General features: G+C 46.2%; 56 protein-coding genes (2 of these 56 running past the window's edge). 9 read left to right on the top strand and 47 right to left on the bottom strand.

Annotated features, from left to right (window positions below):
- The 9 genes from thrS to J7E26_RS09175 all read right to left on the bottom strand — a co-directional run.
- Nucleotides 1–247: the 5' end (the start) of a threonine--tRNA ligase gene (thrS, locus tag J7E26_RS09215; RefSeq protein WP_214804034.1), read on the bottom strand. The gene continues 1,685 nt to the left of window position 1, outside the view; only the first 247 of its 1,932 coding nucleotides appear in the window; it begins with the start codon at nt 245–247; its stop codon lies off the left edge, out of view.
- A 408-nt stretch (nt 248–655) separates the two neighbouring features.
- Nucleotides 656–1,486 (bottom strand): putative sporulation protein YtxC, encoded by an 831-nt coding sequence (ytxC, locus tag J7E26_RS09210; protein ID WP_214813273.1) that lies wholly within the window; start codon nt 1,484–1,486, stop codon nt 656–658.
- A 65-nt stretch (nt 1,487–1,551) separates the two neighbouring features.
- Nucleotides 1,552–2,193 carry a TVP38/TMEM64 family protein gene (locus J7E26_RS09205; protein WP_214813270.1) on the bottom strand — a complete coding sequence of 214 codons (642 nt, stop codon included), beginning with the start codon at nt 2,191–2,193 and terminating at the stop codon, nt 1,552–1,554.
- A gap of 33 nt (nt 2,194–2,226) precedes the next feature.
- Nucleotides 2,227–3,162 (bottom strand): primosomal protein DnaI, encoded by a 936-nt coding sequence (gene dnaI, locus J7E26_RS09200; RefSeq protein WP_214813268.1) that lies wholly within the window; start codon nt 3,160–3,162, stop codon nt 2,227–2,229.
- A gap of 24 nt (nt 3,163–3,186) precedes the next feature.
- Complete coding sequence (dnaB, locus tag J7E26_RS09195) at nt 3,187–4,599, bottom strand: replicative helicase loading/DNA remodeling protein DnaB (protein ID WP_214804030.1); 1,413 nt, start codon at nt 4,597–4,599, stop codon at nt 3,187–3,189.
- A gap of 111 nt (nt 4,600–4,710) precedes the next feature.
- The gene (gene nrdR / locus J7E26_RS09190; RefSeq protein WP_214813266.1) at nt 4,711–5,169 is read right to left on the bottom strand and encodes a transcriptional regulator NrdR; all 459 of its coding nucleotides are present in this window, start codon (nt 5,167–5,169) and stop codon (nt 4,711–4,713) included.
- Nucleotides 5,170–5,416: 247 nt separating this feature from the next.
- Nucleotides 5,417–5,797, bottom strand: coding sequence for an adenosylmethionine decarboxylase (gene speD / locus J7E26_RS09185; protein WP_214813317.1), 381 nt, complete (start codon nt 5,795–5,797; stop codon nt 5,417–5,419).
- A 238-nt stretch (nt 5,798–6,035) separates the two neighbouring features.
- Nucleotides 6,036–7,058, bottom strand: coding sequence for a glyceraldehyde-3-phosphate dehydrogenase (locus J7E26_RS09180; RefSeq protein WP_214804028.1), 1,023 nt, complete (start codon nt 7,056–7,058; stop codon nt 6,036–6,038).
- Nucleotides 7,059–7,266: 208 nt separating this feature from the next.
- Nucleotides 7,267–7,653 (bottom strand): winged helix-turn-helix transcriptional regulator, encoded by a 387-nt coding sequence (locus J7E26_RS09175; protein WP_214804027.1) that lies wholly within the window; start codon nt 7,651–7,653, stop codon nt 7,267–7,269.
- A 184-nt stretch (nt 7,654–7,837) separates the two neighbouring features.
- Between J7E26_RS09175 and J7E26_RS09170 the strand changes: the two genes are divergently transcribed.
- Together J7E26_RS09170 and J7E26_RS09165 are read left to right on the top strand one after the other, a co-directional pair.
- On the top strand, nt 7,838–9,037 hold the full coding sequence (locus J7E26_RS09170) for an MFS transporter (protein WP_214804026.1): 1,200 nt from the start codon (nt 7,838–7,840) through the stop codon (nt 9,035–9,037).
- 55 nt (nt 9,038–9,092) lie between these two features.
- Complete coding sequence (locus tag J7E26_RS09165) at nt 9,093–9,935, top strand: aldo/keto reductase (RefSeq protein ID WP_214813264.1); 843 nt, start codon at nt 9,093–9,095, stop codon at nt 9,933–9,935.
- A gap of 39 nt (nt 9,936–9,974) precedes the next feature.
- Here J7E26_RS09165 and coaE read toward each other — a convergent pair whose 3' ends face one another.
- The 10 genes from coaE to J7E26_RS09115 all read right to left on the bottom strand — a co-directional run bounded on the left by coaE (nt 9,975) and on the right by J7E26_RS09115 (nt 22,094).
- Nucleotides 9,975–10,568, bottom strand: a complete 594-nt coding sequence (gene coaE / locus J7E26_RS09160; RefSeq protein ID WP_214813261.1) for a dephospho-CoA kinase — start codon at nt 10,566–10,568, stop codon at nt 9,975–9,977.
- Between the two features lie 16 nt (nt 10,569–10,584).
- Complete coding sequence (ytaF, locus tag J7E26_RS09155) at nt 10,585–11,217, bottom strand: sporulation membrane protein YtaF (protein ID WP_214804024.1); 633 nt, start codon at nt 11,215–11,217, stop codon at nt 10,585–10,587.
- A gap of 135 nt (nt 11,218–11,352) precedes the next feature.
- The gene (gene mutM, locus J7E26_RS09150; RefSeq protein WP_214804023.1) at nt 11,353–12,183 is read right to left on the bottom strand and encodes a DNA-formamidopyrimidine glycosylase; all 831 of its coding nucleotides are present in this window, start codon (nt 12,181–12,183) and stop codon (nt 11,353–11,355) included.
- Nucleotides 12,184–12,207: 24 nt separating this feature from the next.
- Nucleotides 12,208–14,850: a DNA polymerase I gene (polA, locus tag J7E26_RS09145; RefSeq protein WP_214804022.1), complete on the bottom strand. Its 2,643-nt coding sequence runs from the start codon at nt 14,848–14,850 to the stop codon at nt 12,208–12,210.
- A gap of 243 nt (nt 14,851–15,093) precedes the next feature.
- On the bottom strand, nt 15,094–16,833 hold the full coding sequence (gene pnpS, locus J7E26_RS09140; RefSeq protein WP_214804021.1) for a two-component system histidine kinase PnpS: 1,740 nt from the start codon (nt 16,831–16,833) through the stop codon (nt 15,094–15,096).
- Nucleotides 16,826–17,545, bottom strand: coding sequence for a response regulator transcription factor (locus J7E26_RS09135; RefSeq protein ID WP_214804020.1), 720 nt, complete (start codon nt 17,543–17,545; stop codon nt 16,826–16,828). The genes pnpS and J7E26_RS09135 overlap by 8 nt, the downstream gene beginning before the upstream one ends.
- Before the next feature lie 216 nt (nt 17,546–17,761).
- Complete coding sequence (gene mdh / locus J7E26_RS09130; RefSeq protein WP_214804019.1) at nt 17,762–18,700, bottom strand: malate dehydrogenase; 939 nt, start codon at nt 18,698–18,700, stop codon at nt 17,762–17,764.
- A 45-nt stretch (nt 18,701–18,745) separates the two neighbouring features.
- Nucleotides 18,746–20,017 (bottom strand): NADP-dependent isocitrate dehydrogenase, encoded by a 1,272-nt coding sequence (gene icd, locus J7E26_RS09125; RefSeq protein WP_061523075.1) that lies wholly within the window; start codon nt 20,015–20,017, stop codon nt 18,746–18,748.
- A 160-nt stretch (nt 20,018–20,177) separates the two neighbouring features.
- A complete protein-coding gene (citZ, locus tag J7E26_RS09120; protein ID WP_214804018.1) occupies nt 20,178–21,296 on the bottom strand; it encodes a citrate synthase in 1,119 nt (372 codons plus the stop codon).
- A gap of 333 nt (nt 21,297–21,629) precedes the next feature.
- Nucleotides 21,630–22,094 (bottom strand): DUF441 domain-containing protein, encoded by a 465-nt coding sequence (locus J7E26_RS09115; protein ID WP_061523077.1) that lies wholly within the window; start codon nt 22,092–22,094, stop codon nt 21,630–21,632.
- Nucleotides 22,095–22,191: 97 nt separating this feature from the next.
- Between J7E26_RS09115 and ytvI the strand changes: the two genes are divergently transcribed.
- A complete protein-coding gene (gene ytvI, locus J7E26_RS09110; protein ID WP_214804017.1) occupies nt 22,192–23,307 on the top strand; it encodes a sporulation integral membrane protein YtvI in 1,116 nt (371 codons plus the stop codon).
- A gap of 30 nt (nt 23,308–23,337) precedes the next feature.
- Here the strand turns inward: ytvI and J7E26_RS09105 are convergent, their stop codons facing one another.
- The 7 genes from J7E26_RS09105 to dnaE all read right to left on the bottom strand — a co-directional run bounded on the left by J7E26_RS09105 (nt 23,338) and on the right by dnaE (nt 33,643).
- A complete protein-coding gene (locus tag J7E26_RS09105) occupies nt 23,338–23,721 on the bottom strand; it encodes an FxsA family protein (protein ID WP_214804016.1) in 384 nt (127 codons plus the stop codon).
- Between the two features lie 108 nt (nt 23,722–23,829).
- On the bottom strand, nt 23,830–25,587 hold the full coding sequence (gene pyk, locus J7E26_RS09100; protein WP_214804015.1) for a pyruvate kinase: 1,758 nt from the start codon (nt 25,585–25,587) through the stop codon (nt 23,830–23,832).
- A gap of 38 nt (nt 25,588–25,625) precedes the next feature.
- A complete protein-coding gene (gene pfkA / locus J7E26_RS09095; RefSeq protein WP_214804014.1) occupies nt 25,626–26,585 on the bottom strand; it encodes a 6-phosphofructokinase in 960 nt (319 codons plus the stop codon).
- A gap of 181 nt (nt 26,586–26,766) precedes the next feature.
- Nucleotides 26,767–27,744: an acetyl-CoA carboxylase carboxyl transferase subunit alpha gene (gene accA, locus J7E26_RS09090; protein WP_214804013.1), complete on the bottom strand. Its 978-nt coding sequence runs from the start codon at nt 27,742–27,744 to the stop codon at nt 26,767–26,769.
- On the bottom strand, nt 27,729–28,601 hold the full coding sequence (gene accD / locus J7E26_RS09085) for an acetyl-CoA carboxylase, carboxyltransferase subunit beta (RefSeq protein WP_214804012.1): 873 nt from the start codon (nt 28,599–28,601) through the stop codon (nt 27,729–27,731). The genes accA and accD overlap by 16 nt, the downstream gene beginning before the upstream one ends.
- A gap of 328 nt (nt 28,602–28,929) precedes the next feature.
- Entirely contained in the window at nt 28,930–30,162 is a 1,233-nt protein-coding gene (gene ystJ / locus J7E26_RS09080) for an NADP-dependent malic enzyme (RefSeq protein WP_214804011.1), read from the bottom strand.
- Nucleotides 30,163–30,304: 142 nt separating this feature from the next.
- On the bottom strand, nt 30,305–33,643 hold the full coding sequence (dnaE, locus tag J7E26_RS09075) for a DNA polymerase III subunit alpha (protein ID WP_214804010.1): 3,339 nt from the start codon (nt 33,641–33,643) through the stop codon (nt 30,305–30,307).
- Between the two features lie 145 nt (nt 33,644–33,788).
- Here dnaE and ytrH point away from each other — a divergent pair, with 145 nt between their 5' ends.
- The 3 genes from ytrH to J7E26_RS09060 all read left to right on the top strand — a co-directional run bounded on the left by ytrH (nt 33,789) and on the right by J7E26_RS09060 (nt 34,927).
- Nucleotides 33,789–34,130: a sporulation membrane protein YtrH gene (gene ytrH, locus J7E26_RS09070; protein WP_214804009.1), complete on the top strand. Its 342-nt coding sequence runs from the start codon at nt 33,789–33,791 to the stop codon at nt 34,128–34,130.
- Nucleotides 34,127–34,630, top strand: a complete 504-nt coding sequence (gene ytrI, locus J7E26_RS09065) for a sporulation membrane protein YtrI (RefSeq protein ID WP_214804008.1) — start codon at nt 34,127–34,129, stop codon at nt 34,628–34,630. The genes ytrH and ytrI overlap by 4 nt, the downstream gene beginning before the upstream one ends.
- 105 nt (nt 34,631–34,735) lie before the next feature.
- Nucleotides 34,736–34,927: a YtzJ family protein gene (locus J7E26_RS09060; RefSeq protein WP_214804007.1), complete on the top strand. Its 192-nt coding sequence runs from the start codon at nt 34,736–34,738 to the stop codon at nt 34,925–34,927.
- 17 nt (nt 34,928–34,944) lie between these two features.
- Here the strand turns inward: J7E26_RS09060 and J7E26_RS09055 are convergent, their stop codons facing one another.
- Nucleotides 34,945–35,886 carry a DHH family phosphoesterase gene (locus J7E26_RS09055; RefSeq protein WP_214804006.1) on the bottom strand — a complete coding sequence of 314 codons (942 nt, stop codon included), beginning with the start codon at nt 35,884–35,886 and terminating at the stop codon, nt 34,945–34,947.
- Nucleotides 35,887–36,004: 118 nt separating this feature from the next.
- Between J7E26_RS09055 and J7E26_RS09050 the strand changes: the two genes are divergently transcribed.
- Nucleotides 36,005–36,307 carry a YtpI family protein gene (locus J7E26_RS09050; RefSeq protein ID WP_214804005.1) on the top strand — a complete coding sequence of 101 codons (303 nt, stop codon included), beginning with the start codon at nt 36,005–36,007 and terminating at the stop codon, nt 36,305–36,307.
- Between the two features lie 28 nt (nt 36,308–36,335).
- On the opposite strand, the gene J7E26_RS09045 is transcribed toward J7E26_RS09050, so the two are convergent.
- From J7E26_RS09045 to sppA, 14 genes are all read right to left on the bottom strand, one after another.
- A complete protein-coding gene (locus tag J7E26_RS09045; RefSeq protein WP_214804004.1) occupies nt 36,336–37,655 on the bottom strand; it encodes a CBS domain-containing protein in 1,320 nt (439 codons plus the stop codon).
- Nucleotides 37,656–37,801: 146 nt separating this feature from the next.
- Nucleotides 37,802–38,488, bottom strand: a complete 687-nt coding sequence (locus J7E26_RS09040; RefSeq protein ID WP_214804003.1) for a metal-dependent hydrolase — start codon at nt 38,486–38,488, stop codon at nt 37,802–37,804.
- 63 nt (nt 38,489–38,551) lie between these two features.
- The gene (locus tag J7E26_RS09035; RefSeq protein WP_214804002.1) at nt 38,552–39,319 is read right to left on the bottom strand and encodes an SDR family oxidoreductase; all 768 of its coding nucleotides are present in this window, start codon (nt 39,317–39,319) and stop codon (nt 38,552–38,554) included.
- Between the two features lie 131 nt (nt 39,320–39,450).
- A complete protein-coding gene (locus J7E26_RS18465) occupies nt 39,451–39,582 on the bottom strand; it encodes a hypothetical protein (protein WP_262417694.1) in 132 nt (43 codons plus the stop codon).
- 73 nt (nt 39,583–39,655) lie between these two features.
- Nucleotides 39,656–41,032 (bottom strand): argininosuccinate lyase, encoded by a 1,377-nt coding sequence (argH, locus tag J7E26_RS09030; RefSeq protein ID WP_214804001.1) that lies wholly within the window; start codon nt 41,030–41,032, stop codon nt 39,656–39,658.
- Nucleotides 41,029–42,240, bottom strand: coding sequence for an argininosuccinate synthase (locus tag J7E26_RS09025; protein WP_214804000.1), 1,212 nt, complete (start codon nt 42,238–42,240; stop codon nt 41,029–41,031). The genes argH and J7E26_RS09025 overlap by 4 nt, the downstream gene beginning before the upstream one ends.
- Before the next feature lie 151 nt (nt 42,241–42,391).
- On the bottom strand, nt 42,392–42,904 hold the full coding sequence (locus tag J7E26_RS09020) for a MogA/MoaB family molybdenum cofactor biosynthesis protein (RefSeq protein WP_214803999.1): 513 nt from the start codon (nt 42,902–42,904) through the stop codon (nt 42,392–42,394).
- A gap of 99 nt (nt 42,905–43,003) precedes the next feature.
- Nucleotides 43,004–44,191 carry an acetate kinase gene (locus tag J7E26_RS09015; RefSeq protein ID WP_214803998.1) on the bottom strand — a complete coding sequence of 396 codons (1,188 nt, stop codon included), beginning with the start codon at nt 44,189–44,191 and terminating at the stop codon, nt 43,004–43,006.
- 310 nt (nt 44,192–44,501) lie between these two features.
- Nucleotides 44,502–45,488 carry a class I SAM-dependent methyltransferase gene (locus J7E26_RS09010; RefSeq protein WP_214803997.1) on the bottom strand — a complete coding sequence of 329 codons (987 nt, stop codon included), beginning with the start codon at nt 45,486–45,488 and terminating at the stop codon, nt 44,502–44,504.
- Nucleotides 45,489–45,550: 62 nt separating this feature from the next.
- Complete coding sequence (tpx, locus tag J7E26_RS09005; protein WP_214803996.1) at nt 45,551–46,054, bottom strand: thiol peroxidase; 504 nt, start codon at nt 46,052–46,054, stop codon at nt 45,551–45,553.
- Nucleotides 46,055–46,168: 114 nt separating this feature from the next.
- A complete protein-coding gene (ytfJ, locus tag J7E26_RS09000) occupies nt 46,169–46,609 on the bottom strand; it encodes a GerW family sporulation protein (RefSeq protein WP_214803995.1) in 441 nt (146 codons plus the stop codon).
- 12 nt (nt 46,610–46,621) lie between these two features.
- Nucleotides 46,622–47,308 carry a DUF2953 domain-containing protein gene (locus tag J7E26_RS08995; protein WP_214803994.1) on the bottom strand — a complete coding sequence of 229 codons (687 nt, stop codon included), beginning with the start codon at nt 47,306–47,308 and terminating at the stop codon, nt 46,622–46,624.
- 78 nt (nt 47,309–47,386) lie between these two features.
- A complete protein-coding gene (locus J7E26_RS08990) occupies nt 47,387–47,878 on the bottom strand; it encodes an RDD family protein (RefSeq protein WP_214803993.1) in 492 nt (163 codons plus the stop codon).
- A gap of 13 nt (nt 47,879–47,891) precedes the next feature.
- A complete protein-coding gene (gene sppA, locus J7E26_RS08985) occupies nt 47,892–48,899 on the bottom strand; it encodes a signal peptide peptidase SppA (RefSeq protein WP_214803992.1) in 1,008 nt (335 codons plus the stop codon).
- 181 nt (nt 48,900–49,080) lie between these two features.
- On the opposite strand from sppA, the gene J7E26_RS08980 reads away from it, so the two are divergent.
- Nucleotides 49,081–49,884, top strand: coding sequence for an NAD kinase (locus J7E26_RS08980; protein ID WP_214803991.1), 804 nt, complete (start codon nt 49,081–49,083; stop codon nt 49,882–49,884).
- Between the two features lie 21 nt (nt 49,885–49,905).
- Here J7E26_RS08980 and J7E26_RS08975 read toward each other — a convergent pair whose 3' ends face one another.
- The 5 genes from J7E26_RS08975 to J7E26_RS08955 form a co-directional block, all read right to left on the bottom strand.
- Nucleotides 49,906–51,501 (bottom strand): amidohydrolase, encoded by a 1,596-nt coding sequence (locus J7E26_RS08975; protein ID WP_214803990.1) that lies wholly within the window; start codon nt 51,499–51,501, stop codon nt 49,906–49,908.
- 21 nt (nt 51,502–51,522) lie between these two features.
- Complete coding sequence (gene mbcS / locus J7E26_RS08970; RefSeq protein ID WP_214803989.1) at nt 51,523–53,109, bottom strand: acyl-CoA synthetase MbcS; 1,587 nt, start codon at nt 53,107–53,109, stop codon at nt 51,523–51,525.
- A 148-nt stretch (nt 53,110–53,257) separates the two neighbouring features.
- On the bottom strand, nt 53,258–53,473 hold the full coding sequence (locus tag J7E26_RS08965) for an alpha/beta-type small acid-soluble spore protein (RefSeq protein ID WP_214803988.1): 216 nt from the start codon (nt 53,471–53,473) through the stop codon (nt 53,258–53,260).
- An 81-nt stretch (nt 53,474–53,554) separates the two neighbouring features.
- Nucleotides 53,555–54,760, bottom strand: coding sequence for a tRNA uracil 4-sulfurtransferase ThiI (gene thiI / locus J7E26_RS08960; RefSeq protein WP_214803987.1), 1,206 nt, complete (start codon nt 54,758–54,760; stop codon nt 53,555–53,557).
- A gap of 3 nt (nt 54,761–54,763) precedes the next feature.
- Complete coding sequence (locus J7E26_RS08955; protein WP_214803986.1) at nt 54,764–55,909, bottom strand: cysteine desulfurase family protein; 1,146 nt, start codon at nt 55,907–55,909, stop codon at nt 54,764–54,766.
- 192 nt (nt 55,910–56,101) lie between these two features.
- On the opposite strand from J7E26_RS08955, the gene brnQ reads away from it, so the two are divergent.
- Nucleotides 56,102–57,442 (top strand): branched-chain amino acid transport system II carrier protein, encoded by a 1,341-nt coding sequence (gene brnQ, locus J7E26_RS08950; protein ID WP_214803985.1) that lies wholly within the window; start codon nt 56,102–56,104, stop codon nt 57,440–57,442.
- Nucleotides 57,443–57,553: 111 nt separating this feature from the next.
- Here the strand turns inward: brnQ and ezrA are convergent, their stop codons facing one another.
- A protein-coding gene (ezrA, locus tag J7E26_RS08945) for a septation ring formation regulator EzrA (protein ID WP_214803984.1) crosses the window boundary here: on the bottom strand, nt 57,554–57,671 show its end. It continues 1,574 nt past the right edge of the window; 118 of the gene's 1,692 nt are visible here — the last part of the coding sequence; its start codon lies beyond the right edge, outside the window; its stop codon occupies nt 57,554–57,556.

The following is a 57,671-nucleotide window of genomic DNA, read 5'->3' as shown; positions in this document are numbered from 1 at the left end:
CCAATAAGTGAGCCGTGCTGTGGCGCATGATGCTCAAGCCTTCTTCTGTACCTTCTGTAATAATTTCTACGGCACCGTCCTCATTGATCGGCGTTCTCAAATCAATTTCTTGTCCGTTCAGTTTACCGGCTAAAGACTTTTTCTTTAATCCCGGACTGATGGATGCCGCGATATCTTCTGTTGTCGTTCCTTTCGGAAACTCCTTTACCGCTCCGTCCGGAAATGTGATGTTGATCATATCTGACATCTTCGTCACTCCTTTTTTATGCATATCAAAAACCCCGCCCCCTATGAAAGGGACGAGGTTGAATAAACGGAATCGTGGTTCCACCCTTTTTTCCGCGAGGCCGTCGTTCCGGCACTTGCGGCTCTAAACTCTGTAACGGGAGTTCCCGTCAGCTATTACTGGCGCTTTAGTCCGGCGTTCACAGCTGAAGTTCAAAGGCGGTAAAGTCAATGATCCATAGCTGGAAAGCTTTCAGCCTGGGCTTTCCTCTCTTTTCAAGCCGGTATCAATGCTTCATGTCCTTATCAATACGTGTAGCAATCATTAATCTGATATGTATTATAAAATGTCCTGCAGAAAAATGCAACTCGGTTTCTGTTTATTTTCGCACAGACAGTCCTGCCTTTTTTTGCAAGGCCGTCCGTGCGGCTACCCTTCCATCTTCTCTTTCGCAAACTCGTCCAGCGGAAAAAGGCGGACACGTTCCTGAAAAACGTTTTGGATTGTTCTTGCCATGATGTGCTCCGGCCGGTCCGTATAGAGCTCTACCGTTTCCGGCGCAATGGAAATCAGCGGCGCAAGCAGATGGGAATCTATATACATCGGATGCTCCCGCACAAACCGTCTGTCTATGTATTTTTTTTGTTCCCGTTCTGAAACAAAGCGCATTTCCCAAAGCGTAAATGATCGGTCATGAACGATATGGACTTTTTTCATCCGCGGCGGATTTGACGTAACGTAATCTCTCAATGATTGAATAAAATTTTGGTACTCCTGCTCCATCTGGTATTCATCTATCGCAGCCTCCGCGTATTCCCTGAGCCGTTCATAGTACGCGCCGAGCCGAAACGTCTGAAACGAACGCACGGAAAAAACGCCGCTTTCCAAAGAAATCGTTTGAAGCGCTTCTAAAATAAACTGCTTGCGCGGCAGCTTTTTCGGCTCAAACGGATGATCATCAAGATCGCCCTCCATAATGCTGTGTGCAAGCTGAAGGATTTGCTGCTGTTCATCTTGATCCGTGAAGCAGTAGTTTCCTTCAATTAGTGAAAGCATATGCTCGTCTTCTTTACATTCCAAAAAAAACCTGACCAGGATCGGCTCAATAAAGCGCTGAACGGAATAAGTCGGTTCAGCCCTTTCAATTCCGACTTTTTTTATGCCTTCACGGACAATAAAATGTCTCCGGTCGTCCGATTGCTGAATGAGATGTAAAAAAGCGGCGGTATCGTGGTCATCTTCAAAGGTCACTTCAAGCATATTTGTCCCCCCTTACGGCATCTGTTACAAGTATATGGGGGATGCTTTTAAAATAGACGTAAAGGTTAGCTTTGACCGCCGAACAAATGGCGCACCTTCTTTTTAAAGATAATCGGAAGGGATAAAAAAACGATGTACAGGCAGATCACGCTGAACACTGTGAGCGCATTTCCAGACATAAAGCTCGCGCCGAGCACGTTCAGAACAATCGTCCCCGGAATGATGCCCGCCGCGGTCGCCAAAAAGTACGTCATCGGCCTGACCCGGGAAAGGCCTGCGGCGTAGCTGATCACATCGAAATTAATCGGTAAGATGCGGAGGATGAAAATGTAAAAAAAGCCGTTGTTTTTCATCTGCTTTTGAATGGTTTCCATTTTTCCGTGGCGGCTCTCTTGCTTAAACGAAAACATGCCCGCCGCTAAAAAAGACACAGCGGCAGCCCCCATTGAGCCTGCCAGCGTATACATCGAGCCAAAAAGCGGGCCGAACGCCAACCCTCCGGCTATTGAAACAACTGAAACAGGAAACAGCACAAAAGGCCTGACAACAGAAATCCCGATAAAAACAAGCGGCGCAAAGACACCGAACGATAACACCCAGAGCCGGATGTCCTTAGGCGACAAATTCAGGTATTTACGGTTTGCCCAAAACAAAAGTCCCGCTCCCGCTGCAATCGCAGCCCATGTGACAGCCTTTTTATTCCTCATTCCTTCAAATCCTTCCCCTTGTCGCGCCAGCCCCTATGATTGGCGGCGGTTTTCTCCGTCCAGGCGGATCGGCGAAGCCAAATATAAAATCCGCTCCATCAGTCTTGCCGCCTTTACTTCTTCCTTTTCCCCCCGCTGCGAATACGTAAAATGATGCTTTAATTCGTCAGGTGAAAAATTGGACGAGAAGAACGTAGGCAGCTGCTGGCTCATTCGGTGCTGAAGCACGGTGCCGATGACTTCGTCTCTGACCCAGCTTGTCATTGATTCCGCTCCGATATCATCAAGCATAAGAACCGGCGTTGTTTTCACCATATTCAGTTTCTCTTCCAATGACTTGTCTTGGAGCGAGTTTTTCAGCTCCCTGACAAACTCGGGCACATACACGATCATAGACGAATAATCTTTCTCCGCCAGTTCATTGGCGATGGCGGCTAAAATAAACGTTTTTCCGATTCCGAATTTCCCGTACAGGTAAAGCGCCTTGCCTTTGCCCGTTTCATTATAGCTCTTCAGAAAATCCGTTACATGCTGGAACATGCTGAGTCTGCTAGGATCGTTAATGTCAATTTGCTGGAAGGTGGCGCCGAGCAGATCCTTCTGAATATACATGCTCTTCATGAGTGACTGCTGTTTTTTCTGCCGGTCGAGCTTTCTCTTTTCCGGACATTCATAATATTCGATATCAATAGAACGCCCGTTTATGACGAGCTTTGGATGATAGCCATCCAGCAGGTTGTTCGTTTGGTTGTCTTCCGAGCAAAAGGCGCATTGCTTGCTTTGCTGAACGAATTCATACAGTTTGTTTAAGCTTCTTTCAATCATGCTTTGGTCGATAACGTCTTGCTGCTCCTTCAAAAAAGCTTGGACGTCTTTGTCAGCCATAACGTGCTGCTGCATTCGTTCCAGGCGTTTTTGGAAGTCAGGCCTCTTTGTGACCCCTTCAAGGGAACGGCTGATCGGTTCCATTCATCATCACCCCGCTTCTCTGTCTTAATAGGCAGAGTATTTTTTCAGTTTTTTCATTTCTTCCATCATCTTTTTCTTTTGCTCTTCGAGATCCTCTGCGGAAAGAAGCGGCTTATCCGCTTTCTTTCCGGCCTCTTCTTCTTTCAGCCAATCAGGGCGTTTTTCTTCCCGGACGGTTTTTTTGTTTTGCGCCGTCCGGTTTGTCTTGCCTTCAGCCCAGTCGAGATATTGCCTATGCTCTTCAATGGCGAGCTTCATCGCTTCTCTGACGGTTTTTACCTTTTTTCTGGCCCAGTGGGAAGCGATTTTTTGTATATAGTTTTTGGACAGTTTCATATCCGTCTTAAGCATTACATAATAAATCAGCACATTGGTGACGCCCGGTTCAAGCTTCTGCTCAAACATAATATCGGCTATGATTTTAAGATCGGCTTTAGAGGGCTCGGTGCCGTCGGCAATGTCTTGCAAAAGCTTTCTCGGCGAGATGGTCTCAAGCTGCGCAATAAGCTTGGCATCCAATGAGTCCCCGCTATCCTTTTCGCCGTTTTCCCTCAGGCTGACAGGCTGCGTTTTATCAATTAAGTCCGGAAGCTGTCCGTTCCGTTCTATTTGGTACCAGTCGCTTGCCGCTCTTCTTAGCGCTTCAACCGTAATGGCGTCTTGCTCATTAATTGCGGTCATGGCGACATGCTGCATAGAGATAGGATCAATTCCATATAAATACGACAGCTTTTTAATGCATTCCCGTACATCTTGTGTGATCGCTTTACGCGGTATCATCGTTTCTGACAGTCCCGCCAAAAACAGCTCAAAGTCAAAGACTTCCTCCGTCACCGTATAAGAGGGCGCTTGTCCGACAGACGCCAACTCAGAGCCCTCGGCCAATTCCATCGTTTCCTCCATATCCGGTGTAAGTTTCCATTCACTCGGCTGAAAAGATTCAAAGGTATGATTAAACGGACGTGTAATCTCCTTTGCGTCACTGCTGACAGACGGATGTGTGTAAAATTGTCTCAGCTGCTGGTATTTCGTTTTACCGACTCTATTATAAAGAAAGACATTCAGCATGCCGTCTTCAAAAAATTCATTCGGCCTGAGCGGCGGCAGAAGCTCATAGATAAACTTCCGCTCCTCTTGTTCGGATTCCCGGATATACACTTTTAATAAACCGATTCCTTCAAGCTTCCCCTGTTCATGGTGAATCTTTTTTAAATTCGACTGCGTCATTCCCATCAGCTGCCTGTGTGTGGATTCTGTGCCCCACAGGCGGTTTTGCTCAAGCTCTCCCCATAATGTCATATAAAGAGAGAATGCAAAAGAACCGATCAGCGGCTGATACAGCTGTGTCAAAATTTGTCTGTCAATATCCTGAAGAAGCGAACGGCTTTTAACCGTATAAGGGTCTACAGGCAATACGTCTTTCCAATAGTCAGCCATGATTCTCAAACCTTCCGATATGTTTCTACTCTCATTTTACACCGTTTCTCTTATCTATCACAAATGCCAATTTTGCTCATGAGAAAAGAGCCAGAAAATTCTCTTAGCTCTTTAGCGTTCTTTCTTTATTAAATCTTTCAGTTCGTCGATAAACACGTTTATGTCTTTAAACTGGCGGTAAACCGATGCGAAACGGACATATGCCACCTCGTCAATCTCCGCCAGACGGTCCATCACCATTTCTCCGACGAACTCGCTTTTGACTTCGGCTATGCCTTGATTTCTTAATTCTTTTTCAATGTCAAAGCACATATCTTCAAGTGTTTTCAAAGGAACGGGCCTTTTTTCACAAGCTTTGAATAACCCGCGGAGCATTTTTTCACGGCTGAATTCTTCCCGCACGCCTTCTTTTTTGACGACGACAAGCGGCATCTCTTCGACCTTCTCAAATGTGGTGAAGCGATAATGGCAGGCTTCGCATTCCCGCCTTCTGCGGATAGATTTCCCTTCGTCCGCAGGCCGTGAATCAAGTACGCGGGAACCGTTATGCTGGCATGAAGGACATTTCAAATAGATCAGCTCCCATCTGTTTCGTTGCTGTAATGCGGTTCGCAAGCTTCCGGTAAATGCCCGCCAACGTTTCTAGGATGAGCCTAATGTGTTGGGAGAGCCGATAGACCGGCCTTATCTCTTTCTATTTTACAAAAAAAATGCATAAAGAAAAAGTGATGCTGTTTTTTACATTAGAAAAGGAGCATCAGCCTCAAAGCGCGTTACGGCTTTTTTAGCTTAGCTCCCTTGTTTTTGCGTTTTGAAATTACAGTACTTTCGCTTGTGCCTGTTTAATCTGCACAGGCCCCATTCCTCTCGGTATTTCAATGTTTTCTCTTGTATCAGCATGTAATGCCTCCGCAATGTAGTCAGCAGCGACATTAGGATCTAAGTCTCCACAAGTATAAACATCAACGCTTGCATAACCGTGTTCAGGAAAACTGTGAATCGTTAAATGTGACTCAGAAATAATAACGACTCCGCTTACGCCTTGCGGTGCGAACTTGTGAAATGCAACCTCGCGCACTTCAGCTCCTGATTTCAGAGCAGCATTTACAAACGTTTTTTCAATAAAATCCATGTCATTCAGCTTATCAAAATCGCATCCCCACAGCTCGGAGATGACGTGACGCCCCATTGTTTCCATAATCATGGACCCCCCTTAACAAGAATTAAAAAGTGAATTTCCGAGAACTGACCCGGCTATTTACCACGGGGGAAAGTTAGTCCGGAGAGGTCCTAACCCTTTAAGTAATTCCGAAGCAGTCACGAGCAAGAAGTTCACGAAAGATAGTATACTGTGTTTAAGTTTATTTTGCAAGGTGCGTTTTTTTGCAAATATGCCGTTAAGGGTTTTTTTCTAACAAATGTCCATGACCTTTATTTTACACAGCGGACGGATGTTTCATTCGTACGGCGACATGCCTGATGAGATCAACGACCCGGCAGGAGTATCCCCACTCATTATCATACCAGGCGAGAACCTTTACTTTTCGGTCTTCCATCACCATTGTTGTCAGCCCGTCAATAATGGCTGAATGGGAATTTGTATTGTAGTCCGAAGAAACGAGAGGCTCATCAGAATAATCGAGAATGCCGTACATTGATGTTTTTGCCGCTCTTTGAAAAGCGTCATTTACCTGTTCTGCCGTCACATCGGTTTTCAGATCGCAGACAAGATCAACTAATGACACATTAGGAACCGGAACACGCAAAGCAAGACCGTGAAGCTTCCCCTTCAAATGAGGCAGCACAAGCGACAGCGCTTTGGCAGCGCCGGTTGATGTCGGAATGATGGACTCTCCGCAAGCTCTCGCACGCCGCAGGTCTTTATGCGGATTGTCGATATTTTTTTGGTCATTCGTATACGCATGCACAGTCGTCATCAGACCGCTTTCAATCCCGAATTCATGATCAAGCACTTTGACCACTGGAGCGAGGCAGTTTGTTGTACAGGAAGCATTTGAAATGATCACATGTTCCTCAGGATTAAATTGCTCTTCATTGACCCCCATTACAATGGTAACGTCTTCATTTTTACCCGGCGCTGTTAAAATGACCTTTTTTGCGCCTGCTTCAATGTGGCTCATCGCTTTTTCTTTTGAGTTAAATTTCCCTGTCGCTTCTACGACGATGTCAATCGCATATTCTTTCCACGGGAGCTCTCTCGGATCTCTTTGATTAAACAGCATGATTTTGTGCCCGTTGACAATGAGGCTGTCTTCCGCTGCTTCAACATCTTGATCGTATCGTCCGTGAATTGTGTCATACTTTATTAAATGAGCAAGCGTTTCCGGGGGATAGCTTGCATTAATGGCTGCTATTTGTATTTGATCATCTTCCATTGCTTTTCTGAACACCATTCTTCCGATTCTTCCAAACCCGTTGATTGCTACTTTTACCTTCATGCTCAGGTCACCCCTCTTTAATATGTCACTCTAATTTTACTTTTATTTATATATAGTATAACACATTAAAAGAAATCCGCCAGTACAACTTAATAAAAATCCACCCTTATACCGATCAATATGTTGTTCAATCGGTTTTTTTGCATATAAAATGGTATTTCTTCGATAAAAAAAGCAGGATCAGCGTCTTATGCTGCCTGCTTTTTTCTTATATTTGCCCCGGTTCCTTGAATTTTTCATTTAAAATGCTGTCTTGCAAGACTGCGGACGGTTCGCCGTATCGTTTGGCAATATGCATCGCGCCCCAGTCGCAAAGCGCATTTAAAATGCCTTCCAGGCTCCAGCCGTATTCGCTCAGCTCATACTCCACTTTAGGGGGCACCTGATTATATACAATACGGTTGATGACGCCGTCTGCTTCCAATTCGCGCAATTGCTGCGTCAGCATTTTTTGGGTGATATCGGGCATAAGCCGTTTCAGTTCACTCGTCCGTTTTTTGCCGTGGGTAAGGTGGCAGAGAATCACACATTTCCATTTCCCGCCGATCACTTCAAGCGTCGCCTCAACGGATATATTGTATTTTTTCTTCAGCATCAGCTTTTCCTCCTCATTTGCAGGAACTAAAAAGTGCCTATAGCACTTAAAAGTACGTTCTTTTCATTCACTGCACTATCGATCATAATGACATTTGCCGGCCGAAAAGGATTGTACTCTTATACTTATATCGTTTCCCCGGCAGGATTTCAATCATACACCATCGTCTAAAGGAGGAAAATACATGTCTTCTCACCATAAAAGCCATTTGCCCGCGCTGCTGGCTTTGGCGGTAAGCGCATTTGCCATCGGCACGACTGAATTTATCAGCGTCGGGCTGCTGCCGCTTATTTCTCACGATTTGCACATTCCTGTAACAACTGCAGGGCTGACCGTTTCAATGTATGCGCTCGGCGTTACATTCGGGGCGCCTGTTTTGACTTCTCTCACATCCGGCATGTCGCGGAAAACGCTGCTGCTCTGGGTGATGTTTATTTTTATCGCCGGCAATTCTCTGGCAGCCGGGGCTTCTTCGATCGGCGTTTTATTAGCGGCGCGCGTCATTTCGGCATTCTCCCATGGGATTTTTATGTCTATCGGCTCAACGATCGCTGCGGATATCGTGCCGGAACATAAGAGAGCAAGCGCCATCTCCATTATGTTTACAGGGCTTACCGTGGCTACGGTCACAGGCGTTCCGTTCGGCACATACCTCGGCCAGCAATTTGGCTGGAGAACTGCTTTTGCCGTCATTATCGCGGTCGGCGTTATCGCCTTTATCACAAATGCTTTGCTCGTTCCGTCACATTTACGCAAAGGAACTAAAACTGCGTTCAGCGAACAGGTGAAGCTCGTCACGAACAGCCGATTACTGCTTTTATTTATCATTACAGCATTAGGTTACGGCGGAACATTTGTCGTATTTACTTATTTATCTCCGCTGCTTCAGGAAGTAACGGGTTTTCAGAAAGAAACCGTCGCGGCCATTTTGCTTATTTACGGAATCGCGATTGCGATCGGAAACATGATCGGCGGCAGATTGTCCAATCGAAATCCGCTGAAAGCATTGTTTTACATGTTTATCATTCAAGCGGCCGTTCTACTCGCCTTAACATTTACAGCGCCTTTTAAGACAGCAGGGCTTATCACCATTATTTTTATGGGTCTCTTAGCGTTTATGAATGTGCCGGGTCTTCAAGTGTATGTTGTTATGCTGAGTGAACGGTTTGCGCCAAGCGCCGTTGATACAGCGTCCGCGTTAAATATTGCCGCGTTTAATGCGGGGATTGCGATCGGGTCCTTTGTCGGCGGCGTGATCACAGACTCAATCGGACTCATCCACACCGCATGGATCGGAGCGCTGATGGTGTTCGGGGCGGTTATACTGACCGGATGGAGCCGTCTGCTGGAGAAACAGGACAGAAGCATTCCTGAAGGGAGGTGATTTTTTCACGCAGCTTTTTTGATTTCACATCACATACAATAGGAGGAATATATAAATGACAACACATTTACAAGCAGCAGCAACATTGCATAACGGAACAAAAATGCCGTGGTTCGGCCTCGGAGTCTTTCAAGTAGAGGAAGGTGCGGAACTCGTCAATGCGGTTAAAACCGCACTCGTGCACGGCTACCGCAGCGTCGATACTGCGGCCATTTACGGAAATGAAGAAGGTGTCGGCGAAGGCCTCCGCCAAGGGCTGAAAGAAGCAGGTTTGAAACGTGAAGATGTCTTCGTCACATCAAAGGTGTGGAATGCCGATTTAGGATACGAAGAAACATTAAAGGCCTTTGACACAAGTTTAGAAAAGCTCGGCTTAGACTATTTAGATTTATATTTAATTCATTGGCCTGTAGAAGGGAAGTACATTGATGCGTGGAGAGCGCTTGAAACCCTTTATCAAGAAGGCCGTGTCAAAGCGATCGGCGTCAGCAATTTCCACATTCACCATCTTGAAGAACTCATGAAGCATGCGGAAATCAAACCGATGGTCAACCAAGTGGAGTTCCACCCGCGTTTGACGCAGAAAGACCTTCACGCCTTCTGCTCTGAACAGGGCATTCAGCTTGAAGCGTGGTCACCGTTAATGCAGGGCCGATTACTTGAAGATCCGGTTTTGCAGGACATCTCTCAATCTTATGGCAAATCAACAGCACAAATCATTTTGCGCTGGGATTTACAAAATAGTGTGATCACGATCCCGAAATCAACAAAAAAACACCGTATTCAAGAAAACGCAGATATCTTTGATTTCGAACTGTCAGTTGAAGATATGAAACGGATTAATGAGCTTAATGAAAATATGCGCGTCGGCCCGGACCCTGACAATTTCGATTTTTAAACGGCAAAACCACCGTTCGGTTTCTCGAACGGTGGTTTTTTATGACAAGCTTTTGAGAATATCATCAAGCTGCTGTTTCGTTTTCTCCACGCTGCCGCTATTATCAATCACGTTGTCTGCCCTTTTCGTTTTATCCACTAAAGGCATTTGCGACGTAATCCGGCTCAGCGCCTCTTCTTCTGTAAGGGAGTTTCGCTCCATCAGCCGTTTGAGCTGCGTCTCTGCCGTTACGGTGACGACAATCACTTTGTCGACAAGATATTCAAGCTTGCTTTCATACAAAAGCGGAATGTCTAAAACGACAAACGATTCATGACGAGAAACGGCCTCATCCCGCTGTTTCATCATTTCCGCGCGCACAGCCGGATGGACGATCTTATTCAGCGCCAGCCGCTTCTGTTCGTCCGTAAAAACGATAGAACCGAGCTTTCTTCTGTCAAGCTCGCCATTTTCCAGCAGAATATCTTCTCCGAATGCGTCAATGATCTGCCCGTAAGCCGGCATCCCTTTTTCAACCGCTTGTTTTGCGATAATATCCGCATCTATCACTGTAATTCCTCTCTCGATCAGCATGCGTGCAACCGTGCTTTTACCGCTTGCAATGCCTCCCGTTAAACCGATGACTAAGCTCAAAAAGGCCCACTCCTCTTTACAATTTCCAAATCCCGATTAAAATCAGCAGGATTCCCGGCAAAAATGACATTTTGGCAATCCAATTCCATTTCGCCAGCAAATGCCCGGCGTTAATACCGAATGAGACAAACAGCGAGCTCATCACACCAACCGTCACGCTCATCATAATCGGAGAAAAGCCCAGTATGGCGGCGCCCATCCCGGCGCCAAATGCGTCAATTGACAAGGCGAAGCCAAGCAAAAGCGCCTCGATGCCGTTAATAGTCCCGGATCGATCAATATCGGCGCTGGTCGGCTTTCTCAAAATATGAATAACGATCCCGAGCGATTTCACTTCTAAATTAAGTAACGTTTTTTCATGCAGTAAGTAATCCGGTTCTTTGTCCGGTTTGAAAAACTGATAGATGACCCATGCCCCGATTCCGACTAAAATCAGCCCGCCCAGCTTCTCTGTGACGGATACGGGAAAAATCTTTGTCAGGAAATGCCCGATCAGCATTGATACAAACATCACAGAGGCCGAGCAGCATGCGATGACGGCAATCGCTTTGAACGGGATTTTCATTTTTCTCAATCCATACGTAAATCCAACTGAAAAACTGTCCAAGCTGACAGCAAAAGCCAGCAGCAGCAAAGAAACAATCTGCATATCCGGTTCTCCCTTTCTGTTGGTGGGCAATTGTGACAAATGCCTATTGGGTGAGTCACATTATATATATGGAGAAAGGAGGGCAACTGTGTTATAAAAAAGTCATTTCAGCTGCCGCTTGAACAGATTTTCAGTTTAAGATTTTTTTTGGCACCGGGCGCAGAAATGCGTGCCCCTTCCGCCGACGACGATTTTAGAAATCATCGTGCCGCACGTTTTGCACGGCTCATCCTTCTTGCCGTATACGAAATGATTGAGCTGGAACATTCCGATCTCCCCTTGCGAATTGAGATAGGACCGGACCGTGCTTCCGCCCGCATCAATCGCTTCTTGAAGAGTGTCTTTAATTTCAGCGCGGAGCTTGTTGATCTGGTTTGCAGACAAATTGTTCGCTTTCGTCTCAGGGTGGATCCCTGCCCGGAACAGTGCTTCATCGACATAAATGTTGCCGAGACCGACGACCGTTTTTTGATCAAGCAGGGCGGTTTTCACCGCACGGTTCGTTTTTGAAAGCCGTTCTTTTAAATAGGCGCTGGTGAATTCTTCATCGTCCGGTTCAGGGCCGAGCTGTGACAGCGGCAGCTCGTTCATTTCCTCACCCGGTGTAAATAAATGCATCGTTCCGAATTTCCGCACGTCCCGGTAGCGGAGCTGTGTGCCGTCTGTCATGGTGAACACCACATGCACATGCTTATCGTCCGGTTCGTCTGCCTTGTGAAGACCGTATTTTCCCTCCATCCGCAGATGGGATACCATAACATAATGATCCAGGCGGAAAAGCAAAAATTTCCCCCGTCTTCCGATGGATCGGATCGTTTCTCCTGCAATTTGCCGCGCAAATTCCTCCGGCTCGGCGGGTTTTTTGATGATATTCGGCCATCTGACTTCCGCCGATTGAATCGTTTTCCCCTTCACAAGACCGGTCAGAGTGCGCCGGACCGTTTCAACTTCTGGCAATTCCGGCACAATCATCACTTCCTTTTTTTCTGTTTATTTTGCGTCGTACCAAGACGGCCCTGAAGCAAAGTCCACCTTTAACGGCACGTTTAATGATAATGCATGCTCCATCACTTCAGGAACAAGCTTCTCTAATATTTCAATTTCTTCCTTCGGCGCTTCAAAAATTAATTCATCATGCACCTGAAGCAGCAATCTTGCCTTCAGCTGTTTTTCCTTCAGCTTGGCTGCCATATCAATCATGGCTTTTTTGATAATATCAGCGGCGCTTCCTTGAATCGGCGTATTCATCGCCGTTCTTTCCGCAAAGCTTCTGAGATTGAAATTGCGGCTCGTCAGCTCAGGGATATAACGCCGGCGCTGCATAAGCGTCGTAACATATCCTTTTTGCTTCGCTTCTTGGACCGAGTCTTCCATATACGCCTTGACGCCTTGGAAGCTCTCCAAGTAGCGGTCAATAAATGCGCCCGCTTCCTTCCGGGTAATACCGAGATTTTGAGAAAGCCCGTAATCGCTGATGCCGTAAACGATACCGAAATTGACCGCTTTCGCCTGGCGCCGCATGGCTTGTGTTACTTCATCCTCAGCGACATGGAAGACATCCATGGCGGTTTTCGTATGGATATCCATGTCATTCGTAAACGCCTCAATCAGATTTTCATCCTTTGAAATGTGCGCGAGCACCCTCAATTCAATTTGCGAATAGTCGGCAGCGAATATGAGCCAGTCCGGTTCAGACGGAACGAATGCCTGACGGATTTTGCGCCCCTCTTCCAGCCGGATCGGAATATTTTGCAGGTTCGGGTCCGTCGAGCTGAGGCGTCCCGTTTGTGTTAAGGCTTGATTGAAGCGTGTGTGAACCTTATGTGAATCCTTGCGTGTGACTTTCAGCAACCCCTCAATGTAAGTCGATTGAAGTTTGCCGATTTGTCTGTACTGCAAAATATAGGCGACAATGTCATGTTTGTCAGCAAGCTTTTCCAGCACATCGGCTGAAGTGGAGAAGCCTGTTTTTGTTTTCTTCACAACAGGCAGGCCGAGCTTTTCAAACAGAATGACGCCGAGCTGTTTAGGCGAGTTGATGTTAAACGGCTCGCCGGCGATTTCATGAATTTTTTCTTCATATTCTTTCAGCTTCGCCTTGAGCTCTTCGCCCATTCGTTTCAGCCTTTCGACATCCACCTTGACGCCCATTGATTCCATTTCTCCGAGAATGAGTGCAAGCGGAAGCTCCAAGTCTTCATACAATTCAAGCTGGTTATTCTCTTCCAGATCGTGCAGCAGCTTTTCCCGGAGGCTGTTTACGGCAGCCGCTTTTCTTGCGAGATGAAGGGCAAGCTCATTCTCAGCCGGAACGGCACGCTTTGCGCCCTTTCCGTAAAACGCTTCGTCGCTTGAAACGATGTGCAGCCCGTATTCCTTCGCAACACTGGCGACATCGTCGTAAGAATTGCCCGGATTAATGATGTAAGCCGCCAGGAGCGCGTCAAATTCCGCCCCCTTCAGCTCAATTCCTTGCCAGCGCAAAGCGACAACGGACCGTTTGCTGTCAAACACCCATTTTTTCATTGACTCGTCCTCAGCCCAAGACTTAAATACATCGGACTGGATGGCTGTGTCTGTCGGAATATAATAAAGACCCTTTTCATTCACGATGGAGAAGCCGAGAATCGGTTCTTCGTGATAATTGTCGCCGATCTGCTCGACGACCAAAGCAGACGGTGACACGAGCATTTCACTAGTAATCTCTGTGACCTCTTTCACGTCTACTTCCTCAAACGCTTCCTCCTGTGCCGCTTCTCCGCTTTCCTCTCCAAGCCGCTCAAGAAGCGTGTTAAAACCGAGGTCTTTAAAAACGGTAATGACTTGCTCACGGTCAAACCCCTGATAATCTAAATCTTCGAGCTTCACTTCAATCGGCGCATTTGTCATGATCGTAGCCAGCTCTTTGCTCATCAATGCTTGATCCTTAAATTCCTCAAGCTTTTCTTTTAATTTTTTTCCGCTCACTTCATCGATGGAGGCAAGCAGCTTTTCAACGGAATGGAACTGCTTCAACAGCTTAATCGCCGTTTTTTCTCCGACGCCCGGCACACCCGGAATGTTGTCGGATGAATCTCCCATTAACCCCTTCATATCAATGATTTGCGAAGGAGTCAGGCCGTACTTTTCTTCGACGTGCTCCGGTGTGTAATCTTCTACGTCAGTAATGCCTTTTCTCGTAATGGCAACGGTTGTTTTGCCGGTTGCAAGCTGGGTTAAGTCTTTATCTCCTGAAAACACCTTAACCTCGAATCCGTCTTTTTCAGCCGATACGGCCAGCGTTCCGATAATATCATCGGCTTCATATTCAGGAAGTTCATATCGGCTGATATTGTAAGCATCCAGAAGCTCGCGGATAAACGGCATCTGCTCTGAAAGCTCCGGCGGCGTTTTTTGTCTTCCGCCTTTATATTCTTTAAACGTGCTGTGGCGGAAAGTGGTTTTTCCCGCATCAAAAGCCACCAGCATGTGGGACGGCTTTTCATCTTCCAGCATTTTCATTAAAATCATCGCAAAGCCGTAAACGGCATTTGTATGAATGCCTTTTTCATTGCTTAACAGCGGTAATGCAAAAAATGCCCGGTACGCCAGACTGTTTCCGTCGACAAGCACTAATTTTTTTCGTTCCGTCATTCAATATCCTCCTAAGAGCAAAAGCTCCTTTTCCTCTTGTTTTAATCTCATCGCTTCTCTTATTTTAACAAAGTTCAATTTGAAAGGAAAATGAGCGAACCTCCCGGAAACGCAAAAAAGGACGGGAACAAGAAAAGACGTTCCCGCCGTCAAAATTGGCTCCTTGGATGAAGGGGTTCTGTTACATCCTAACAAGATAGGTTTAACAGGTCATGAAGAAATTGTTAATTCTTTGTAAAGCCGTTACGCCTCAAGCGCACGTTTCAGTGTCACAGTAAATACCGTGCCCTTTCCCGGTTCGCTTGATACTTCTATTTTACCTTCATGGGCTTCTATTAAATGTTTGACGATAGCAAGGCCCAGCCCCGTTCCGCCTGAGTTTCGGCTTCTGTCTTTATCCACCCGGTAAAACCTTTCAAATATCCGGGGGATTTCTTCTTTCCTGATTCCGATTCCCGTATCGGAGACTTCGATATCAACATCGGATTCTCTCACCTTTACAGAAATCGCAACCGATCCTTTTTCCGGCGTGTAAGTTAAAGCGTTGTTCGCCAGATTCAGGAATACCTGCTTCAGCCTGTGCGCATCCCCCGCCACAAAGATCGGCTCTTTCGGAAGATCAAGCTGAAAGCTGATGCCTTTTTCCGCAGCCTTATGCTGCAAAAGCGCTTCGATTTCATGCAGAATTTTAGCCGCATCAAAAGAATCTACGCGCAGCGTAAAGTTTTGCTGCTCCATTTTGGATAAATCCAATAAATCCTGCACGAGCGATTGGAGCCTTTCGCTTTCTTTCAGAATAATAGACAGAAATTCAGAAAGCGCCTTATCATCCTTCATCGCCCCGTCCAACAGCGTTTCCGTAAAACCTTTAATAGAGGTAATCGGGGTTTTCAGCTCATGGGAGACATTGGCGACGAAGTCCTTTCTCATCTGCTCCAATTTTTTAATTTCCGTCATATCATGAAACACGAGAACAATGCCTTTCCATTCATCGTCAGGACCCATAATCGGGACGCCGTCAACCTCAAAATAGCGCCGTTCAATTTTGATGGGGAGCCTGAGCAGCTGGCGCTTCTTCGTTTCTGTCATAAAGATGTCTTCGACCAGCCGAATGATTTCTTCATGCTCAAATGCGTCATGGTAAAGACGCCGAAGCAGACGTTCAGGATTTGTATGGAACTGCTTCGTATACGACCTGTTCACGAGATTAATAAAGCCTCTCCCGTCTATTAAAATCAAACCTGATCCGATATTTTCGATGACGGTCAGCAGGCGGTCGCGCTGCATATCCTGCGTTCTCGTCATTTCCATCAAATCCACAGCGAGGCTGTTCATAGCGCGCCCGAGACGGTCTGAGCGTCTTGCATACCCGCCGTAGGAGCGGGCGTCATAGTTCCCCTTAGACAGCTCAGTGGCCACTTTTGTCGCGGAGTCGATTGACCTTTTGTAACGGGAGGTCATATTCGTATAGAAGAAAACGATAATAATAAAAGCAGTACAAAGGCTTGCAGCCAGCATGCCCCACATTTCCCCTGTGATATTAGAACCTTTATCGATCGGCGAGGAAACGAGCACATACCCCGAAGTTTGACCGGCGGCGTTTTTAAGGGCCTTTCCATGCCATACTTTCTTTCCGTTCTGAATGGCGGCCGCATTTTTATTATGGGACACGAAATCCTTTATAGCCGAGTCATCAGCGCGGCTGCCTGAGTGATATAAACCGCGGCCTTTTTCATTTAATATGGACACGTCTATATCTAATGTACGGCCGGCATCTTTAATGACCGTTTCGTTTCTTTTATTGTTTACTTGGCCGGCGTCAAGGAGTCCGGCTATGTATGCGGCTTCCTTTTCAAGCTGTCCCGCCGTTCTTTCCTTGGCAGATGAAGAAATGAGCTGCTGCAAGAAAAGGCCGAGAACACTGAAAACCAATATGATACAGACAACGAGTAAAGCGAACAAACGCACACGGACTTTATTCATTCATTTTTGGCTCCTCCAGTTTATACCCCAAACCTCTGATTGTTTTAATATAAATGGGTTTTTTGGTATTAGTTTCAATTTTGTCGCGAAGATGGCTGATATGGACATCGACAATACGGGTGTCTCCGGCGAAGTCATAGTTCCAGACCGCGCTCAGCAGAAGGTCTCTTGTCAGCACTCTCCCCTTATGTTTTCCTAAATACAGAAGCAGTTCAAATTCTTTAGGCGTGAGCTCAAGCTGCTCTGATTTAAAGTACGCTTCGTAATGGTCCGGGAGAATTTTCAGTTCCCCGATGACAATCTGCCCGTCCTTTTCACCGTCCCTGTCATGCGGCAAAGAAGAAATATCAGCTCTTCTTAAAATGGCTTTCACCCTTGCATTGACCTCTCGCGGGCTGAACGGTTTTGTCATGTAATCATCCGCCCCGAGCTCAAGTCCCAGCACTTTATCAAACTCCTCATCTTTTGCTGTCAGCATTAAGATCGGAACCATCATTTTTTGCTGTCTGAGCTGTTTGCAGACGTCGATTCCATCCAATTTCGGCAGCATCACATCAAGTACGATTAAATCCGGCTTTTCCTTCTCTGCCTGTTCCAGAGCCTCTTCACCGTCTGATGCAGTGATGACCTCATAGCCGGACCGTTCCAGGTTATACTGTAAAAGAGTAACGATAGATTGTTCATCATCTACAACTAAAATTTTTTTGTTCATGCTGCGCCCTCCGCTATCTATTTTCCCCGACATCCAATTTTCTCTATTTTATGTGATGTTTATGTCTTTCATGATTTCATTTTAACGAATCCCGGTCTTTCAGACAATTCGCCTTTTTGATCATTTTCAGAGAAATAATGGCGCCAAAGATAAAGAAAACGCTTTCATTAGTTGTAAAAAGAGGAAGGCTTCTGTTTCGGAAGCCTTCCCGTTTACTTATGATAATACTTTCATCACGTTTTTAACAGATTCAACTGATTTAGTCAGCTGCGCTTTTTCATAGTCTGTCAGTTCCAGCTCGATGATCTGCTCAAGTCCGTTGCCTCCGACAATTGTCGGTACGCCTAAGTAAATTCCTTCATGGCCGTATTCGCCTTCTAAATAAGCGATTGTCGGCAGCACACGGCGCTGATCTTTTAAAATGGCTTCTACCATTTCTGTCAGTGAGGCCGCAGGCGCGTAGTAGGCGCTTCCGTTGCCGAGAAGGTTGACGATTTCCCCGCCGCCTTTTCTTGTGCGCTCTACAATCTCATCAAGACGGTCTTTCGGGATAAGCGTTTCAAGCGGAATGCCGCCTGCATATGAGTAGCGTACGAGCGGAACCATGTCATCACCGTGTCCGCCAAGAACGAAACCGGTCACATCTTTCACGGACAGGTTTAATTCTTCCGCGACGAACGTTCTGAATCTGGCAGTGTCAAGCACTCCGGATTGGCCGATGACGCGCTCTTTCGGGAAGCCTGATTCTTTGTAAACCGCATATGTCATCGCATCAACAGGGTTTGTTAATACAACGATGATGCAGTCAGGAGAGTATTTTACAATTTCACGTGTTACGCTTCTCATGATTTTTTCGTTTGTAGATACCAGATCATCACGGCTCATGCCTGGTTTTCTTGCAATACCCGCTGTGATAACGACGATATCTGAACCGGCTGTATCCTCGTAGTTGGATGTGCCGGTAATTTTCGCATCAAATCCTTGAACCGGGCTTGCTTCCAGCATGTCAAGCGCTTTTCCTTTAGTCGGGTTTTCTAATTGCGGAATATCAACGAGCACAACATCCGCAAGCTCTTTTTGAGCTGTTAAGAAGGCTGTTGTCGCCCCTGTAAATCCTGCTCCGATAACAGAAACTTTACTGCGTGTTTTTCCCATAATTCTCTTCTCCTTTTTTGGCCTCATTAGAAGTCTGCTTTAGGCTCAGTCCATGTTTTTAATAAGCTCTTCACCGAACTCTGAACATTTAACCTCAGTTGCACCGTCCATTAATCTGGCAAAATCATAAGTTACTACTTTTGAAGCAATTGTTTTTTCCATTGATTTGATGATTAAATCTGCCGCCTCATTCCAGTTTAAATGTTCAAGAAGAAGCACTCCTGAAAGGATAACTGATGACGGGTTGACTTTGTCAAGTCCGGCGTATTTAGGAGCCGTTCCGTGAGTCGCTTCAAAAATCGCATGTCCTGTTTCATAGTTGATATTCGCACCAGGGGCGATTCCGATACCGCCTACTTGAGCCGCAAGAGCGTCAGAAATATAATCTCCGTTTAAGTTCATCGTCGCTACGACATCAAATTCGCTCGGACGGGTTAAGATCTGCTGAAGGAAAATATCAGCGATGCTGTCTTTCACAATGATTTTCCCTGCTGCTTCCGCTTCGCTTTGGGCTTTATCAGCCGCGTCTTTTCCGTCTTTTTCAACAATGCGGTCATATTCAGCCCAAGTGAAAACTTTATCTCCGTATTCTCTTTCAGCAAGTTCATAGCCCCAATTTTTAAAGGCGCCTTCAGTGAACTTCATGATGTTCCCTTTATGAACAAGCGTTACAGACTTACGCCCGTTTTCAATGGCATACTCAATGGCAGCTCTGACTAAGCGGCTTGTTCCTTCTTCAGAAACAGGCTTGATGCCGATCCCGGAAGTTTCAGGGAAACGGATTTTGTTAACGCCCATTTCATTTTGTAAAAAGCTGATCAGCTTTTCAACTTCCTCAGAACCTTTCGCATATTCAATACCCGCGTAAATATCTTCCGTATTTTCACGGAAAATGACCATATCCGTATCTTCAGGACGTTTTACCGGAGAAGGCACCCCAGTAAAATATCTGACCGGACGCAGGCATGTAAATAAATCAAGCTCTTGTCTCAGCGCAACGTTCAGAGAACGGATACCGCCGCCTACCGGTGTTGTCAGCGGGCCTTTGATTGCGATGAAGTACTCTCTGATATCTTCCAGCGTCTCAGCAGGGAGCCACTCACCTGTTTTATTATAAGCCTTTTCGCCGGCATAAACTTCTTTCCACGTAATTTTTTTCTCGCCTTTATATGCTTTTTCAACAGCAGCTTCCAATACTTTTGAAGCGGCGTTCCAAATATCAGGGCCTGTGCCGTCACCTTCGATAAACGGGATAATCGGGTTATTTGGTACGTTTAATACTCCATTAGAGACTGTGATTTTTTCACCTTGTGACACAATATTACCTCCCAGTATGTAGTTCATATTTAGAAAACATTTTATTTTTCTTATATAAAAAACAAAATGATTTTTCTCAAGATTCTATCAAAATTGTAAACCATCAGAGGCTTGATTAACAAGAGGCTAACGACATGAAAATCACCAGCCTCCCGTTTCATCAGGCTCTTTCATCAATCGGAACAAAGGTCTGCTTATCCGGGCCCGTGTAATCAGCGCGCGGACGGATGAGCCGATTGTTATCGTACTGTTCAAGAATATGGGCGATCCAGCCTGACATTCTGCTGACCGCAAAGATCGGCGTGAACAAATCATGGTCAATGCCGAGGCTGTGGTAAACGGATGCAGAATAGAAATCAACGTTAGGCGGGAGTTTTTTCTCCGACGTCACGATTTCTTCGACACGGATGGACATGTCGTACCATTTGCTTTCACCCGTTAAATTCGTCAGGCGCTTGCTCATCTCTTTTAAATGTTTCGCGCGCGGGTCTCCATGCTTATACACACGGTGCCCGAAGCCCATTACTTTTTCTTTCTTTTCCATTTTGCTGCGGATATACGGTTCGGCGTTTTCCACTTCGCCGATCTCAGTCAGCATTCTCATAACGGCTTCATTGGCGCCGCCGTGGAGCGGTCCTTTTAAAGCGCCGATGGCAGCTGTGATGCCTGAGTAAATATCGGATAAAGTGGCGACACATACTCTCGCCGTAAACGTTGATGCATTCAGCTCATGATCTGCGTGAAGAATCAGCGCTTTGTTAAACGCTTCCACTTCAATCGGCGAAGGCTCTTCACCGTTTAAAGTGTAAAGAAAATTCTCAGCGATTCCGAACTCTTCCTTCGGTTCAACAGGTTCAAGCCCCTTGCGCATTCTTGAGAAAGCGGCGACAATACCCGGCACCTTCGCCTGCAGACGGATGGCTTTTCTGTAGTTCGCTTCCGGATTCATGGTATCGGCTTCACTGTCAGTCAGACCGAGTAAAGAAATCGCTGTCCGAAGCGCAGCCATTGGATGAACTTTATTGAGGGGATAGGATTTGAAGTGCTCAATGATTTCTTGTGGAACGACAGCTTCTGTTGCAAGCTGTTTTTTCAGTTCAGCAAGTTCCGTTTTATTTGGCAGCCGCAAGTGCCACAGCAAATAAATGATTTCTTCAAAACTTGCATTCTCTGTTAAGTCATCAATATCGTACCCTACATATGTAAGGGTATCGTCGATAATAGAACTTACAGATGATGTTGTTGCTACAACCCCTTCAAGACCGCGTGTTGCTGTCATATTAACCTCTCCTTTTCAATCAAAATTCCCCTTTAAAGAGTAGATAAAACATACGGCTTACTTAAAACGAGTCATGCAAACACTCCCTTTCCCCTTTAAGAAAATGCTTACATTTCACTGTTTGCGGTTACATAACCGATATGCTTATGAAAGAACATAACAAATTCTTATAAGCTTATTTAAGTTTAAGCCTATTCTTATTATAAACAATAATCAGACATTTGTTAAATGTTTACCTATAATTTTTTTTGTTTTTCGCAAATTTTCTTGATTTTACGCGGTTTTTTCCCCTTTTTCCGCAAGAAAAAAAGCGGTTTGAGGCCGCTTTTTACTTTATGAAGTGAATATTTTTACGATTTGCATAGCCAAGTAGGCAATTCCGGCTCCGATTAACGGACCGACGGCGACGCCCCCAAAAAGCGCGACGGCAAGTATCGTCCCGATCACAAGCGCCGTTGTAATATGAGGATCATTCTCCAATAGAGTAAGTCCGTTTTTTGCGATTAAAGCGACGGCGATTCCGGCTCCGAGGGCAATCCACGCATAATACGATCTCATCGCTTCGCCAAGCTGCTTAAAGCCGATATCCCCCGTTGCAATCGGCACCAAAACGGCGATCGTAATCACGGTGACTCCCCAGTTGATTCCTTTTGACTGAATAACCGGAAACAGTTTTTGATCAAGCCCGACGGCTTTAATCACAATGAGAAAACCGACGGCAAAAAGCAATGATTGATTTTTAGCTATAAGTGCAATCGCAAGCAATAAGATTAAAAATAAATTAGCCTGTGTAAACATGCTGAAAACACCCTCCTTCATCATAACTGTATTCATATCCTTTTTTTTCAGGAATAAACTAAATAAATAGGACGTGCCGACCGAGAGGAGGATCGATTTGAATCCGCAATACGCAACCATTTTTTTCCGCACGCTTTTTGTACTGGCTGTGGCCGGCGGCGCTTTGGCTGCGGGTTACGCCTCATTTCCGTTAACTTATCCGTTTCTGATCGCACTTATTCTTTCATCCGCGATTATCCCTTTTGTCGACTGGCTGGACAAACTGACGGGGCTCCCCCGCTCTGTAAACACAGTCATTGTCCTTGCCTTTTTTTTGCTGCTTCTCCTTGGCGCGGCTACATTTCTTGTAGCGGAAATCATTTCGGGAACGGCCTATTTGGCAAAAACGCTTCCTCCCCATATCAGCGCTTTTATTACCTATTGCGAGGAACTGTTCACATCCCGCATTCAGCCATTGTACCATGAGCTGACTGTCTTATTTAACGGGCTGGAAACGAAACAGCAGGCTTCGATCGTGACTCATATTCAGACGCTCGGTGATACAGCCGCTAAAAACGCGGGACTGATGCTGTCACACCTTTTTGAAATGATGCCGAAACTGTTTGCCGTTCTCCCCAATACGGCCGCCGTCTTTATTTTTTCATTGCTTGCGACCTTTTTTATCACAAAGGATTGGCATAAGCTGAAGGCGCTGCTGCATTCGATTCTTCCGGAACGGGTCTCAGCAAACGGAAAGGCCGTTGTGGGCGAGCTGAAAAAAGCAATGGCCGGTTTCATTAAGGCGCAGGCCGTGCTCGTTCTCTTTACAATGGTCATTGTCTTTATCGGACTTTTTCTTTTACACATTGAGCATGCGGCAACAATTGCCTTCTTTATCGGGCTTGTGGATCTTCTTCCCTATCTCGGCGCCGGGTCGGTGTTTGTTCCCTGGATTATTTACTTATCCATTACAGGACAGCTCCCTCAAGCCATCGGCATCGGAATTTTATATATTGTCGTTCTCATTCAGCGCCAACTGACGGAGCCGAAAATCTTAAGCAAATCGATCGGCATTGACCCTCTTGCCACGTTAATCGCCCTGTTTGCCGGTTTTAAGCTGTTTGGATTTTTAGGACTGGCTGCCGGACCCGCGCTGCTTGTCTTCATCCAAGCGTTTATTACGACCGGTACGCTTAAAGAAATATGGGCCTATATTACCATTCAATCAAAATAAAAAAGCAGCCTTTGTGACAGGCTGCCGTTTTTATTTAATAATCATCCGCTTGTTTTTCGACATTCCTCTCAGCCATTTGAACATTAGCGGCTTTGAACGGTTCCGGATAAACGGAATCAAGAGACAGGCTCCTAAGACATCTGACAGGAAACCGGGGATCATCAGAAGCAGACCGCCGATAAAGACGCACATACCGTCCAGAAGCGCTTCTCCGGGCATTTTGCCGTATTGCAGATCGCGCTGCACCCTGTGATACACATCGATTCCCTGCCTTTTTGCCACTAAGGCGCCTAAAACGCCCGTCAAAATAATGAGAAGGATCGTCGGAAAAATGCCGATCAATTTTCCTGCCAGCAAAAACAGGCCGATTTCAATTGCCGGACATACGATAAATAGTAAAAATAAGTATTTCATATTCTGCCCCCCTGCACTTCTCAGCACGTTCACCGCCCGCGCGGGAATGTGAAAAACAGCGAAAAGACGAAAAGAGAAGGGCATTCCCCTCTCTTCTCTTACGGCTGTTTAAAGAACGCTTGCGCGGCCTTCATACACTGTGCCGCGGGCAGCGTCAACTGTGATAACCTGTCCTTCTGTTAAAACAGCAGTCGCATTCTCCATGCCGACGATGACCGGAATGCCGAGGCTTAATCCGACCACAGCAGCATGACTCGTTAAGCCGCCTTCTTCTGTAATAAGCGCTGATGCTTTTTCAAGTGATGCGATCATGTCGCGGTCAGTGCTTGAAGCAACCAATACTGCGCCGTCTGTCATTTTTTGTTCAGCTTCTTTTGCATTTTTGGCAATAACGACCGGACCGAATGCTGATTTGCGTCCGATGCCTTGTCCTTTTGCCACAATGCTGCCGACGGTGTGGACTTTCATCAGGTTCGTTGTGCCTGATTCACCGACTGAACCGGCTGTAATGACAATCAGATCGCCGTGTTTGACAATTCCGCTGTCAAGCGATTTTTGAACTGCATCTTCAAGCATTTCATCTGTTGAATTGGCGTTTTGTCCGCTTGCCGGGAATACGCCGAATACAAGACCGAGTTTGCGTGATACAGACTCATTCACAGTTACGGCCACGATCGGAGCCTGCGGACGGTATTTTGCGATCATACGCGCCGTATGGCCGCTTTCTGTCGGAGTAACGATAGCTGATGCGTTCAGGTTGATCGCCGTGTGCGCAACAGATTGGCCGATTGCATCGGTAATCGTCATGCCGACTTGATTTCTGCGTTTAGACAGAATTTCTTTATAGTTCAGAGATTCTTCTGTGCGTGTGGCAATGTTAAACATCGTTTGAACGGCCTCAACAGGATATTGCCCTGCAGCTGTTTCACCGGAAAGCATAATTGCATCTGTTCCGTCGAAAATAGCATTGGCAACGTCACTTGCTTCAGCACGTGTCGGACGAGGATTGCGCTGCATGCTGTCAAGCATTTGTGTCGCCGTAATGACCGGTTTGCCGAGCGCATTGCACTTTTTGATCATTTCTTTTTGCACAAGCGGCACTTCTTCAGCCGGAATCTCTACGCCGAGGTCTCCGCGCGCTACCATTAATCCGTCAGATACTTCCAGGATCGCGTCAAGGTTATCTACGCCTTCTTGGTTTTCGATTTTAGGGATGATTTGAATGTCCGACGCATTATGTTCTTCAAGCAATTCGCGGATTTCAAGCACATCCGTAGAACGGCGCACAAATGACGCAGCGATGAAATCTACGCCTTGCTCAATACCGAAAGTGATGTCTTTTGCGTCTTTTTCCGTGATGCCCGGAAGGTTAACGCTGACGCCGGGAACGTTTACGCCTTTTTTATTTTTCAGCGTGCCGCTGTTTAAGATTTTTGTTTTGATTTCATGTTTTTCCGGATTTGATTCGATGACTTCCAATCCGATTAATCCGTCATCCAAAAGGATGATAGAGCCTTTTTGCACGTCTTCTGCCAAGCCTTCGTAAGATACTGAGAATTTTTCAAGCGTTCCCAGAACTTCTTTCGTTGAAACGATAATTTCATTTCCCGCTTGCAGGTCAAGCGCGCCGTTTTCCATTTGGTGCGTACGGATTTCCGGGCCTTTCGTATCAAGGAGAATTCCTACATTTTTGCCGAGCTTTTTACTTGCTTCCCGGATGTTTTTAATTCTGGCGCCGTGCTCTTCGAAATCACCGTGTGAAAAATTCAGGCGAGCAACATTCATACCCGCTTCCATTAATTTCGTAAGCATTTCAACACTTTCACTGGCCGGGCCGATTGTACAAACGATTTTTGTTTTTTTCAACTCGTTCACTTCCTTCTAAAATCTTCAGCTTTTGCCTCTTATATAGACAGTTCCTTTGAAAGCTGATACATGTTTGGTTCAATAGTATGTCTTGTCTCCAAAATTTCTATAATATCATGGTCTACAAGCTTGTTGTTTTGTATACCTACGCAGCGTCCGCCTTTTCCTTCGAGGAGAAGTTCAACTGCGTAAGCGCCGAGGCGGCTTGCAAGAACGCGGTCAGAAGCGCTTGGAGATCCGCCGCGCTGGATGTGCCCTAACACAGATACACGCGTTTCTAGGTTTGTTTCTTCTTCGATGCGTTTTCCGAATTCAACTCCGCTGCCTACCCCTTCGGCAACGATAATGATACTGTGTTTCTTTCCGCGGTCATGCCCTCTTTTTAAGCGGGCGATAATTTCGTGCATATCATAGTCCGCTTCAGGAATTAAAATCGATTCCGCTCCGCCGGCAAGCCCTGCCCATAAAGCAATGTCGCCCGCATGGCGTCCCATCACTTCAATGACATATGTACGTTCATGCGACGTAGCTGTGTCACGGATTTTATCAATCGCGTCGATGACAGTATTTAACGCCGTATCGAATCCGATCGTAAAATCAGTTCCCGGGATGTCATTATCTATCGTACCCGGTACACCTACACACGGAAACCCGTGTTCCGTTAATTTTTTCGCTCCCATGTAAGAACCGTCGCCGCCAATGACCACAAGCCCCTCAATGCCGAGTTTCTTTAAATTTTCTATTCCTTTTTCACGGCCTTCAACTGTTTTGAATTCAGGACATCTGGCTGTGTACAGCTTTGTTCCGCCGCGGTGAATGATGTCACCAACCGAGCCAAGCTCCAGTTTTTCTATTTTCCCGCTGATTAATCCGGAATACCCGTTATAAATGCCGTAAACCTCTACGTTGTGGTAGATAGCCTTCCGCACAACCGCGCGAACCGCCGCGTTCATCCCCGGGGAATCCCCGCCGCTCGTTAAAACTCCTATACGCTTCATTTCCTATTCACCTCAGAACATATATATGTTAAACATATCATGATCATTGCCCTAAAACAATGAAAAGGGACGCCTGAGCTCCCATGAAACCTTACCTATTATACAATTAAATAAATTGTTTTTAAATAAAATTTAAGGAATATCACAAAAAATAAACGTGAGCCATAGGCTTCACGTCTATTTAGTTTACCCCGATATAATGATCCTCAACCGAAACTTTCCCAATCGCTTTATATTTTTCATAGCGCTGGCTGATCAATTCTTCCGCGCTCAGTTTGATAAGAGATTTTAACGATTGTTTCAGAGTTTCGTCAATATAGCCCGCCTGCTGCTTAATATCATGGTGTGCTCCGCCTTTTACTTCTTTAATCATATGATCTATAATACCTAATTCTAATAAGTCAGGCGCAGTGATTTTCATGGTTTCCGCCGCTTTTTTGGCAAGGCTTGAATCTTTCCATAAAATTGATGCCGCTCCTTCAGGAGAAATAACCGAATAAGTAGAGTTTTCCAGCATAAACATGCGGTTGCCCACACCCAGAGCCAGCGCGCCTCCGCTTCCGCCTTCTCCGATTACGATACAAATGACAGGCACTGTGAGGCCGGCCATTTCGAACAGGTTTTTGGCGATTGCTTCGCTTTGCCCGCGCTCCTCAGCCGCTTTACCGGGATATGCTCCCTTCGTATCAATAAAGCAGATAATCGGACGGTTAAACTTATCGGCTTGTTTCATGAGGCGAAGCGCTTTGCGGTAGCCTTCAGGATGAGGCATCCCGAAATTGCGGACAAGGTTTTCTTTCGTATCTTTTCCGCGCTGGTGGCCGATGACGGTTACGGGCATGCCGTGATACTTGGCAACTCCGCCAACAATCGCCGCATCGTCTCCGTACGTTCTGTCTCCGTGGCATTCAAAAAAGTCGGTAAACAGATATTGAATGTAATCAAGCGTCGTCGGCCGGTCAGGCAGCCGGGCGATTTGAACTCTGTCCCACGGCTTCAGATTTTTATAAATTTCATCTTGAAGCTTGCTGAGCCGGTCTTCAAGCCTTTCGATTTCAGCGCTTAAATCCATATCCGAATCTTGGGTGAATTTTTTCAGTTCGGCGATTTTAGTTTGCAGTTCAACCACTGGTTTTTCAAATTCTAATCTTGCAGCCACTCATGCTCACCTCCTGTTTGGTGCATGTCCAGCAGATATCCGAGTTTATCTTTCATATCATTTCTATGAATTACTGCATCAAGCTGGCCGTGCTTTAATAAAAATTCCGCCGTCTGGAAATCTTCCGGCAGTTTTTCCCCGATCGTCTGTTCAATGATACGTCTTCCCGCAAAACCGATCAAGGCTCCCGGTTCAGCGAGATTATAATCGCCGAGAGAAGCGAAGCTCGCCGATACCCCTCCTGTCGTCGGATGGGTCATGATTGAAATAATCAGGCCCTGCTCCTCACTGAACAGCTTTAATGCAGAGCTTGTCTTCGCCATCTGCATAAGGCTTAAGACCCCTTCCTGCATGCGTGCGCCGCCGGAAGCGGTAAAGATGATAAACGGGACTTTTTCCTCTTTTGCTTTTTCAATTGCAAGCGTAATTTTTTCTCCGACAACGGAACCCATGCTGCCCATGCGGAATGTCGAATCCATAATCGCGATCACGGCAGGGAAACCGTTGATGTTCCCTTTTCCGGTAACAACCGCTTCATTCAAAGATGTTTTCTCACGGTCTTTTTCGACTTTTTCTAAATATCCCGGAAAACCGAGCGGGTTCTCAGAAATCATTCCCTGGTTGAATTCCTCAAATGAATCTTCATCCAGGATGCTTTCGATGCGCTGTTTTGCATTCATCGGGAAATGGTATCCGCAATTCATGCAGACGCGCAGATTTTTATCTAACTCTTTTGTGAGCATGATTTTTTTACATTTGGGGCACTTTGTCATAATGCCTTCCGGAACATCGTGTTTTGCCTGCTCAGACGGCACGGAAGCATATTTTTTCTTTTTTGTAAATATATCCTTTAACAAATGATTACCTCCCTTTTGTGAAGGGTTCTCTTCACTGCATGTCTTCCGATTAAGATAGACTTAATAATAACTTTACCGAAACTATTGTACTTTTTTTGTCAAACGGTGTCATCCTCCATTCGACATTTTTTGCTCTGAAACAGACCGATACCGGCTTTAAAAAAGCAGTGAAAACGTTGCTCAGCCTTGGTGTCAGCGTTTTCAAAAGAAATAACGGATACTGCTGAAATTTTTTCAAGACCTGCCCTTAAAAAAATGTCAGCAGTCCGTTTATTGAACAACAGCGCGTTGTTTTCTGCCAACGCGCTGCCATTCTTATCTCCGTTCTCTATTCACCGATGACAGTAAGCTTTCTTGTTTTTTCAGCGACTTCTTCAGGGTCAACGTTCATTCTTGCCACACCTGTTTCCATCGCCGCTTTTGCAACAGCTTTTGCAACAGCAGGCGCAACGCGTTTGTCAAATGGAGCTGGGATGACATAATCTGCGCTCAATTCTTCCTCTGAAACGAGGGAAGCAATGGCTTCAACCGCTGCAATTTTCATCTCTTCGTTAATATGAGTCGCGCGAGCGTCAAGCGCTCCGCGGAAAATTCCCGGGAATGCCAATACATTGTTTACCTGGTTCGGGAAATCGGAGCGGCCTGTTCCGATTACGCTTGCGCCGGCTGCGCGCGCATCCTCAGGCATGATTTCCGGATTCGGGTTCGCCATTGCGAAAATGATCGGATCTTTCGCCATGCTTTCAACCATTTCTTTCGTTAAGGCGCCTTCGACTGAAACGCCGATAAAGACGTCTGCATCTTTAATGACATCCTGAAGCGAGCCGTCTTTGCGATCTTGGTTAGTAAACTTCGCCACTTCGTTTTTCACACTGTTCATGCCGGCAGGGCGCCCTTCGTAAATGGCTCCTTTTGAGTCGCACATCACGATATCCCGTACGCCGAAATGATAGAGAAGCTTTATGATCGCGATGCCTGCCGCTCCCGCTCCGTTCGCCACGACTTTAATGGAAGACATGGATTTTCCTGACAGCTTCAGCGCGTTTACAAGCCCTGCAACGGTTACAATGGCAGTTCCGTGCTGATCATCGTGGAAAACCGGAATATTTATTTCTTTTTTCAGACGTTCTTCAATGATAAAGCAGTTCGGTGCCGCAATGTCTTCAAGGTTGACGCCGCCGAAAGTCGGAGCAAGCAGTTTCACCGTGTCGATTATTTTGTCCACATCATTTGTGTCAAGCGCGATCGGGAACGCGTCTACTCCTGCGAAGCTTTTAAAGAGGACCGCTTTCCCTTCCATGACAGGCAGTGAAGCTTCAGGCCCGATATTGCCGAGTCCGAGAACGGCTGATCCGTCTGTTACGACTGCTACCATGTTCCCCTTCATTGTATAATCATATACTTTGTTTTGGTCATCATAAATCTCTTTACACGGCTCAGCCACACCAGGAGAGTAAGCAAGGCTTAAATCTTCCGCATTTCTTACTTCAACCTTTGCTTTTGATTCTAGTTTTCCTTGGTTGACTTTGTGTAAATGTAATGCTTCTTCTCTTAGAGACATTCTTTAATACACTCCTTTTAAGTACTTTATTACATATTCTGCTGCATAGACTGGTACAATCTCTGGAGATGAAAAATATCAGAATCTTTAAATAAGATAGCACAATTGCTTCAATTGTATAACAAAACTATTGGTGTTACCACTATTTTAATACGACGTTTTGCCGGCCCAGCAGCTCTTTTAAACGGTATAACGCCTGATGGTCAGCTTGTATATGAAAAGAATCAGGCAGCTTAATCGTCTGCTTCTGCTTCTCATAATAAAGATACACGCCAGTTTCCCCTTTATGCTCCAGTAAAATACGCTTCATCTTTGCCAAAAGTTCCTGATTGTGACGGCTGCCTTCTATTTTGATATAAACAGACGGCGCTTTGTCGGTTCCCGTTTGTTCCAAAATGGATGCCCCGGAAATAATGAACTGTGTTTTTTCCTGCCGCTGCTCCATTTTTCCAAACGCGTATAAAAGCGCGCCTTCTTTCAAGAGCGGGGACAGCCTTCTGAATTGGTCAGGAAACACGATGGCTTCGATCTCTCCCGTTTCGTCGCTTAATGTGAGAAACGCCATATGCTGACCTGTCTTTGTCCGAATCATTTTGATGCCGGCGAGCAAAGCCCCGATTGACAGCTGCCCCTTCGGCATTTGCCGCGCTTCTGCTATTGGCAGCGCTCCCCGGGCCGTCAGCCCGTCCCTGAAGACAGACAAGGGATGGCTTGAGAAGTAAACGCCGAGGGCCTCCTTTTCAAACCGAAGCATGTCCACAAGCGGAAATTCCTCAGCTTCTACATATTTTGGCTTTATGGAAAAAGATTCTTCCAAAAACAATCCCATCTGGTCATCGTCTGCACGAAAAAGCTCGGCGTGCTCTAAAGCCACATCAACGGAGGCAAGCAAGGTCGCGCGGTTTTGATTGAATTCGTCCATGGCACCAGAAAATATAAGGGCTTCGATGGTTTTTCGATTTACACTTTTTGCAGGTACGCGAAAGCAAAAATCGAAAAGATCCTCGAACGGTTTATGTTTTCTTGCTTTATAAATATCTTTCACTGCCGAGACACCTACGTTTTTAATGGCGCGCAAGCTGTATCTGACGGCTCCGTTTTCAACTGTAAACGGAAAACTGCTGCTGTTTACTGACGGCGGAAGGACTTCAATCCCGCTCCCCTTCGCTTCGTACAGATATTGCGATATTTTGTCCTCATTGCCGATGACGCTCGTCAGCAGCCCGCACATAAAATATAAAGGATAATGCGCCTTTAAATACGCGAGCTGATAGCCGATCATGCTGTATGCTACAGCATGGCTGCGGTTAAATCCGTAGTTTGCGAATTTCACAATCAGATCGTAGACCTCGTTTGCAGTGACTACAGAATACTCCTTTTTTAAGCACCCTTCAACAAAATGGCTTCGCTCCCTGTCCAAAATGTCCTTCTGCTTTTTGCTGACGGCACGTCTGAGCAGGTCCGCCTCGCCTAAAGAAAAACCCGCCATACGCGATGCGATCATCATAATCTGCTCTTGATAGACGATGACGCCGTATGTTTCAGCCAGGATGCTCCTTACATCTTCATGCGGAACCTCTACACGCGCCCGCCCGTGTTTCCGGTCAATAAATAACGGGATATTTTCCATCGGACCCGGCCTGTACAGCGCATTAACCGCGACAATGTCTTCAAGCCTTGACGGCTTAAGGCGCTTCAGCACGCTCCTCATTCCTGACGATTCAAGCTGAAAAATCCCTGTCGTATCGCCTTTTGAAAGCAGTGTGAAGGTTTTTTCATCTTGATAGGAAATCGTGGAAAAATCTATTTTGGTATTTGTCTCTTTTTCAATCATCGTTTTAATCGATTCGATCAGCGTAAGATTACGCAGGCCTAAAAAGTCCATTTTTAAAAGGCCGAGATCCTCCAGATGATCCATCGCATACTGGGTTAAATATACGCCTTCATGGCCTTCCTGAAGGGGAACAATCTCAGAAAGAGGCTCTTGGCTGAGAACAACGCCTGCCGCATGTGTAGACGTATGCCTCGGAAGGCCTTCGATTTTCTTGGCGATTCGGAAAACTTTGGCAAGCACGGCGGATTCAGAAAGCCGCTGATTCAGCTGTGCGGACTGGCCTCTCGCCTCCTCCAGCGTCATGCCGGGTTTTGACGGGATCAGGCGGGCAAGCTGATCGGATTCTTTCGGGCTGATTCCGAAGACTCTCCCGGTATCTCTTAAAGCAGCCTTTGCCGCAAGAGTTCCGAAGGTAATGATCTGAGCCACGTGCATACTGCCGTATTTTTTTTGAACATATTGAATGACTTCATCCCTTCTTGTATCTGGGAAATCAATATCAATATCCGGCATGCTGATTCGCTCAGGATTCAGAAAACGCTCAAACAGCAGAGAATGCTTCAGCGGATCTACATCTGTAATGAAAAGGGTGTAAGCGACAAGTGAGCCTGCCGCAGACCCCCTTCCAGGCCCGGTTACGATGCCTTGCTCATGCGCGTATTTCATAAAATCCCACACGATGAGAAAGTAATCGCTGAATCGCATCCGCCTGATAACATCCAGCTCATATTCAAGCCGCCGGACAGCGCGATCATCGGGTGATTCAAAACGGCGTCGCAGCCCTTCAAAGCATACTTCCGCCAAGTAATCATCCGCAGATTTTCCGTTTGGCGCCGGAAATGACGGAAGCCGCGTCTGTCCGAGGCTGACATCAACATGGCACTGCTTTGCGATATTTGCTGATGCCTCCAGCGCTTCGGGATGCGCAGCGTAAAGCTCTCTCATCTCATCAGGCGATCTCAAATGTAAGCCGGGCATATCCCCGCTCTGATCAGCCCATTTTTCCCCGGCTTTAATAGCGCACAGACAACGGTAAGCATCTTGATCTTCTTTACGTATATAATGAACATCCCCGGTTGCGCAGACAGCGATTTCCGTCTCGGCGGACAGCCGGAGAATCTCCTCTGATAATGTCCCATCGTTTTTAAACAGCTGGTACCCTAAGTAAAAACAGCCTTCTCCAAACAGCGCCCGAAACTCTTTAGCGGTTTTAACCGCTTTTTCAAACTGCCCCGCTTGCAGCAAGGCTTCAATATACCCTCTTTCACCGGGCGTAATGGCGATCAGCCCCTCATGATAGCTTTTCATCCATTTTTGTTTGATGCCGCCCTTTGATTTGGATTGCAGCGCGCTTGAAATCTTCAGCAGGTTTTGATAACCGGCGTTTGTCGCAGCCAAAAGAACAAGCGGGCAGGCTTCAAGTTCGGATTCATCCGTGTAAAGAGATGCCGTCAGTCCGATAATCGGCTTGATTCCGTTTGCCTTGCATGCTTTATAAAATTCAATGGCGCCGTACATGACATTTTCGTCAGTCAGCGCCAAAGATGAATATCCGAGCGCGCCGGCCTCTTTGACAAGCTCTTTCACAGAAGCGGCGCTGTTTAACAGACTGTAGCCGCTATGTACTTGCAGGTGAACAAAAGACAAAGCCGCCACCCCTTTCTCATATACGTTCATTTTTGTCTTTCTACATTATAAGGCGGGTTTCCATAAGAAACAAATGTTCTTTTTTGACTCATCATCATACTTGTCCGTATCGCTCAATATGATGTAAGGTGAGGTGATGTATAAAATGGATCAGGAAGCCAGCTTTATGGCAAATTTCATTAATAGTTATTTTATCGCGTTCGGTGTTTTGTTCGGCGGTGCGCTGATCGGGGGCGTCGGCGCTTATTTATCAGGCGAGGCTCCGCTGACAGCGATTACGAAACTGGCGAACAGGCTGAAAATCTGGGCGCTCGTCGCGGCCATCGGAGGGACGTTTGACGCGGTGTACAGCTTTGAAAGAGGAATTTTAGAAGGGAATACGCGCGATATTTTTAAACAGCTTCTGTTGATTATCTCAGCCATGGGCGGCGCCCAAACCGGCTGGCTGATTATTTCTTGGCTGACCCAGGAGAATATCTCCTCATGAGAATTCCCGAATATTATAAAAAACCGGGGTGGCAGCGTTTTTTTGCGGGGATGATGTGCGGCGCCGCAGTCAGCTGGCTGTTTTTCCTGTTTACATACGCAACGTTTCAGGAAGAACAGGTGACATTAATCGAAAAACAGCAGGAGCATATGCGGGATTTGAAAACTCAGATTTCCATCTATCAGGAAGATCTTCATAAATTAAATGAAGACAATAAAAAAAGGCTGCTGATTCAAAGTGTTGATATTAAGCTGCTTAACGGCGAAAAATATAAAATTCCGCAGCCTGACAAAATGAAATTCGAAGAGCATGTAAAGGATAATATCTCTGAGGTCATCACAAAAGATATTGAAAGTGTGTATAAAACAAAGGAGCTTTTAAAACGGACGATTGAAAACAAAGTGTACACCATAAATGAGAAGGAATACAAAGCTGAGGTGAAAGAACTGACGATTTATACGAGATTGTCTGTCGAAATTAATATTTCTTTTGCGACGTAAATATGTCATTTTTAAAAATTTTCCAAAGATGTGTCGCTTTTTTCTCCGCTTTTTTATAAACTGTAAATGAGACATTTTCAATGAATCTGAAGGGAGGAAGGGAAAATGGAGGTTTTTAGTGAACGACGATTAGCAAAAGATCACGCAGACCGAATCAGACAAGGCTATTCCGCATATGCAGAAACAGACACACTCGCTTCCCTCATAAAAAAAGAACTCCAAATCTATAATCTCCGCGTCTACGAAGACCTGACTGAATTCGGCTGCTGGTTCATCCCCTTGACAGATGAACACTAAGAAAGAGGGTCTCCCCTCTACTTGTGTTCGTTACATAACTCTTCCAGATCAGCCAAAATCGGCTCGGTTTCGTCCCAGCTGTAGACGGACGCGCCGGCTGCGAACGGATGCCCTCCGCCGTTGTATTTTCGGGCAATTCCATTAATGACCGGTCCTTTTGAGCGGAACCGGACTCTGATTTGATCGTCTTCTTCTACGAAAAACACCCATGCGCGAATACCTGAAATATTTCCAAGCGTTCCGACAAGCTGTGACGCTTCAGAAGCGGTTGTCCCATATGTCTCCAGAATGTCTTTCTTAATGAAAACGGAAGCGACGCCGTTTTCAGACAATGACACATTTTGATAAATAAAGCCGTTCAGCTTCACCACATTCAATTTTGTTTCATACAATTGATTAAACAGCTCCGAGGATGAAAATGGGAACTCAATGAGCTCTCCCGCGTATTTTAATGTCTTTTTTGTTGTGTTCGGGAATAAAAAGCGTCCCGTATCACTGACGATACCCGCGTAGATCAGCTCAGCTGCTTTCGTGTTCAGTTTCCAGCCGTGCTGCTTTCCTTCCAGGTACAGCTCATAGATCATTTCGCTTACGGAGCTTGCATTCGTATCGACCCATAAAAGATCGCCATACGGATCTTCATTTGGATGGTGATCTATTTTCATGAGCTTTGCGCCGGAATGGTAGCGCTGGTCGTCGACACGCCCTTGATTTGCGGTGTCACATACGATGACAAGAGCATCTTTATATGTTTCGTCATCCACCTCATCGAGGGAATATAAGAAAGACAAGGTCGGCTCAGGCTGTCCGACGGCAAAAATATTTTTTTCAGGATACGTTTCCCGCAGGATTTCCGTAAGGCCGCACTGTGATCCGTAAGCGTCTGGGTCAGGCCTCACATGTCTATGTAAGATAATGGTGTCATATAATGATATGGTTCTGATCAGTTCGGATTTCATCTTTTACTCCTTTTTGTTTTTATTCATTTAATCATACTCTTTAATTACGGAAAAGGAAAATCTTTCGGCAAGACAGGTGTAACGGTTTCGTAAACTCAAACAATGGAGGATTTCATTTATGCTGGTTTTTGTTTTTCTCATCGGGCTTTCTGCCTGCTTTTACGTCTATTACAAAGTAAAGGGCGTTCGGACGAAACGGGCGCTGGCAAAGGAATGTTTTTCGGCTAAATCAAGTATGGCGTTAGGCGCGCTGGTGCTGCTGTACGGGATAAACCAAATGATTTTATTTCATTCAGTTTTAACCCTCGTCATCGGCGGCGTCTTCATTTTAATAGGGGCAGGCAGCGCATGGGCTGGGTATAAAGCCTATAAGCATTATGAACCCATCCATGCAAAAGAAGCGGAGAGAGACCATGCGTAATGAAGGACAAGGGACCGGACAGCGTCCCTTAACTTCTCTCCATCAGCTGCACCATCAGCATCGCTTTTGAAACGATGCCGCTTTGGCTTGATACTTCCACTTCCATTTTTCCGAACTTCCGGCCGGCTTCGAGAATGCGCGGTTTTACTTCAATGACCGATTCCATCTGCACGGGCTTTAAGAAGAAAATCGTAATGCTTTCAATCACCAGCTCTCCGCGTTTACGCGAGCGCAAAAACCTGCTGGCGGCCTGCGTTAAAATGGTCGTAAACACCCCGTAAGAGATCGTCCCAAGCTGATTGGTCATTTGCGGCGTTACCTCATATTGATAAACAGCCGGAGTCTGTTTATCATCTTCCTCTTCTTTAAATCCTCTTGAAACGATGTCATCGAGCTTTTCCCCGACCTGGGGCTGCTTTTGAACCATTTGAAGCGCTTTTAAGACATCCTGACGGCTGATCATGCCGACCAGCCTGTGGTGCCCGTCAGTAACCGGAAGCACTTCGATCCCTTCCCACACCATCATTTGAGCCGCGGAGGCAACCGACGTTTTTCCGATCACTGTGACCGGATTTTTCGTCATTACTTTTTCAATCGGCACAGACCGGTCATGCCCGGCGATATCTTTTGAAGTCAGAATCCCGTGAATTTTCATATGCTGATCGATGACCGGAAAGCGGCCGTGGCCGGTTTCATAGTTTTTCTCGTACCATTTTTCCAGCTTATCCTTAGGAGAGAGCGTGACGGTTCTTTCTGCCGGCGTCAAAATGTCTTCCACAAGCACAATTTCTTTTTTAATCAGCTGGTCATAGATTGCCCGGTTTATCATCGCCGCAACCGTAAAGGTATCATAGCTCGTGGATAGAATCGGCAGCTCCAATTCATCGGCAAGCTGAATGATGCTGTCATCGGTGTTAAAGCCCCCGGTTACCAATACAGCCGCGCCTGCTTCAAGCGCCTGACGGTGGGCGTTGATTCTGTTTCCGACAATTAACAGGTTCCCCGCCGCCGTATAGCGCATCATCGCGTCAAGCTCCATCGCGCCGATCACAAATTTATTTAATGTTTTATGAAGGCCTGCCCGTCCGCCGAGCACCTGGCCGTCTATTACATTGACAACCTCTGCGTATGTCAGCTTTTCAATATTTTCTTTTTTCTTCTGTTCAATGCGGATCGTCCCCACGCGTTCAATTGTGGAAACAAAGCCTTTATTTTCGGCTTCCTTAATGGCTCTGTAAGCCGTTCCTTCACTGACTTTCATCTCTTTTGCAATTCTTCTGACAGAAATTTTTTCACCGACAGGCAGCGAATCTATGTAAGATAGTATTTGTTCATGCTTTGTTGCCAAGCCTTTCACCTCTAAAGACAGTCTTCTGTTTTTATTATAAGGGTACGGAGGATTCATTCGCAATGAGGCGTCCGAAAAAAGACGGCCCCACAAAAAAACCTTCTGAATGCTTTGATTCAGAAGGTCAGTTTATCTTCGTTCAGCCGTCAGACAAGCTCGATTGACTCGCCGGCTGCCATGACTTTGCCGACGCCGCCCGCCAGGCTTTCAGCGAAAGCATCAGGGTCTTGCTCAATAACAGGGAAAGTATTGTAATGAACGGGAACCACCTGTTTAGCTCTCAGCCATTCAGCTGCAAGCTTCGCGTCCTCTGGCCCCATCGTAAAGTTGTCGCCAATCGGCAGAAAGGCCAGATCAATATGGTTTAATTCCCCGATCAGTTTCATATCTGAGAACAGCCCCGTGTCTCCGGCGTGAAAAATGGTTTTTCCGTCGATCGTCAATAAAATTCCCGATGGCATTCCCGTGTATGTGATGGTTTTGTTTTCTTCATCAGTGACGGCTGATCCATGGAACGCCTGCGTCAATTTAACTTTGCCGAAATCAAATTGGCGCGAGCCGCCGATATGCATCGGATGAACGTTTAGGCCCTTAAAGCCTAGATAAACAGCCAGCTCGTTCGGTGCGATGACGAGCGCATCGTTTTGTTTTGCGATTTGCTCTGTATCTCCGACATGGTCATTGTGCCCGTGAGTGAGCAGGATCACATCCGCTTTTACCTCTTCCGGCTTCAAGTCAGTCAGGCTGTTTCCGGTTAAAAACGGATCGATAATAATGTTATGCGTTTTTGTTTCCACATGAACCACAGAATGTCCGTAATACGTCACTTTCATCGTTTTTTCACCTCATTAAAAATTTTGTATTTATCAAATTCCCTTTTTTACAAGCCGAAAAACTTACAGGGATTGATGCCTGTTAATCACATTAAGCCCTCCTGTGGCTTCAATGACGGTTCCGGTTACAAGATCGGAGTCTTCCTCACATAAAAAAGCGATGATTCTCGCAATGTCTTCTCCGGTTCCGGATCTTCCTATCGGCGTATTTTCCTTGCCGATTTTCAGTCTCGCTTCCTCTATGGATGCTTCCTTCATGCCGCCTACGATATCACCCGGACAGACCATATTAGCCGTAATGCCAGATTCAGCCTCTTCAATCGCAATGGTTTTGGTCAGCGAAGCTAAGCCGACCTTTGCCGCCCCGAAGGCGGAACGGTGAAGCCAGCCGGGCGCATGGGCAGCCCCTTGGAAGCCGTATGTAATAATCCGGCCGAACCGCTGTTTTCTCATGGCCGGAATGACCGCCTTAAACAAATGAAAAACAGCGCTTAAATTTCCTTCCAGCATGCCGTACCATTCCTCATCTGAGTAATCGGCAAGCTTTTTTCGCTCAAATATGTACGGCCCGGCATTGTTAATAAGAATGTCAATCCTCCCAAACCGCTGAAGGGCCGCTTCGGCAATCCGCGTCAGATCATCTTTTCGGGTGACATCACCCTTTACGAATTGCAGTCTGTCATGGCACTGGGGATAATCAGCCTTCAGACAGGCGACTGCTTCTTCGTCCTGTCTGTAATTCACCGTGACGGAGAAGCCTTTTTCCAGCAGCATTTCAGTCACTTTCCGGCCTAATCCCTTTGTACCGGCAGTAATTAGAGCATGTCGCACATGAATACCCTCCCCAGGCAACGTCGCCGCTTCCATTAAGTCATTTCTCCCTCTACTTTACTATAAACAGGCGGCAATATCACTTTTTTGCACTTCAGTTGCATGAAAAAAAAGCCGTCTGTACAGACAGCTTAATCTTCAGAAGGAGAAGCGGAGGCTTCCTCCATTCCGACATAGCCGCTTTGGTATGCCTCTGAAATGAGCCGGGCCGTTTCTTCGCTTTCTTTTTCATCATAGATATAGCGTTCTTGTTCTTTGCGCATTCCTTCTACCTCCCATCAGTATAGATGTAGGGTGTCTTGTATGACGGGAAATTATGAAGGAAATTTTAACATATTAAAAGCCTGCACAAGCTTTTGCTTTAACGAGTGCCTGCTCTACCTGTTTAAAGCCAGTTCCGCCGGCGCTCATTCTTTTTTCCACTGCGTGGTAAGGATCGAGAACGGTGTAAATATCCTCCTCAAAGAGACTGCTTGCCTGAAGGAAATCTTCAAACGCCATGTCGCTTAAATAGATACCTTTTTCAATGCACGTGTACACAAGCTTTCCGACCACTTCATGAGCTTCCCTGAACGGCATGCCCTTTTTCGCTAAATAGTCCGCAAGCTCGGTCGCGTTCGAAAAGTCTTGTTTCGTCGCCTGTTTCATCGTGTCTATGTTCACGGTCATCGTTTGAATCATGCCTGTGAAAATCTGAAGGCTGCCTTCGACTGTTTTCACAGTATCGAACATGCCTTCCTTGTCTTCCTGCAAATCCTTATTGTAAGCGAGCGGCAGTCCTTTCATGATCGTAAACAGACCCATCATATCACCGTAAACGCGGCCTGTTTTTCCGCGGATCAACTCTGCCATGTCAGGGTTTTTCTTTTGCGGCATCATGCTGCTGCCTGTCGCGTACGTATCATCCAGTTCGATGAATTTAAATTCCTGTGAGCACCAGAGGATAATTTCTTCAGAGAACCGGGAAAGATGCATCATCAGCATACTGCTGCTGCTTAAAAATTCTAAAATAAAGTCTCTGTCACTGACGCCGTCCAGGCTGTTTTCATAAATGGAATCAAATCCGAGAAGCTCCGCTGAATAGGCGCGGTCAATCGGAAACGTAGTTCCGGCAAGGGCCCCGCAGCCGAGCGGCGATTTGTTGATCCGCTTCATGGAGTCGCGGAATCGCTCCTTATCCCGTTCCAGCATCCAAAAGTAAGCAAGCAGGTGGTGGGCGAATGAAATCGGCTGGGCGCGCTGCAAATGCGTGTATCCCGGCAGAATCGTCTCAATATTGGCTTCTGCTTTTTCAATCAGCGCATGCTGGAATTGTTCGATCAGCCCGATGATATGAGAGACATGGTTTTTTAAGTATAAATGCATGTCTGTCGCCACCTGGTCATTCCGGCTTCTTCCGGTATGGAGCTTGCCGCCGAACGGTCCGATTTCATCGATCAGCATTTTTTCGATATTTAAATGGATATCTTCATAATCAACCGAGAATTCCAGTGTCTCATCTTCTGCTTTTTGCAGGAGCGTTTCCAGCCCTTCACGGATTCTGCTCTCTTCTTCTTCCGTCAGGATGCCGCATTTTTTCAGCATTGCCGCATGAGCGAGAGACCCTGTAATATCCTCTTTGACTAGGTTTTGGTCGAATGTGATGGACGCGCCGAACTCATCGACCCATTTTTCCGGAGTTTTTTGAAACCGGCCTCCCCAAAGCTTCTTCATGCTTTAATCTGCTCCTTCTTTTTTACGATGCTGTTCACTTTTGTCGGCAGTCCCCAAAGCTCGATAAAGCCGATCGCCGCGTGATGGTCAAAGGCATCGTCTTTTGTATATGTGGCAAGCTTTTCATCATAAAGAGAAAATTCCGACTTGCGTCCTTCTACAATGGCGTGGCCTTTAAACAGCTTGACGCGCACTACCCCTGTAACGTGTTTTTGAGTTTCTTTTAGGAAAGCAAGCAGAGCGTCTTTTAACGGTGAAAACCATAAACCGTTGTAGATGATTTCAGACAGTTTTTGTTCGATTGCCGGTTTGAAATGGGCCACTTCTTTGACCAGCGTCAAATCCTCAAGCTCTTTGTGAGCCGTAATCAGCGTCATGGCGCCTGGGCACTCATATACTTCACGGGACTTAATGCCGACAAGACGGTTTTCCACATGGTCGATACGGCCGATACCGTGTTTTCCGGCTGTCTCATTCAGCTTGAGAATCAAGTCGGAAAGCGGATAGGACACGCCGTCGATTGAGACGGGAACACCTGCTTCAAACGCGATTTCAATGACCTCCGGGACATCCGGCGTGTTTTCAAGAGGCGCTGTCAGGTCGTATGCCCCTTCAGGAGGCGCCGCCCACGGGTCTTCTAATATACCGCACTCATTGGCGCGGCCCCACAGATTTTGGTCAATCGAATAAGGGCTGTCGAGATGAATCGGAATCGGAATCCCGCGGTTTGCCGCGTATTCTATTTCCTCTTCACGAGACCATTGCCACTCACGGACCGGAGCAATGACTTCCAAATCAGGATTTAATGATTTAATGGATACTTCAAAACGAACCTGATCGTTTCCTTTACCCGTGCAGCCGTGCGCTACCGCCACTGCGTTTTCTTTTTCCGCCACTTCGACGAGTTTTTTCGCAATCAACGGACGGGATAATGCAGATACAAGCGGATATTTCCCTTCGTACATCGTATGAGCCTGCATAGAAATGAGCGCGTAATCTTGGGCGAATTCTTCTTTTGCATCAATAACGTATGAGTTTGACGCGCCCACTTCCAGCGCTTTTTGCTGAACGAATGCCAAATCCTTTCCTTCACCTACGTCTAAACAGCAGGCCACAACATCATATCCCTGTTCTTGAAGCCATTTTATCGCTACAGAGGTATCAAGCCCTCCTGAATATGCCAATACAACTTTTTTTTGATCTGCCATGTCAAAAGCTCCCTTTGTATAAAAATTAGTTTCAATTAATAAAAATTCATTTTGTATGTATACACTGTAACAAGTAAATTCTGTTTTTTCAAGCTTTTTATAAAAAAAACTTCACCCATTTTTTGAGTGAAGCACAGCCTTTTTTATTCATTTACAAGTCTTTTTGAATCTCTCTGATGACGTGGGGCAATTCGGGAATAATGAGCTTATTCATCGCAAGCTTCACAGCGCCGGAAGAACCCGGTGTGCAGAAGACTGCGGTGTTGTGAATGACTCCCGCGGCCGCTCTGGAGAGGATGGCGGCCGAGCCGATGTCCTCCGTGTAACTCAGCATCCGGAACAGCTCGCCGAAGCCGGGGAGTTCTTTTGAAAACAGCGGGGTGACCGCTTCGATTGTGACATCCCTTTTTGCGATTCCCGTCCCTCCGTTCAGCAGCACCGCATCTGTATATTCATCCATACAGCCGGATAAAACGGCTTTTTGTAATTCTTCTTTCTCGTCTTTTACAATTTCATAAGCGACCGTTTGCAATCCTGCCGCTTTGATCAAATCCATCATTATACGCCCGCTTTTGTCCGTCTCTTCCGTTCTCGTGTCGCTGACGGTAATGACCTTGCAGCGAACCGTTGCAGGAGCCTCCTGTTTATGTTCATGCACGCTCATGTTTTCACCTCTTAACTGATTATGTATGAAAATATCGTAACGTTTCCCGTGGCGGCATTCAATAAAAAAGCACACCCGGAGGATGTGCTTTTTTGATGATTATTGTGCCAAACGGACAACGTCACGCGCGATCATGACCTCTTCATCAGTCGGAATGATCATGACTTTTACAGGAGAGTGAGGGTAACTGATAAACGCTTCCTCACCGCGTACGTTGTTCAGTGCAGGATCCCAATAAACACCCATGAATTCTAAGCCGCGAAGCACGCGTTCTCTGACTTCAACGCTGTTTTCTCCAATACCGGCAGTGAAAATAATCGCGTCAACGCCGCTCATTCTCGCAGCATAAGAACCGATGTATTTATGGATTCTGCTCGCGAACACTTCAAGCGCAATTTCCGCTCTCTCGTTGCCTTCTTTGGACGCTTCGACAATATCGCGAAGGTCGCTTGAGAAACCGGACACGCCAAGCAGTCCGCTTTTTTTGTTTAACGTGTTTAATACTTCATCGGCAGTTTGATCTGTTTTTTCCATAATATATGGAATTAAAGCAGGGTCGATGTTTCCTGAGCGTGTTCCCATCGCAACACCGGCTAACGGTGTAAAGCCCATTGATGTATCAATCGATTTTCCGCCTTCAACGGCTGCGATACTTGCACCGTTTCCTAGATGGCAGGAAATCAGGCGCAAATCTTCAAGCGGACGGCCGAGAAGTTCAGAAGCGCGCTGTGTAACATATTTATGAGATGTGCCGTGGAAGCCGTATTTACGGATGCCGTATTTCTCATAGTATTCGTACGGAAGGCTGTACAGGTAAGACTGCTCAGGCATCGTTTGGTGGAATGCAGTATCAAACACTGCAACCGCAGGCACATTCGGAAGCACTTCTTTGAAGGCTTTAATGCCGACGATGTTAGCCGGATTGTGAAGCGGCGCAAGTTCAGAAATATCTTCAATTTCACGGATTGTCTCATCTGTCAGTAAGACAGAATCACTGAATTTTTCTCCGCCGTGAACGACACGGTGGCCGATTCCGTCAATTTCATTTAAATCTTTTATAATGCCGAATTCAGTCAGTTTGTGAAGCAGCATTTTTACTGCAACCGCATGATCCGGAATATCTGTTACTTCTGTATTTTTTTCGCCGTTAACACTGATGGTGAAAACGCTGTCGGCGATACCGATCCGTTCTACTAAACCTTTTGTTAACACCTTTTCTGAAGGCATTTCGAAAAGCTGAAATTTTAAAGATGAGCTTCCTGCGTTAATTGCAATAATTTTAGACATAAATGACGCTCCTATCAAAATTCTTCTTCGTTATTTCGTTCTTTTTTCCCAGACCTTACATGCAGTCCAAAAAATATCTGACTTTTCCATTTAAACATTGTCAACTCAGCATTTCAAGTCAACATCTCGTTTGGTATCGCTTTCAATACGAAGTCGATATTTTCTGATAAATATTCACTATGCCATATGGATCGGACAGCCTGAAGAATTTTTTCTTTTCTTCCTTAATTTGTGTTGATCACATGTTTTCCATTCATTTAAAAAAGCAAAACAGTTCAAGGGTACGCCCCTTAAACTGTTCATTGAGCGTTTATTTGTCATTTTGAAACCATTGATCCAATTTCGCCATCATATCCCGCATGGCCTGCTGGTTTGCAAATGACGGCAGACTGGCCAGAAGCGCTTGCTTCGGCGGCTTTGCGGTTTCTCCTTTTTTCTGCAAAATTAAAATGCTCTTTGCCTGAGCCTCATCTTTAAACATGGAAGCCGGCAGCTGAAGGAGTGCGTTGATATGGACTTTTTCTGCAAAGAACTGCTTCAGCTTATCACTTTGAGCACTGTCAAACAGATGGTTCGGTATCATAAAAAACAAGTATCCGCCCGGTTTTGTATGCTTGACGCTTTGTTCAATAAATAAATGGTGAGCGAATGAATGGCCTTTATCCGCTTTCAGCTCGTACGCGGCAGCTCCTTCATCATTCGGATAGTAGCCGACGGGCAAATCACAAATTACCGTATCAACGGGATCGATAAATAACGGCTCCAGGCTGTCCTGGCAAAACAGCTCCATCTCTTTTTCCTGCAGGTTTGCCTGAGCGTAAGCGATCTTTACGAGAACATCATCAATTTCAATCCCGAAGCTTTTTGCCATTTTGTCAGAAAGCTGATTTGCTGCTGTGAGCAGGAGATTTCCGGTGCCGCAAGCGGGGTCTAAGAGCGTCAAACCCTTTTGGCCGCCCGTGAATTTATTCACCAAATAGCTGATGAAAAGGCCGATCGTATCAGGGGTCATTTGCCTGTTCGGATGTGATTTATCCTTCAGCCCTTTTAAAATGGCGAGCTGAAATGCTTTACGCACCCACTCATGCTCGTACGTTTTGAAATCCGCCTTTTCCAGCAGATTTTGAAGCTGTTCGGCATGCTTTTCCTGCACCGGGAGCTGTTCGGTTTTTTCAAGAAAATACATTTCCCCCGCTTCCGCAAGCCCCTCAATGTATGACAGCTGCAAGCCGTCAGCAATGACTCGGGCCGCTTCATCTAAAAGTTCGTAAATCTGACCGACATGGTCGTTTTGCATTTTGTTTCCTCCTTGCCATGAAAAGAGCTCCGCGGCAGCACCCGGAGCTCTTTTGCACCTCTTTACTTAATTAACGCTTTTGCAGCTTCGATAGGTTTTTCATAATTCGGGTGGTTTGTGGCTTCGCTTACGTATTCCGCGTAAACGATTTTTCCGTCCTGGTCAAGAACGAATACGGAACGTGCCAGAAGGCGAAGTTCTTTAATGTAAACGCCGAACGCTTCACCAAATGACATGTCTTTGTGGTCTGATAATGTTTCAACTTTATCAATTCCGTTTGCTCCGCACCAGCGCGCTTGTGCAAACGGCAGGTCTGCGCTGATCGTATAGACGTTCACATCGCCGAGTTTTGCAGCTTCTTCGTTAAAGCGGCGTGTCTGTGCGTCACATACCCCTGTGTCAATTGAAGGAATAACGGAAATGATGGTTACTTTCCCTTTCATGTCAGCGAGCGTTTTTTCTTCTAATCCGTTTGTCAGCACCTTGAAATCAGGGGCTTGGTCACCCGGCTTCACTTCTTGTCCGATAAGCGTTACCGCTCCGCCTTTAAATGTAATGTCAGCCATTATAATTCCTCCCTTTTCTATGTATAGCTCTATCATAGTCGAGTTTTATGTAAACTGCAAAGGTTATGCCGCATCGCAAAAAAAGCTAACTGCGGGCGGCAGTTAACTTTTATGTTATAAATCAATATCCGTCATTTTTTGATTCCGGCCTTTGTCATTTTTCTTAAACATATGCTGGATCCGTTCAATTGTCTGGGGCGCGGAGTCTAAAAGTTTATCAATAAGATGGGTGTTTTCATCTAAATGAAGCATTCTTACGCCGTTTGTTCCGACAATCAGAAACGCGATCGGCGTTATAGATACGCCTCCGCCGCTTCCGCCGCCGAATGGAAGCTTCTGCTCTTTTCTTTCATCATCCTCAGTTCTTTTTTCAGCCGGCTTTCCGCCAAATTCGCTTCCGCCTGCCGCAAATCCGAAGCCTACCTTTGAAACTGTTAAGATGACGCTTCCGTCAGGCGTTTCAACAGGGTCTCCAATGATTGTATTGACGTCAATCATTTCTTTTAAATTTTCCATAGCGGTTTTCATTAAACCTTGTATCGGATGGTCTGTCATGTGCGCTCCTCCTTAAACTGATGAATCATTCTTTGAAGTAACCGGAACCGGCTGTTTCTTTCGCAAGATAGAAAGTCCGTTCCGCCCGTATTTGAGCAATTTGAAAGCTGCAACTATAAGATGTCCAAAACGGAAAAAGAATATACACTGAAAATGCGTCTTGGAAGCAGGCACTTGAAATGAAGGAATGACTTCGTACACGGGTTTATGTAAAAAACGAAGGTGGTCAAAAAGCATCGCCATCAGTCCGCCCTTTATTGCCCACACGCCTCCGGCAGCAATACCCGTGGCAGCGGCGTCTTTTATCCCGATCACTGTCACCCACTCTAATTTCGTCACACGGATGCCAGCCAGAAAAGAAGCTCCGATTTCCTTCATTCTGACGACTTGATGCAGAATCATTTCAATTCGGTGAATGCTTTGCTTGACGTCTTCGTATGTTATTTTTTTCTTCTCATTTTTTTGGCCTTTCATTTTGGATTCCGTGTCCTGTCTGACATCAATCGATACATCTTCTTTGTTCACTTTAATAACGGGCAGCGTTTTTTTGACACGGATCAGTCCGAATAATGCCGACATTTTCAAGGTCAATTTGTCATTATCTTTATCGTGGAGATATACGAATGTCAGATGGATTTTCATTCTCATGAGCAGCCAGACCGCAATGAGAATGAGAACAGCTGCTGCGGCATATCCCATAAACTTCACATCCTTAGCAAGCATTATCGCCAAATCAAAAAAAAAATAAACCCGGACTTTTCTCCGGGTTTACTGCTTTTATTTGCGGTACAGTTTTTCATGAACGACGGCTGTGTCGGCGATAAGATCGTGAATCCCCTGCTTTTTAGGAGTAAACGCAACAACAGCGTAGAGAATCCAAATTTTATCAATATAACGGCCGACCGCTTCTCTGAAAATCACGGTGCCCCATGTCAGCCGTTTGCCGTCTGCGAGAGGAATGACCTTTAATCCAAAGACCATCTTGCCGAGTGTCTGATGAAACCATTTCGTCATGAGCACAAAATAGGCGAGATAGACGATTAAGGTTGTCACAGAGTAGGCAGAAACCGTAAACATACCGCTTGTTTTCGGGATGTTCATCAGGCTGAACACCGGGGAAACAATTAAGTGGTTAAGGCCCCAGATCACAAGCCAATCGAGAAGAAACGCCCAGAACCTGATCCAAAACCCTGCATACGCCGGCTCAAGCGCCCCGTGGCGTTCGGCTTCCTCTTCTTTGCCTTCAAAGCCTTCGTAAGTCGCGTCCATTCTTTCTTCCCCCCTACTTTGCATAGAGATACATCATTCGCGGCGAACCGGATTGTGAAATGAGTTCTTTCATATTCAGAAAATCCAGTTCGCTTTTAAACATTTTGTTCGCGCTCATGGATAAGAGCGACCCCAATCCAAAGCCTTCTTCATAAGTAACGACTGAAGCGTTTTTCATATTTTTATGATCCTTTTTCATCGCGCTGATTGTATCATCATAAAAACCGAGCTCATCGACGAGATGGAGCTTTTTCGCTTGTCTGCCGTCATAAACCCGGCCGTCGGCGATTTTTTTGACATCGGTTTTTGACATATGCCGCCCTTTTGAAATGACATCTACGAAACCTTCATACGAGCTGTCCACCATCGTCTGCATAATATTTTTCTCTTCCTTGGTCATCTCGCGGGTCGGAGACATGATGTCTTTATGAGCCCCGCTTTTTATGGTTTCAAACTTAATCCCGAGCTCATCGGCAAGCTTAGAGTAGTTCACGCTTTCCATGATCACGCCTAAAGAGCCTGTGAGCGTTTCCGGAGAAGCATAGATTTTATCGGCTGCCGTAGATATGTAGTAGCCTCCCGACGCTGCCATTGAACCCATAGACACGTATATCGGCTTCTTCGTTTCTTTCTTTACTTCTTCAAGTTTTTTATGTATCTCTGCGCTTTCATACACGCCGCCCCCCGGCGAATTGACTTTCAGGACAATTCCTTTGACGCTTTTGTCGTCTTTTGCACGCTCAATATGTTTTAAAAATGACCGGTGATCATACCCGCCTGAGCTGAGCAGGCCGCCTGACTCGCCGTTGTCCTCAATCGTTCCGTCCACTTCAAGCACGGCGATTTTGCTGCCGGGGCTGCCCTCCTCCAGCGTCACTTCCTCCGATCCATCGGTCAGTGACGCGAAGTCAGACCCGGTATCGCCGAAATTCTTCAGCACGCCGAAGGTCACGCTGGCAATCACTGATACGCCGAAGATGCCGATGGCGATGACGAGCGCGATCCATCTTTTTGCATTCATTTGTTCCGCCTCCTTTTCTACACTAATCGTACGTTCCCCCGTAAAAAAGGTTTCATCTTTTTATGAAACGGCTTTCACTTAACGGATAAACAGGAAACATGATACACTATTGCCACAGGTATTTTAACACAATACCTGATGGGAGAAAAACGTAAATATGACAGCAAAGGGGAATTGGGATATGGCCGATATTCGCCGCAATGTTTATTTTTTTCACAAACAAGACAACGAAACAAAAGAACAAGCCAGCTCTTTAAAGCAACTGGCTGAAACGCACGGTTTTAAAGTTGCGTCTCATCCGGAAGAGGCCGGAATTATTGCGAGCATCGGCAGCGACGGTTCGTTTTTACAAGCCGTCAGAAAGACCGGATTCCGTGATGACTGCCTGTATGTCGGAATCGCTAAAAAGGGAAAAGCTCATCTGTATTGCGATTTTCACAGCGATGAGCCTGAAAAAATGGCAGACAGCATGACCGCCGAACAGCTTGAGGTCAGAAAATATCCGCTGATTCACGTAACAGTAGACGACAGCAATCATTTTCACTGTTTAAACGAAGTTTCCATTCGTTCAAGCATCATTAAAACGTTTGTAATGGATGTGTTAATCGATGATCTTCACTTTGAAACGTTCAGGGGAGACGGCATGATCATCTCTACCCCGACAGGCAGCACCGCCTATAATAAATCGGTGGCGGGCGCCGTCGTTGATCCTTTAATTTCCTGCATGCAGGTATCAGAGCTTGCTTCATTGAACAATAACACGTACCGCACCCTCGGCTCTCCGTTTATTTTAAGCTCGGATCGAAAACTGACATTACGCGTGATTCAGGACGGAAACGAGCATCCGATTATCGGGCTTGATAATGAAGCGCTCAGCACCAGAAATGTAAAAAAGGTCGAAATTACATTATCTGAAAAGAAAATCAAAACGGTTAAACTGAAAGACAATTCCTTCTGGGAAAAAGTAAAGCGCTCTTTTTTATAATATAAAAAGGAGGACGGGCTGTCAGCGCCTGTCCTCTTTTTCATATACAATCTGCCCGCTGACGACCGTTTTTACCGCTTTCAGCTCGTGGAGCCGCTTCGGATCAACCGTAAACGGATCACCGCTTAGAATGGTAAAATCGGCATCATAGCCGGGTGCAATGGCCCCGCGGGTGTTCTCTTTGTGAATGATAGCCGCGCTGCCCGTTGTGTATAGCTGAATCGCTTCGTACACGGTTAAGCATTCTTTTTCATTATATACCGGCCCGTTTGGATTTTGTTTACTTGTCCTGAGCACCGCCGATTGAATGCCGAGAATCGGATCAACAGGTTCTATCGGGGCATCTGACCCGCCGGCACATAATATGCCTTTTGATATCAGCGTTTTCCAGGCAAAAGCCGTCTCCATCCGCTCTTCTCCGAGCCTGTCAATGACCCACGGAAAATCACTCGCGACAAAATGCGGCTGCAAATCAAGCCCGATCGAAAGCCGTGATGCTCTTTCTATCAGGGCGTGATCTAATACTTGAGCGTGAATGAGCCTGTCGCGCTGTCCCGGTTTTGCAGGATGCTGCTCAATGGCATCCTGCACTTTTTCAAACGCAAGATCGCCGATTGCATGCACGGCGATTTCCATCCCTTTTTCTCTCGCTTTTTTGACAAGAGAAGAGAGCGTCTTGTCATCGTGCACCTGCACGCCCGAAACTGAAGGATCATCATGATAAGGTTTTTTCAGCAGGGCCGTTCTGCCGCCAAGCGCCCCGTCGGCGAAAATCTTCATCGCTCCGTATTCTACATACGGACCGGTCGATTTTTGAAGCTGACTCCACTTGTCCGCGGCTTCATGATGAACGAGCAAATGCGCGCGGAAAGGATACAGTCCGCTGCCGGTTAACGACTCATACGCTGTAACAGGAACACAGACGTCTCCGTAGTATGCCAAATCCTCTGAGTGCCCCCCGGTCAATCCTTTTGACCAGCAATCCGTAATCGCTGTTTGAAGAGCGCGCTTTACATAATCCAGTGAGACTGGCGGCAAGACCTGTGTAACAAGCTCTTGGGCTTTATCAAGCAGAAGTCCTGTCGGCTCCCCGTCATCCCGGGCGATCACTCCGCCGTCCGGATCGGATGTTTCGCTAGTAATACCCGCGGCACGCAATGCGACGGAGTTGACCGCAGCCGCGTGCCTGCACACACGCTTCAGCAGAACGGGACGGTCTGGAAACAGCGGGTCTAGGTCATGTTTTGTCAAATGATTCGGCTGTGCAAATTGATTTTCATTCCAGCCTTCGCCAATCAGCCATTCACCGTCCGCAAGCCCCCGTTCGGCTTCTTTTGCGGCTTGCAAAATCGCTTCTTTTGACGTCAGGCCCGACAAATCAAGGCGAAGCAGTTTTTCCCCGTGTCCGATCAAATGCAGATGGCTGTCTGTGAAGCCAGGAAACATGACAGCCCCTTTCAAATCTATGTCAGCTGTATCATCTGAACCGTATGCCTCAATCAGCTCGGAATAACTGCCTGTTTGCCTGATAATGCCGTCTTCAATATAAACAGCTTCTGTAACCTGGTTCTCCTCAAGCATTGTATAAATGAAACCGCCGTGCCAAATCGCTTTCATTCACGCTCACTCTTTTCTGTATTAAGCTTTTTTATCCGCTTTAAGCCGTTCTTCACGCTGTCTCAGCTCAACACGTCTGATTTTCGCTGAAGCTGTTTTCGGAAGGCTTTCCACAAATTCAATCTCTCTCGGATATTTGTAAGGCGCTGTTATCGTTTTGACGTGGTTTTGCAGTTCTTTTACAAGTTCGTCACTTCGTGTTTCCTCGTTTTGCAGGACGACATATGCTTTCACGATCGAGCCTCTGATTTCATCCGGACTCGCCACTACGGCGCATTCTTTTACCTCAGGATGCTTCACAAGCGCGTCTTCCACTTCAAACGGTCCGATTGTATAGCCGGAACTGACAATGATGTCATCGTTGCGGCTTTCAAACCAAAAATAGCCGTCCTCGTCTTTTTTTGCGCGGTCACCGGTCAGGAAGTAATCACCGCGGATTTGTTTTTTCGTTCTTTCAGGGTCTTTGTAGTATTCTTTAAACAGTGCAGGAGTGCTGAGATGCACGGCGATGTCGCCTGTTTCGCCGACTCCGCAAATTTCGCCTTCATCGTTAATGATTTCTACTTGATTCCCGGGTGTCGGTTTCCCCATGCTTCCCGGTTTAATGTCCATATCTTTCAGAACGCCGACTAACAGCGTGCTCTCCGTTTGGCCGTATCCGTCTCTCACTTTGATGCCGAAATGCTTTTGGAAAATGTCGATGACTTCTCGGTTTAATGGTTCACCCGCAGAAACGGCGCTGTGAAGAGAAGAAAGGTCGTATTTGTCCAAATTCTCTACCTTTGCCATCAGGCGGTATTCTGTCGGCGTACAGCAGAATACATTGATTTGATAGCGGTTCAACAGCTCTAAATACGTTTCGGCATCAAATCTTCCGTGATAAATAAATCCTGTTGCTCCGCTTCCGAGAACTGCAAGCAGCGGGCTCCACACCCACTTCTGCCAGCCGGGCGCGGCGGTGGCCCAGACCGTGTCCTTTTCAGAAATGCCGAGCCATGCACCGGCGGATGTTTTCAAATGGGCAAAGGCCCAGCCATGTGTATGTACAACAGCTTTAGGCTGGCCGGTCGTACCGGATGTATAGGATAAAAACGCCATATCCTCTCTCGTTGTGTCAGCCGTTTGAAAGCTGTCTCCGTTCGCTTCTATCGTTAAGAGGTTTTTCCAGCCGGCATCACTTTCACCGATAGAAAGTGTCACTAGCTCATTTGTTTTCACATCTTGAAACGCATTGACAAATGAAGAATAAACAATGGCGCCTTTTACACCCGCATGTTTGATCCGGTATTCAAGATCTTTAGCGCGGAGCATTTCCGAGCAAGGAATGACGACCATTCCCGCTTTTAAAATAGCCAAATAGACGGCATATGCCTCAAGCACTCTCGGAACCATGACGATCAGCTTATCACCTTTTTCAAAGCCAAGTCCCTTCAGCCGGGCGCCGATTTTATTCGTTTCTTCCATCAGTTTTTCATACGTCCAGACTCTTTTATTGCCTTTTTGATCTTCCCACATAAGCGCGTTCTTCTCTTTCGAACGGCTGAATTTTTCTATTTCATTCACAAGGTTATAGTTCATTGGGGCGATTAAATCTTCTCGTTTTAACACGAACAACTCCTCACTTTCTTTATCCATTATACATAAACAGAGGACGTTACAATAAAGATATGCATAAATCCCTATTCTTCTTCGTGTATTTTATATATGAAAAAGAGCGGGGGCATCCCCGCTCCTTAGCCATTATGTGAAATTGTGATTAAAACTGCTGGTTGCTTCCGCCCATGCTTTGCTGAGCGAAAGAAACTAGACGTTTAGTGATTTCTCCTCCAACAGAACCATTGGCGCGAGAAGTTGTTTCCGGTCCAAGGTTTACACCGAATTCAGAAGCGATTTCGTACTTCATTTGGTCGATAGCTTGAGCAGCCCCTGGTACTAGCAGTTGGTTGCTGTTTCCGCTGTTTGATTGTGCCATGTGTATCACCTCCTTGTGAGTATAGAATGTGATAAAACACATGGCTTCATTCAGAAAAACTTTGGTAATTGTATACAGATTTTAAAACAAATCGGCGAATTTATCGTGTGCTTCTTGTTCTGAGTAAATAGTGACGGTTTCAATCCCGGCCGCCGCCTCTTCAATCAGCGGCTCAAAATCAACAAAGCTTTCGAAGTGCTCGATTTTTTCTTTTTTCGGGCGTGTTTTCGGGCTTGGCGGTGTAAAGATGGTGCAGCAGTCCTCAAACGGCTGAATACTTGTCTCATACGTGCCGATTTCTTTTGATTTCTCGATGATTTCTGTTTTGTCCATTCCGATTAAAGGCCGCAAAACCGGTGTTGCAGTCACGGCGTTAATCGCATACATGCTCTCAAGCGTCTGGCTCGCCACTTGGCCGAGGCTTTCTCCCGTTATAATCGCAAGGGCGTTTCGCTCTTCTCTGATTCTGTCAGCTATTTGGAGCATGAGGCGCCGCGTGGCCGTCATCGTGTAGTTTTCAGGTATTTGTTTTTGGATGAGCTCCTGCGTTTTTGTAAACGGCACGATATGAAGCGTCATGCTGCCTCCGAACCGCGCAAGGCATCCCGCGAGATCCATTACCTTCTGCTTCGCCCGTTCGCTTGTATACGGCGGACTGAAAAAATGCACGGCTTCCACTGACAGTCCGCGTTTCATCGCGTAAAAACCGGCGACAGGGCTGTCAAAACCGCCGGAAAGCATGAGCATTGCTTTGCCCGCTGAACCGACAGGAAGCCCGCCCGCGCCTTTTTCATCGCGGATGGTCAGGAATGTCGCTTCTTCCCTGATCTCAATCCTGAGCGGAATATCCGGGTTTTTCACATCAACGGTTAATCCTTCTGTGTTTTTCAAAATATGGGCGCCGATTTCAGCATTCATTTCATTCGTATTTAATTCAAACTGCTTGTAAGCCCGTTTTGTCGCGACTTTAAAAGTGCTCCCGGGTGTGTATTTGCCTTCTATCGCGGCTAATGCCGTTTTTTTAATTTCGTCCAGCCTGCTTTCGCATTTAATAGCGAGACTAAAACTTTGAATGCCGAATATATTCTTTAATAAGGAACAAATTTCCTCCGGATTTTCTCCGTTTAATGTAATGGTCATCCGGTCCCGGTTTGAAAAATATTTTACTTTTTTATAATCCTTTAATACCAGTCTGATGTTTTGTTTTAATCTTTCAATAAAACTGCGTCTGTTTTTTCCCTTTGTGGATATTTCCCCAAAGCGGATTAAGATGTGATCGTAATTCATATGCTACCTCATCATTTTTTTTAGTTTTTGAACAGCCGGTACAAGCGCGTTCATAAACGGCTCTGCGACCTCTGCTGTCTGGCTGAAATTCAGGCTGGCTCTGATGCTGCTTGACGCAATCTGTTCGCCCTTATTCATTTGCAAAAGCACGCGGCTCGGTTTATGCTCTCTCGCTGAACAGGCCGCGGTTGTAGAAACATAAATGCCCTTCTCCTCAAGCATGTGCAGGAGAACTTCGGCCTTCACACCCGGAACGGAGAAGTTAATAATGTGCGGCGCGCTGTTTTCGGCGGGAGTGTTGATCACAACTCCTTCCGTTTCTCTCAGCCTTTTGATCAGCACCTTCTTAGCTTCCTCCATGGAAGAAAGCCGCTCTGCCATCTCACGGGCAGAAAGGTTTACGGCTTTTGCAAGAGAAACGGCGCCTGCTGTGTGTTCTGTACCGGCTCGAATGCCTTTTTGCTGCGAGCCGCCCGTTATAAGGGGATTTAAGCGGGTTCCCTTTTTGACCAAGAGCGCTCCCGTTCCTTTTAAACCATGAAATTTATGCCCTGAGATGGTGCAAAGGTCAATGCCCGCCTCCTCTATTGAAAGGGGGACTTTATGAATGCCCTGCACATGGTCGACATGAAACAGAATATCCCGGTGCTGTTTAAGGAGATCGCCTGTTTCCTTTACCGGCTGGATGGAACCGACCTCATTGTTGACATGCATCATACTGACCATGATTGTATCCGGCCTGATGGCTTCTTTTACATCCTGAACGGACACAAAGCCGTCTTGATTGACGGGAAGATATGTGACCTCAAAGCCAAACAGCTCTGTCAGCTGATCAAGCGTCTCAGTCACTGACGGATGTTCAACGGCTGTAGCAATGATATGCCTGCCCTTCTTCATATTCGCCCAAGCAGCTCCCTTTAAAGCGGCGTTATTCGCTTCAGTGGCGCCTGATGTAAATACAATATCATAATTTTTCAAACGTAAGGTTTTTTTTATTTGCTGCGCTGCCGCTTCAAGAAGCTGCTCCGTCTCAGTTCCTAACCGATGCAGGGACGACGGATTGCCGAAATAACGGCTGCTTGTCTGTTTATATACTTCCAAAACGTCTTCATACGGCTCGGTCGTTGAGCTGTTATCTAAATATATCATTTTTTTAACTCCTTTATGAAAACGGTACATCGTATGATATTTATGTTACCATAACAAAAATAAATATAATTTCGCAATAAAACGAGTATTGACTTCTCTCCACTTTTCCATATAATAAGTAATGTTCGTTTTGTTATATTATCTGACAATTAATTGACAGAATATTTCAACATAGTATTTAGGAGGACTTTTATGAAACACTCACTACCTGTCAAAGATACCGTTATTATCGGTTTCATGCTGTTCGCGCTTTTTTTCGGGGCAGGAAATATGATATATCCGCCAGAGCTTGGACAAGCGGCCGGTCATAACGTATGGAAAGCGATGGGCGGTTTTTTACTGACCGGCGTAGGTCTCCCTCTTTTGGGGATTATCGCCATCGCCTTAACCGGCAAGGATGCCAAAGGGCTTGCTGATAAAGCCCATCCGGTATTCGGCACTGTTTTTACCGTTGTACTGTACTTATCAATCGGACCGCTTTTTGCGATCCCGCGGACAGGAACGGTTTCATATGAAATCGGCGCACTTCCTTTCCTTACCGGGGTTCCTGAGAGATTATCTTTATTTATTTTCACACTGATATTTTTTGCCATTACGTATTATTTAGCACTCAATCCGTCCAAAGTAGTGGACAGAGTCGGAAAAATCCTCACTCCGATTAAATTCGGAATCATTTTGATCATCGTCGTTAAAGCTATCGTGACTCCGATGGGAGGGCTTGGAGCCGTACATTCATCCTATTCGGGAACACCGGTTTTCAAAGGATTTCTAGAGGGCTATAAAACTATGGACGCACTCGCTTCGATCGTATTCGGCGTTGTTGCGGTCAACGCGGTAAAAAGCAGAGGCGTCACACAGCGGAAAGCGCTGGCAGCCGCTTGTATTAAAGCGGGGCTTATTGCAGCTGCCGGTTTAACATTCATTTATTTATCATTGGCTTACTTGGGCGCAACGAGCACAGACGCTGTCGGGCCGCTTGGAGAAGGAGCAAAGATTTTATCAGCATCATCTAATTACTTGTTCGGTTCATTAGGCAACATTGTACTCGGTGCAGCAATCACGGTTGCGTGTTTAACCACAAGCATCGGGCTTGTCACATCTTGCGGCGAATATTTTTCAAAACTGATTCCCGCTTTATCATACAAAATGGTGGTTACCATTGTCACACTGTTCAGTCTGGCGATTTCTAACTTCGGGCTCGCTGAGATCATTGCATTCTCAGTTCCCATCTTATCAGCGATTTACCCGCTGGCGATTGTCATTATTATCCTTTCTTTTATTGATAAAATATTCAAGGAAAGACGGGAAGTCTATATTGCTTGCCTGATCGGAACGGGTTTATTCAGTATTTTAGACGGCCTAAAGGCTGCCGGAATCCCGCTTGGGTCATTGAATTCGTTTTTGAATGACAATCTTCCGCTCTACAGCATGGGGATCGGCTGGGTTCTCCCGGGGATTGCAGGAGCCATTATCGGCTATATCATCACGTTTTTCATCAGCCCGCCCATTGAGCTGAATAAAGCAAATTCATAACGGGCTTAGCGCCTGCGGATTGAATCTATTTCAGCCGCAGGCGTTTTTTTGTGTTAAAAGACGCCGTAAAAAAACTGCACCTCTGATTCAATCAGGGTGCAGTTTGTCTCGTTATGATGCAGATTGATCGGCTTTAATGCTTTTCACCGCGCCGGGAGCCGCTTTTTCAACCGCTTCGGCAGCAATCTCATATGCTTCATTGTAGCTGTATGTGTAAAAAAGCCGTTCC

The sequence above is a fragment of the Bacillus sp. ISL-51 genome (genome assembly GCF_018613535.1).
In the GTDB taxonomy this organism is placed as follows: Bacteria; Bacillota; Bacilli; order Bacillales; family Bacillaceae; genus Bacillus.
This window is presented reverse-complemented; position numbering and strand designations above follow the sequence as displayed.

What these genes read in the sequence shown, in the direction of transcription:
- J7E26_RS09025 (WP_214804000.1), bottom strand. Translation starts at nt 42,240, where the DNA reads ATGGCAGATCAAAAAAAAGTTGTATTGGCATATTCAGGAGGGCTTGAT.
- J7E26_RS09050 (WP_214804005.1), top strand. Translation starts at nt 36,005, where the DNA reads ATGCTGGTTTTTGTTTTTCTCATCGGGCTTTCTGCCTGCTTTTACGTC.
- J7E26_RS09055 (WP_214804006.1), bottom strand. Translation starts at nt 35,886, where the DNA reads ATGAAATCCGAACTGATCAGAACCATATCATTATATGACACCATTATC.
- J7E26_RS09015 (WP_214803998.1), bottom strand. Translation starts at nt 44,191, where the DNA reads ATGTCTAAAATTATTGCAATTAACGCAGGAAGCTCATCTTTAAAATTT.
- J7E26_RS09180 (WP_214804028.1), bottom strand. Translation starts at nt 7,058, where the DNA reads ATGAAGGTAAAAGTAGCAATCAACGGGTTTGGAAGAATCGGAAGAATG.
- J7E26_RS08955 (WP_214803986.1), bottom strand. Translation starts at nt 55,909, where the DNA reads ATGATATATTTAGATAACAGCTCAACGACCGAGCCGTATGAAGACGTT.
- J7E26_RS09175 (WP_214804027.1), bottom strand. Translation starts at nt 7,653, where the DNA reads ATGCTGAAGAAAAAATACAATATATCCGTTGAGGCGACGCTTGAAGTG.
- ytrI (WP_214804008.1), top strand. Translation starts at nt 34,127, where the DNA reads ATGAGAATTCCCGAATATTATAAAAAACCGGGGTGGCAGCGTTTTTTT.
- J7E26_RS09020 (WP_214803999.1), bottom strand. Translation starts at nt 42,904, where the DNA reads ATGAGCGTGCATGAACATAAACAGGAGGCTCCTGCAACGGTTCGCTGC.
- J7E26_RS09165 (WP_214813264.1), top strand. Translation starts at nt 9,093, where the DNA reads ATGACAACACATTTACAAGCAGCAGCAACATTGCATAACGGAACAAAA.
- J7E26_RS18465 (WP_262417694.1), bottom strand. Translation starts at nt 39,582, where the DNA reads ATGCGCAAAGAACAAGAACGCTATATCTATGATGAAAAAGAAAGCGAA.
- ytrH (WP_214804009.1), top strand. Translation starts at nt 33,789, where the DNA reads ATGGATCAGGAAGCCAGCTTTATGGCAAATTTCATTAATAGTTATTTT.
- J7E26_RS09060 (WP_214804007.1), top strand. Translation starts at nt 34,736, where the DNA reads ATGGAGGTTTTTAGTGAACGACGATTAGCAAAAGATCACGCAGACCGA.
- ystJ (WP_214804011.1), bottom strand. Translation starts at nt 30,162, where the DNA reads ATGTCTCTAAGAGAAGAAGCATTACATTTACACAAAGTCAACCAAGGA.
- J7E26_RS09205 (WP_214813270.1), bottom strand. Translation starts at nt 2,193, where the DNA reads ATGAGGAATAAAAAGGCTGTCACATGGGCTGCGATTGCAGCGGGAGCG.
- brnQ (WP_214803985.1), top strand. Translation starts at nt 56,102, where the DNA reads ATGAAACACTCACTACCTGTCAAAGATACCGTTATTATCGGTTTCATG.
- J7E26_RS08980 (WP_214803991.1), top strand. Translation starts at nt 49,081, where the DNA reads ATGGCCGATATTCGCCGCAATGTTTATTTTTTTCACAAACAAGACAAC.
- ytfJ (WP_214803995.1), bottom strand. Translation starts at nt 46,609, where the DNA reads ATGACAGACCATCCGATACAAGGTTTAATGAAAACCGCTATGGAAAAT.
- J7E26_RS09010 (WP_214803997.1), bottom strand. Translation starts at nt 45,488, where the DNA reads ATGCAAAACGACCATGTCGGTCAGATTTACGAACTTTTAGATGAAGCG.
- mdh (WP_214804019.1), bottom strand. Translation starts at nt 18,700, where the DNA reads ATGGGAAAAACACGCAGTAAAGTTTCTGTTATCGGAGCAGGATTTACA.
- J7E26_RS08975 (WP_214803990.1), bottom strand. Translation starts at nt 51,501, where the DNA reads ATGAAAGCGATTTGGCACGGCGGTTTCATTTATACAATGCTTGAGGAG.
- J7E26_RS09135 (WP_214804020.1), bottom strand. Translation starts at nt 17,545, where the DNA reads ATGAACAAAAAAATTTTAGTTGTAGATGATGAACAATCTATCGTTACT.
- dnaI (WP_214813268.1), bottom strand. Translation starts at nt 3,162, where the DNA reads ATGGAACCGATCAGCCGTTCCCTTGAAGGGGTCACAAAGAGGCCTGAC.
- citZ (WP_214804018.1), bottom strand. Translation starts at nt 21,296, where the DNA reads ATGACAGCAACACGCGGTCTTGAAGGGGTTGTAGCAACAACATCATCT.
- J7E26_RS09105 (WP_214804016.1), bottom strand. Translation starts at nt 23,721, where the DNA reads ATGAAATACTTATTTTTACTATTTATCGTATGTCCGGCAATTGAAATC.
- sppA (WP_214803992.1), bottom strand. Translation starts at nt 48,899, where the DNA reads ATGAATGCAAAAAGATGGATCGCGCTCGTCATCGCCATCGGCATCTTC.
- thiI (WP_214803987.1), bottom strand. Translation starts at nt 54,760, where the DNA reads ATGAATTACGATCACATCTTAATCCGCTTTGGGGAAATATCCACAAAG.
- tpx (WP_214803996.1), bottom strand. Translation starts at nt 46,054, where the DNA reads ATGGCTGACATTACATTTAAAGGCGGAGCGGTAACGCTTATCGGACAA.
- pfkA (WP_214804014.1), bottom strand. Translation starts at nt 26,585, where the DNA reads ATGAAGCGTATAGGAGTTTTAACGAGCGGCGGGGATTCCCCGGGGATG.
- pnpS (WP_214804021.1), bottom strand. Translation starts at nt 16,833, where the DNA reads ATGAATAAAGTCCGTGTGCGTTTGTTCGCTTTACTCGTTGTCTGTATC.
- J7E26_RS08995 (WP_214803994.1), bottom strand. Translation starts at nt 47,308, where the DNA reads ATGGGATATGCCGCAGCAGCTGTTCTCATTCTCATTGCGGTCTGGCTG.
- dnaB (WP_214804030.1), bottom strand. Translation starts at nt 4,599, where the DNA reads ATGGCTGACTATTGGAAAGACGTATTGCCTGTAGACCCTTATACGGTT.
- J7E26_RS09170 (WP_214804026.1), top strand. Translation starts at nt 7,838, where the DNA reads ATGTCTTCTCACCATAAAAGCCATTTGCCCGCGCTGCTGGCTTTGGCG.
- speD (WP_214813317.1), bottom strand. Translation starts at nt 5,797, where the DNA reads ATGGAAACAATGGGGCGTCACGTCATCTCCGAGCTGTGGGGATGCGAT.
- J7E26_RS09040 (WP_214804003.1), bottom strand. Translation starts at nt 38,488, where the DNA reads ATGAAAGTGACGTATTACGGACATTCTGTGGTTCATGTGGAAACAAAA.
- polA (WP_214804022.1), bottom strand. Translation starts at nt 14,850, where the DNA reads ATGACGGAACGAAAAAAATTAGTGCTTGTCGACGGAAACAGTCTGGCG.
- ytaF (WP_214804024.1), bottom strand. Translation starts at nt 11,217, where the DNA reads ATGCAGATTGTTTCTTTGCTGCTGCTGGCTTTTGCTGTCAGCTTGGAC.
- J7E26_RS08990 (WP_214803993.1), bottom strand. Translation starts at nt 47,878, where the DNA reads ATGGACGCGACTTACGAAGGCTTTGAAGGCAAAGAAGAGGAAGCCGAA.
- J7E26_RS08965 (WP_214803988.1), bottom strand. Translation starts at nt 53,473, where the DNA reads ATGGCACAATCAAACAGCGGAAACAGCAACCAACTGCTAGTACCAGGG.
- argH (WP_214804001.1), bottom strand. Translation starts at nt 41,032, where the DNA reads ATGAAGAAGCTTTGGGGAGGCCGGTTTCAAAAAACTCCGGAAAAATGG.
- ytxC (WP_214813273.1), bottom strand. Translation starts at nt 1,486, where the DNA reads ATGCTTGAAGTGACCTTTGAAGATGACCACGATACCGCCGCTTTTTTA.
- J7E26_RS09115 (WP_061523077.1), bottom strand. Translation starts at nt 22,094, where the DNA reads ATGTTTACACAGGCTAATTTATTTTTAATCTTATTGCTTGCGATTGCA.